Origin of the sequence: Bacillus cereus, assembly GCF_015071065.1 — a bacterium.
Taxonomy (GTDB): domain Bacteria; phylum Bacillota; class Bacilli; order Bacillales; family Bacillaceae_G; genus Bacillus_A; species Bacillus_A cereus_BA.
This window is the reverse complement of sequence record NZ_VOVA01000002.1, coordinates 403,698-461,368: the sequence shown is the minus strand read 5'-3', so window position 1 is coordinate 461,368 and position 57,671 is coordinate 403,698. Positions and strand designations below refer to the sequence as shown.

Here is a 57,671-nt window from a genome sequence, read left to right as displayed (position 1 = left end):
CCACGCTGCATTAACCAATGATACGTTTCGCCCTTTACAACAAGAGGTACAGATTGTAACTCTCCTATCGTCTTCGCACCAAGTGCCGTCATGATAAACTTCAAATCCGTATGTAATAGATCAATTTCATCAATTAACTTCTCGACACCTTCTTGCATTAAAATACGTAAAAAGTATCCAGCAAACGCCGTCGTATTCGCTCCTAATGCGATTGCTTTCGCCACATCAAGCGCTGTTTGTATGCCTCCAGATGCAATAAGAGAGAGGTTATTATTTGTAGAGGATGCTTCAATGATCGAGGTAGCAGTTTGTATGCCCCAGTTATTAAAATAAGAAAGCATGCGCTGTCTTCTTTCGTTTTCAACAGCAGCAAAGTTCGTACCACCTTGTCCGCCGATATCAACCGCTATAACACCTATATTCGCTAACTGTTGCACCGTTTCCTTACTCATCCCAAAACCTACTTCTTTAACAATTACAGGAACTTTGCAATTCAAAATAATCTTTTCAATCCGCCGGAGTACCCCAGTGAAATCACGGTCTCCTTCTGGCATTGTTAATTCTTGAATGACATTCAGATGAATTTGCAGTGCATTCGCTTCAATCATATCAACAGCTCGCTCTGCCTGCTCGACAGTAGCCTCACTTCCTAAGTTCGCGAAAAAAATACCATTCGGGTTTGCTTTTCTAATAACTTTAAACGAAGCTGCTTCACTCTCATCCTTTAAAGCTGCCATTTGCGAACCAACAGCCATCGCAATCTTATGATATTTTGCTACATATGCCAACCTTTCATTAATATGTAAAGTTTGCTCTCCTCCACCACCAGTCATCGCATTGATAAAAATCGGCGAACTTAGTGAAAGTTCGCCGATTTTTGTTTCACATGTTACACTATCAACACTTGAGTTTGGCAAGCTTTGATGCACAAACTCAATGTCCTGAAAGCCATGTGTACGAGACTGTCCAGTAGAAAGAGCGTATTCAATATGATCTAATTTACGTTTTGCCCTTACCACTTGTACCCCTCTTTATTTCTTTAATTTTTTCAGTTGTTCACCGATAATATCACCTAATTGGAACGTTGCCGAATCAGAATTCGGCTCATATTGACTATAATCTTCTACTACATTATTTTCTTCAAGCGCTTCTTTTATGCTTAAAGAAATACGTTTTTCTGCCACATGTACTTCAAGTACTTTAACTGTTACTTCCTGTCCCATTTCCAGTACTTCGCTTGGGTTTTTCACGTGACGATTTGCAATTTGAGATACATGCACAAGTCCTTCAACGCCAGGTAAAATTTCAACGAAAGCACCGAATGTAACAAGGCGTTTCACTACTCCCTCACGAATATCTCCAGCCTTTATTTCGCCAGCAACATTTTCCCAAGGTCCCGGCTGAGCTGCTTTAATTGATAAAGAAATACGTTGTGTATCAGCATCAACAGATAACACTTTTACCTTTACCTTTTGACCTTGCTCTAATACCTCAGAAGGTTGCTCTACACGTTCGTGTGAAATTTGTGAAATGTGAACTAAACCGTCCACACCACCAACGTTAACGAAAGCACCAAAATCCGTTAATCGTTGTACTGTTCCTTCAACAATATCCCCTTCTTTTAACGAAGAGATTGCTTCTTTTTTCTTAGAATCTAGTTCTAGTTCTACTACCGCTTTATGTGAAAGAATAACACGATTTTTTTCACGGTCTAATTCAACAATTTTCACCGCTAATGTTTTTCCTTTATAGTCAGCAAAGTCTTCTACATAATGTACCTCTACAAGTGAAGCTGGGATAAAACCACGAACACCAAGGTCCACAACTAAACCACCATTCACAATATCTTTTACAGTAACATCAAATACATGACCAGAATTAAATTTCTCTTGTAATTCTACCCAAGCTTTTTCTGCATCAACTGCTCTCTTAGATAATACAAGATCATCATCTTCTAATTTAATAATTTTCAATTCAAGAGTTTGATCTAATTCTACAACATCGCTTGCTTTTTCAATATGAACGTTAGCTAATTCACTAATTGGAATCACACCATCTGTTTTGTATCCAATATTTACAAGAACTTGTTTCTCTTCAACTTTCGTTACAGAACCTGTAACAACGTCACCAACTTGTAATTCTTTTGAATTCATAACTTCTTCATTCATTTTTTCTACCATGGAAATACCTCCCTACAGAATTGACAAAGCATTTTTATGTATATACGAAATGAAAACAAATGTTTTCATTTGCATGTTTAAGAATTTATCATCATATACTCAGTTTTAATATACTTTATAAGAAAATATATTAATCCTATATAAATAGTATACAGCAAAATCGTCTTGAATAAAGTATGTTTTGAAATATAATAGCGAATATATTCTGACAGTTTTATTTCTCTTTAACTAACTTCTTATAAATTGACTCATTTGTCAAGAAAAGCAACTCATAATTCACTTATCCTTTACAATTCTAAACAAACAAAAAAAGAAAGAGGATAATCCCCCTTTCTTTATTTCGCAAACACTCCTGAAACAATCCCCATAATTTTTTGGACAACTTCTTCAATTGATAAAGAAGTTGTATCTAACTCCAATGCATCTTCGGCTTTTTTTAGAGGAGAAACTTCGCGTTCTGAATCTAATTTATCACGCTGAGCAATTTCTTTTTTTAACTGCTCTAAATTAGAATCGAAACCTTTATTCATATTTTCTAAATGTCTTCTTTCTGCTCTTTCTTCTACAGAAGCAAGCATAAAGATTTTCACTTCAGCATCTGGTAGTACATGTGTACCAATATCACGGCCATCCATTACTACGCCGCCTTTTTTAGCTAATCCTTGTTGACGACGTACCATTTCTTCACGAACAAGACGATGCTTTGCTACAATAGATACGCGATTCGTCACATCTGGCGTACGAATAACTTCAGAAACATCTTGTCCATTTAAAAATACAAGTTGTGTATTTTCCCCTTGCTGAAATTCAATATTCACATTTTTTACAACTTCCATTAACTTTTCTTCATTTTCAATATCCACTTTTTGTTCAAGGGCTGCATATGTAATAGTACGGTACATTGCGCCTGTATCAATGTAAACATATGAAAGTTTTTTTGCAACAACTTTTGCAACTGTACTTTTCCCAGCAGCCGCTGGACCATCTATAGCAATCGAAATTCGTTTATCCATTGTAACACCTCATTTTTCACTTATAAAACAAAACGAAAAGCAGGTATTCGCCCCCTGCTTCTTCTCATTTGCCTCACGTCATTAAATCCTCAATAATTGTAGCATAATCCATCATAGAAGAAAATGAAAACTACTTATTCACCTGTAAGATTTCCGCCTTATTTTTCGTGACGACACCTTCGTAATAAACAATTTTCGATAAATATTTCACTGAAGATTTATGTATAAAAAGTAGTTGGATGACAGAAAGACAAATAAATTGAATCAGTAATATACGAATTATAATTTTCTCCACTTTTTTCAAAAAAACTCACTCCTTCCCTCTCTACACTTACACATCTTCTCTCATAAATTTCCATAAACAAAACCTAACCTAATAACCACTTACCGGAGCACACTTAAAGTAATTTATTTTATTGTCATTTTCTAAGCATACTTTTATACATTTTCATTGTCGAATTTACTCAAAACATGTTATGTTCTAAATGTATTTTTCAACTTGAAAGGGGTATAAGCATTGAAAAGAATCCTAGTTTTACACACAGGTGGAACAATTGCAATGGAGGAAGATAAAGAAACTGGGGTCGTACAACCAGGCGAAAAAAATCCTCTTTTAAAATTCATTCCTGATTTAGAAGGCGATGTTGATTTAATTGTTGAAGATGTATTCCATCTTCCATCTCCTCATATGACTCCTAGCGAAATGCTACAATTACAAGTCATCATAGATGAAAGAGTAAAACAAGACGATATTCATGGCGTAGTCATTACACATGGTACGGATACATTAGAAGAAACAGCTTATTTTCTTGATTTAACAGTTCAAGCAACTATTCCAATCGTTGTGACAGGGGCAATGCGTTCTAGTAACGAACTAGGCGCTGACGGTCTATATAACTTCTTATCAGCTGTAAAAGTTGCTAGCAGTAATGAAGCTGCGAAAAAAGGTGTTCTAGTCGTATTAAATGACGAAATTCATTGTGCTACAAATGTAACAAAAACACATACGAGTAATGTTGCAACATTCCAAAGTCCACAGTATGGACCAATTGGAATGGTAACAAAACGTGGTGTTGTCTTCCATCACGCTTTAGTACATCACGAAACATATACAGTAAATAAAATCTCTAAAAACGTAGTTGTTCTAAAAGCATACGCTGGTATGGATGATACATTGTTAACAGCAATTGAAAACCTTCCAGTAGACGGAATTGTTATTGAAGCACTTGGACAAGGTAATTTACCTCCAAGAACACTTCCAAGTCTAGAACGATTAATAGGCAAAGGAATTCCTATCGTATTAGTGTCTCGCTGTTTCAACGGTATCGTTCAAGATGTATATTCGTATGAAGGTGGCGGCAAACGATTAAAAGATATGGGTGTTATATTCACATACGGTTTAAATGCTCAAAAGGCACGTATTAAATTATTAGTCGCATTAGAGAATACAAATTCTCATGAAACAATCCAAAATATGTATATGCACGATTAAAAAAGAAGCTGTCGAAGTTTTCGACAGCTTCTTTTTATTCTTCTCTTGATGCAATGGTTTGCGCGATCTCATCTCCATGGAATCTACCGTTCTCGATAAATATTTCATTTGCGTTATTCCCCGCAGCAATTACACCTGCAATAAAAATATTTTCAGCATTTGTTTCCATACTACCCTCTTTATAAATCGGACGCCCTGTTTCTTCATCAATCCGAACTCCCATTTTTGTTAAGAAGCTGTGGTCTGGATGGTAACCCGTCATAGCAAATACAAAATCATTTTGAATTGTATATGCTTCACCATCTACTGTATACGTCAACGTATGCTCAGTAATTTCTTTTACATGCGTATGAAAATGCATTTGAATTGTCCCATTTCGTACTAATGCCTCAAATTCTGGCAAAATCCACGGCTTAATACTTGGCGAGTATTCCCCGCCACGGTATAGTACTGTTACACGTGCACCCGATTTAACAAGCTCTAACGCCGCATCTATACTTGAATTTTTACCACCTATTACAACGACATCTCGATCAAAATAAGGATGTCCTTCTTTGAAATAATGTGCTACTTTCTCAAGTTTCTCACCAGGTACATTCATATAATTCGGATTATCATAATATCCAGTTGCGACAACAATGTATTTCGCCACATATATTTCTTTGTTTCCGTCACGCTTCGTCGTTTCAACTTTAAAAACATCACCATCTTTTTGAACTTGTTCCACTCGTTCAAATGCATTTACACGTATAGATTTACGCTTTACTACTTCACGATAATACGCAAGCGCTTGATTACGAAATGGCTTACGATTTTCTGTAATAAAAGCAACTTCACCAATTTCTAATTTTTCACTAGAGGAGAAAAATGTTTGATGAGTTGGATAATTATAAATTGCATTTACAATGTTTCCTTTTTCGATTACTAACGGATTTAACCCCACTTTTTGCAACGAAATCGCCGCTGCTAATCCACACGGACCGCCTCCGATAATAATAACTGTTTCTTTTTGCATACTCTGTTCACTCCTAGTCTTCTACCTCTGCTCTATTTATATAAACAAGAAAAAACCTACTTACAGCAGTAGGCACCTATCTTTATTGTATTCATTTTTCATATATTTGTCATCTAAACGAAACATACATCCGATAGACATCTGCTAAAAACTGCTGAAATTTAATTCCTTGTTGCCCTAATACATTTTCAGGATCGATTTTCCGAGTAGGATCCAACGTTTTGTGTGACACAATAGCCTTTTTAGGATTTAAACCGAAATTTTGACATAAATAAGCGTGATACCATGTAAAACGAGTATACGCCTCCCAAAAGTTTACGTCGCCACCATAGCAAAGTTCAACCCCAATTGCAGCCTTATTCGCATCATAACCGAATAAATCATTATCCGTTGGCACATTGTATCGAACATGGTACGCAACTTCATTTATAGGGACAATTTCTAATATTGTTTTATCATCAATAAATGTATGCGCTGAAGCTTTCGGTTGTATTTCATTAAAGTAATCCCGATTTCCTATCGCATTGCTACCAGGGTTCCCCGTGTCATGACTTACAATAAATCTTACTTTTGAAAGAGGAATTCCTGGTCGTGAATTTCCATACCCAATATAGTTACGCTCTATAGGGAACATCGCCATTACTACCAACTCCCGCTCTAAAAAATTACCTTACTTCCTTATATATGTATTCGGTGGCAATGTCCTTATGGCATATTTCTTATGCGAAGAGAAAATCGAAAATATTTGATGTGAATACCATAAATAATACAATACTTACAGCCACTCCGTAAAAACCGTAAAACCAAACACAATCTTCTTTCGTATCTAAACCGAAAAACTTATTTACTGATTGTAATAATGATCCACGCTTACTATGATTATTTCGTAAAACTTCCACTCGTTCCACAACATCTGCTGGCATCATAAATCTTTGGTCTACTGTCATTTTCATCATTTATCTCTCCTTAAAATCGTTTCCGTTTGCTTATCTAAGGAAAGTATAGCACGTTTGTTCGTACGGAACAAGCGTTCTTTTTGTTTTTTATTTTATTTTTCACCAAGCCACGTAATAATTCCAAATAGTACAGCGATAATCGTCCCTCCAACAACCAGATGCAATACGTCCTCTCCAAACATTCTAAAAATACTGGTTTTCTGAGTATTTTTAGTTCTTACTAGTTTACTTTCTAGTTGGTTTACCCTTTCTTCTAATCGATCTACTCGATCCATTTCTTCATTGTTCATATCCAACACCTCTAACTAGTAACCTCAACAAAAAACGCGATTCCCTCAAAAGGAAATCACGTTTTCTCAAAACATTATATATTATACCCAACCTCTAAAGCGACTAGCTTCAGCCATTTTACGAACACCAATCATATATGCAGCTAAGCGCATGTTTACTTTACGAACTTGTGCTGTTTCATAAATCGAATCAAATGATTTTACCATTACTTTTTCTAAACGTTGTTCTACTTCTTCCTCAGTCCAGTAGTAACCTTGGTTATTTTGTACCCACTCAAAGTAAGATACCGTAACGCCACCAGCACTTGCTAATACGTCTGGAACAAGTAAGATACCACGATCTGTTAAGATTTTTGTTGCTTCTAATGTAGTTGGACCATTTGCAGCTTCAACTACAATTTTCGCTTTAATCTTATCAGCATTTTCTTCTGTAATTTGGTTCTCAATTGCAGCTGGAACTAAAATATCGCAATCAAGTTCTAACAGTTCTGTATTTGAAATTGTATTATTAAATAGTTTTGTTACAGTACCGAAGCTATCGCGACGATCTAGTAAGTAGTCAATATCTAATCCATTCGGATCATGTAGTGCACCGTAAGCATCTGAAATTGCAATTACTTTCGCGCCTGCATCATGCATAAATTTAGCTAAGAAGCTACCCGCATTACCAAATCCTTGAACAACAACGCGTGCACCTTTAATATCAATGTCACGTTTTTTCGCAGCTTCACGAATACAAATTGTTACACCTTTTGCAGTCGCTGTTTCACGTCCGTGTGATCCACCTAATACAAGTGGTTTACCTGTAATAAATCCTGGTGAATTAAATTCATCGATACGGCTGTACTCATCCATCATCCATGCCATAATTTGTGAGTTTGTAAATACATCTGGAGCTGGAATATCTTTTGTCGGACCAACAATTTGGCTAATTGCTCGTACATAACCGCGGCTTAATCTTTCTAATTCACGGAAAGACATCTCACGTGGGTCACAAATGATTCCACCTTTACCTCCACCATATGGTAAATCAACAATACCACATTTTAAACTCATCCAAATAGAAAGTGCTTTCACTTCATTTTCTGTTACGTTTGGATGGAAGCGAATTCCACCTTTCGTTGGACCAACAGCATCATTATGTTGTGCACGATATCCTGTAAATATTTTAACAGTCCCGTCATCCATACGAACTGGAATTTTCACTGTCATCATACGAATTGGTTCTTTCAATAATTCATATACTTCGTTTGGATAACCCAATTTTTCTAATGCTTCATTAATTACAATTTGTGTTGAATTTAACAATTCAAAATGTTGTTCCCCTTGTTGTTGTGTTTTCGTTTGAGTTCCCTTTTCGGCTACCATAGTAAGTAAACCCCCTGTAATTTCACTTGTTTAGTAAACCTTCATTGCCTAGTATACACCGTTAAATTTGGAATGCAATAGAAAACGCTAACAAATATATACAAACTATTTCGACTTGCAAGCGTTTTCACTATTATTATAGTCCTTTTATTGCTTTTAGAAAAGTAAAATACTTAAATATTTAAATATTTTTTATTTTCATCAAGAAATACTGATTTAATTTTTAAATATAGGTCGGCTAGTCTTATTGCCTGAACTTCGCTTTATAGATTGTAGATTTCCCACTCTTCAGCTGAATAAAAATAAAACCTCAAGCTACGTTACATTAGCTGAGGTTTTGTTTTTTCACAAAGTAATTGTATATTTGTTCAATTGCTTGAGAATCCATTAATTCTTTACCATATTCCATTATGCGGTAAATTGTTGCTGTTGACGGATTACCGTACTCCGCTAAAATAGCTATAAAATCCGCCTTCAATAATTGAAATTGCTCTTCTTCTTCTATCCAAAGATAAAAACGATCATCCCACGTATACAACTTCCCATCAGTTACACCAAGGTTATATAAGCGATTTGACAAATTGATTACATCATCTAATGTAGCAAACTCGTAAAGTATATGTTCACTTTCATCAAGAGTCACTTGCATTTCAATAAACTCGTCACGGAACTCATCTTCTGTATCCACTTCGTGATTTTCTTTTGTTACAATTACAACCATACCTTGAGCTTGTAGAGAAAATACTTCAACAGCAATCGGTCCATCCGCTTCAAACCCTAATTCTTTATTCGCTTCTTGCATCATATCACGGAATAGTTGCTGTACTTTCGGTGCATTTCTCCACAAATCTTCTTTCGTTAATCCTCGTTCAGATAAATCATCAAATGTTAGAAAAATTTTGATTTTATTATAATTTAAACGTTCCAGTCTCATCTTATACCCTCCCTACGTAACCATTGCATCTAATTTTTATTATATGAAATAGAAAATAGATGGTTCTTTCCGAACGACTATTCTAACATTTTCAACCATCCATCCCATTCTTCTTTCGTGTTACCAATTAGGATATTTTGAAGGTTTAATTGATTTCCAATGTCTTTTCTTCCTATAAAACCACCAGAGACGTTTTCATTTTTTTCTTGCAACAAGTCAATAAATTCTACTGCCTCTTCAAGTTCTCGTTCATCATCAAAAGATATAAACAAATATTTAGGTTGTAATTGTTCAATAGCTAGTAAAATACCTTCTTCATCTAAACTTGTCCCCATATACATTGCTTGATATCCTTTTAGTCGTAAATACGTCGCGAAAATAAATCCTTTTAATATATTATTTTCTAAAACGAAAACCTTGTTAACGGAAGAATACACTGACGCATTATGATAGATCATTCCTAGACGTGTTTGTAAGAATGATACAACATATTTGAATTGTGACATTGAAATCTCATTATTATTTTTTAAAGTTAACAACTTGTTTGCCACTTGAAGAATGATGCTTGTAACAACCTTTTCCGTTGAATATATACTAAAAACCTCGTTTAATAATGCAGAAGTTGTAATTTCATCAAATTTTAACAAAGCTTGTAGTATATCGTCCACTAAAACAACTTCTGTATCTGTAATTTTTTCTTTTTGAACGTTGTTCTGCAACCGATTCCCTTCTAATAACTGAACTGCTTGTCCAATCATCATCCCCTCAGAAACTTTATTCATTAACCATTTCAAAATATGAATATGCTCTTCGGTATATAAACGATGCCCCGCACGATTTCTCTTTGGGGCAATAATATGATAGCGTCTTTCCCATGCGCGAAGTGTACTCGGTTGAATTCCGAGTATATTCGAAACAGCTTTTATATTATATTTCCCATTTAAAGTTGGCATTATTTCCCTCCGCATAACGTAATGATATGCGTTTGGGAAGGTGCCCGAAAACGAAGAGGGAATAATGTTGTTCCATACCCATTACTAACAAAGAGAGTCGTATTAGAATGCTTATATACACCACCCTTTAAATACTTTTCAGATGGAAACAACCGAATCTGGCCTCCATGTGTATGTCCACTTAATACGAGCGAAATTTGTTCTTTACCAGACATTTTCTTTATTATATCTGGGTTGTGACTAATTAAAATGCGAAAACCTTCTTCTTTACAATCAGACAACGCTAAATCTAAACGATCTCGTTCTAATCCAACATCATCGATACCGAGTAAGCAAATTTTCTCTCCTAATTCAGACTCAAATACAAATCTTGTATTATCTAATACCTTCACATTATTTTCTATTAATAAAGCATCTAATTCGTGATATTCAATTTCATAATCATTATTTCCCCATACAAAATATACAGGGGCTATTTCTCTTAACTTTTGAATATTTAAAGAGATTTGCGATAAAGGTACTCCTTTTTCAGCTAAATCGCCGCCAATAATTACGATATCTGCTTTTCCTTTCACTCGTTCAATTAGCGAGCTAGAAATGACCCTTCTATGAATATCCGAAATAAAAAAAACATTAACTTTTTGAAAACTTTCCGGAAATTCTTCGAATACTAAAGTATGTTCCAACACTGTATTGCGCATCGCTTCTTTATACATTCCAAGAAGACATACAAAACCAATGCATATGAGAGTACATAATAATATAATCCATGACATATATTTTTTACTCTCCCTCCTCGTAAAGTATAGTCCTTAATTGTATGTGCAGCTATATCACTCATTTAGCTAGCTCTCATACTTCGTGGACTTATCTTTTATAGGAATTTTCAATTCTTGTCCTACTTTCACTTCGTCTTCTTGTAAATCATTATACTTTTTTATTATTTCTATCCCATTTTCATCTGAGAAATATTGCTTCGCTATACTTTTTAAAGTTTCTCCATCTTTCACAACATGAGTTGCTACTTTCTCAGACTGCTTCTTTGATTCAGTCTTAGCTGAATCAAAGAAAATTACTTCAAACGCACTTTTCTCAGCATTATTACTATCACTTTTTACCTGTATATACTTATCCGTATACCATAGGATACTAATAGGTAACAATATGAACAAAAATGTTAACACTCGGACGAAAATGTGATTCATTTTAAACTTTGGTTTTTTCTCTTTATTTCTATGAATTTCACTACGCGGCGGTAAACCTTCATCTTCTTCTACTCGCTCAACTTCTAACTCCTCTTCAAAATCAGGAATTCGTTTTCTCACGTTGTTCACCACCACCTTCCATTTATTTTCTTAATTGGAGCCCCATTATAAAATCAACAAGAAAGTGTGCAAATATTGTTATAAACAAATTTCCTGTCCACTCGAATACATATCCAAAAACAAAACTAATAAAGCAGACGAAACAAAACAAAAAAGGCTTCGTTATATACCGAATATGTAACACAGCAAAAATTAAACTCGCTATTACAATTCCGAAATGAGTCTGCACTACACCTCTAAATAAAAACTCTTCCGCAAAGCCAATAATAAACGTGATAACGAGTAAATGCATGACAGAAATCCCTTGAAACATTCTATCGTTAATGCCACCATCATCAAACCAAGATTCTGGAAACACTCTCATTGCAACATAATCTAATAACACAATACAAATAGCCAACAAGCCACCTATTACAAGTATAGAAACCGGTTCCCATTTCCACAAACTATAAACTTCTCTTTTATCTTGAAATAATATATATGCTAGTAAACAACCGATACCAATAATGATTAGTTGTGTTATGTAGAGATTCAGTCTTATTTCTCTCGGACTCATATCTTCAACATTATGCCTTTGAATGTTCATCATTCCTCCATCTTCCCTAGGCCGAAAAGCTTTTGTAACTCTGTTTCCCAATTATAGTCGAAAACTGACTGTTGCGCTCGTCTTTTTTTATAATCCGTTTTTGTAATACCACAGTAATCACAACAGTTTTCTATCTCTTTTTCCTTCCTATAACCAAATTGTTGTAATAAATATTCACGTCTACATCCTTGAACTTGTATCCATGATTTCATATTTTCTAGCTCACTATATTTATTACGCAGTCTCACTTCCACTTCCGCTATTAATCTGTGCATTATTTCATCTGACAAGCTCTCTAGCATAAGATTTCGCTGTTGTATGATTCCAAGATGTTCGAGATGATAACGGATAAAACGCCAATATTGTTCATTAAATCTTGCTGCATTATAACAAATTTCTTCTACATCTTCTAATGGTAATACTTTCGTTTGAAACATTCTTTCTTGCAGTAACGAAAATAAAAATTGTATTTGCGATTTACTTGGTAATTCATCTTCAATGATTGAAATTGGCAAATCGTGATCCAATGGACTACATAATAAAATGGATATACTCAATTCTCCATCTCTTCCCGCTCTTCCAATTTCTTGTAAATAGGACGTTACATTTGTCGGATATTGAAAATGAATAATATATCTTGTATTCGCCTTATTTACACCCATCCCAAAAGCACTTGTACATATTACAATTTGCAACTGGTCATTCATAAACTGTTGTTGAATTAACATACGCTCTTCATGTTCCATACCACCATGATAAAAAGCTACACCTGTAATTCCTTTTCCTCTTAAATACTCGGTTAAACGCTCTGTCCAGGCCCTGCTTGAACAATAAACAATACCAGGTCCTTGCAAATACATTACATGCTCAAAAAGCGCCTCTTTTTTTTCTTCTATTGTTTCCACAAATTGCACTTCCATCGCAATATTTGGACGATCAATTGAGTACACATGCTCAGCGATATTTTTTAGATTTAAACTTTCCGCTATATCTCGCAGTACATCCTTTGTCGCAGTTGCTGTTAATGCTAGTACTGTCGGAGATCCGATACTCTCAATTACTTTATCTAATCTTTTATAATCTGGTCGAAAATCATAGCCCCATTGTGAAATACAGTGTGCTTCATCTACGACAAATAATGAAATATGAATTTTTTTCAATTCTCTTATTAGAAGTTCCGACTGCAACATCTCTGGTGATACGAAAACAAATTTATAAAAAGATAGCTTTTTCATTGCTTCTCTTTTTTCAATTAACGTCCGAAAACTATTCAATGCAATAACTCGATTTTTCACGACATACTTTAATTGCGTAACTTGGTCTTCCATTAAAGATAATAATGGTGATACAACAAGCACCGTACCCTCTTGCAGAAGCCCCGGAAGTTGATAACACATTGACTTTCCCCTTCCAGTCGGAAGCATTGCTACAACATCTTTCCCTTCCAATAAGTCCGTAATAACTCCTTTTTGCCCCGGACGAAATTCAGAATATCCAAACCACTTATATAAATATTCCTCAAGCTTCATTTATACCCTCCATCCGCGCCAATACAAGACGGACTTCAAAATAAGAGATTTCCTCTCCAACCGCTTGCTTCAACACACGCAATTTACGTGTTTGTAATGCTTCAATTACTTTTGTTACTTTTTCTATTTTTTCTTTTTCCATAAACATCTCAATAGAAAATTCTTTTTCTCGTAAAGCAATTTCTACAAAATGGTCTTCTATCGTGGCAACCTTCAAATTCCGAATTGTTGCTATTTCTTCTAAAGAGCGTCCTTGTTTCCAAAGATTATATGTTTTTTTCGTTGATAAGCTAAATAAATCAGCTTTCTCATTTGGATAAGATATAATTTCAGCTAATAATGGAAACTCATTTTCTTTATTGCGAACTTCTTGAATAAGGAAATGAATTGTACCCCAAAATAAAAAATACACTCGAAATATATCTTGTTTCGTAATTTCCGCTAATTGTTGCAAAGTACACCCAATACGTTCATACCCAGTTAACCGATATGTTACGATTGTCGCCTCTACTGGATTATTTTTTTGTAAAAGAGTATGCATTTCCTTCCATAATCTTTTAGCCAATTCACTTCTCATATATGGTATTCCAGTGAGAAAACGTTTCACCCACATCATGATTTCTGTATCCTGTTGAATTGGAATAAATTTCGTATTCGCCTGTTGTAAATTCGAAATGGTTTGAACGATCAATGATAACCTCTTCCAAAACGTTTCACCTATTTCACCATAGTGTAAACCATGTAAATACGTCGGAAAGGCAAAGTCACCTTCCCATTTGTTTAATTGCATGTTACCAGCAGTCGTTAACACATATGTATTATCATGTATACCTTGAACTAAATCCGTTTGTAACAACTTTGCAACTTCTTGATCATAATCAGCTCTATTTAATGACTTATAAATCCCAAACAAAAAAGAAATTTGAAACATATTCCCATCTTGTAATGTTTGCGACGATCTCTTTCCTTTTAATAAATAATAAATCGAAGAAACGGTTCTTTCACCATTCAATTGTTTTAAACAATATAATAAAGTATATTGTAGCTGCATTACCGCTTCCACCTCTCAGTCTAACTTCATTCCTTTTTCAATACGATTGCAAATTAACTGTTCTTCATTTAACTTATCCTATTCACATTACATGCTTGTATATATTCTATTGTATCAAACGAAATAACATTTAAGTATTTTGAAAATCTTATGAAATAATTCAAAAATAAGTTGACACCCTAATTGATAAGCATTATCATTATAATTTTATGTTGAAAAGTTTTAAAAACCGTTTTACAATAAGGTTATAATTTTTTGGCGAACTTTTCACATACATATTATCAGGAGGGAAAAAAGATGGCAAAATATACAATCGTTGACAAAGATACTTGTATCGCATGCGGTGCTTGTGGTGCTGCTGCACCAGACATTTATGACTATGATGATGAAGGTATTGCATTTGTAACATTAGACGATAACCAAGGTATCGTTGAAATTCCAGATGTATTAATTGAAGATATGATGGATGCATTCGAAGGTTGTCCAACTGACTCAATTAAAGTTGCTGACGAATCATTTGACGGCGACTCTTTAAAATTCGAATAGTCTTTTATTAACTTTAAAAAATCCCCCTCATACTTATGAGGGGGATTTTTTGCTCTCTTTTTCATTCTCACTAACAAAAAAACCATTAGCAGTTACGCTGCCAATGGTTTAATATTTTTAAGCATTTTTCATTTTTGCAAATACCCATACTTTCAAGCGTGAAAATAATGCCACAAATACAATTGTTACAACAATTCCTTTAATTACATTAAACGGTAATATCGCCGTTACAATAGTTTGTCGCATAATATCACTAGACATAGCTGGTGAATTTAAAAACCAAGTGTACGCTGGTAAAATAATGAAGTAGTTTAACACACTCATAATAACTGTCGTAGTAATCGTTCCTAGCATTAATCCTGTCGTTAAACTTTTTACTGTGCGATATTTTCGGAATAAGAATGCTGCTGGACCGATAAATAAACATCCCGCTATAAAGTTCGCTATTTCTCCAACTGGCACTCCCGTTAAACTCCCTTGAATTCCGTAATGTAAAATGTTTTTTATCGCTTGTACAATCACGCCTGCGATTGGACTAAAAATAATCGCCGCAATTAAAGCTGGTACATCACTAAAATCAATTTTTAAAAATGGCGGAAGCCCTGGGAATGGAAATTCCAACATCATTAGTAAATACGCAATACTACTTAGCATCGCTACACTCACCATCTGCATTACACTGTTTTTTTGTTTCATCTTTCTCTCTCCTTTTCCATCGATCTTCTCATGGAAAGTGGAAAGGTTCTGCTATGCCTATTTTTTCATAGAACGAAAAAACCCTTTGTGATTTACACAAAGGGAGAATTTTAAGGCACATCAAACAGACGTTCAAATACTTATCTTTTTTGAACGCTTGAACCTCCATCTTCTCCCATCCAGACTATACTGTCGGCTTTGGAATCACACCAAATCCTGCCTTAACGGCTCGCGGGCTTAGAACGAAATTATTAACTGTTCATCACCGCCGGTCGGGATTTTCACCCTGCCCCGAAGATAGACCGATATTCTATTTTCCACTTCATTATACAACAACATGATCGTATTGTGAACAAAAAAAGTGTAACTTACTAAAAATAAGTTATTAATTTTATATAACTAAAGAAACAATCACTATATTTTACAATACAACCCATATTTTTTATAATTCGGTATTTCTCTTATGAATCCCCTAGTCATATGTCGTCAAAAGTGATAAGATGTTGAATTGTTAAGATAAGAACATTTTCTGAGTTATGGAGGAAATGTCATGAAGAAAGATAAAAGACACTCTATTCGAGAAGCAATGAAAAAGAACTTAAGAAAAGAATACTTTTATTTGAAAAAAGAATTACTTTTCTACTGTCCAATTGATCTAGGCACATTCTCAAGAGAGACATACTACGCTAGTTTTGACCCAGATGGCATAAGTATTTATCAGTATGATAAAAAAACAGAAAGTAAATTAAAATTGTGTGAGCGTCATCCATGGAAGAGTTGGAATAAGGTAAAAGTTGATCACTATTTAACAACTTCTCAATTTATTTTTCAAGGTGAGCGAAACTGGATTTTATCCCTTTTCCAAAAAGGAAAAGAAGCTCAAAAAATAATTGAAAAACATACATCTTTACAAACGGAAGTTGTTTCCCGTCCGTTTTCCAAAAAACTTCCTGGTTTCCGTTCTGATACACCATTGAATAAATACATCGGTAGCATTTGTTACACTGCACTTATTGCATTTTTATTAAAATGGATGATTCCATTTCAAGCACCACAAATCGCCCTGTATTCTCTTTCAATTGGCTTTATGCTTCTTGGTTTACTTTGTCTTACAATTGGTCTAATTGAACCAACTATCGTACTATTTCGGACAAAAGAAAAAACAAGAACAAAAGTCTTTTACTTATATAGCTACTTAGCTATTTCTGGATTTATATGTGTCTTTATTTTTTGGTAAAAGAAACCGTCCCAAAAGATCTTTTGGGACGGTTTTTCGTTAGGGATAGGTTACTCTTATTGTCGCATTTTGTTGTTAAGTCGATATAATTTCCTTTACTAACGCAATCTTAAATCAGAAGAAAATAAATCTATTCAAAAGTTATGCTTTTGTGACATTGCCTTTACTTGACATATAATTGTTGGTTCGGATAAATTTGCTCTTGTCGCAATCCATTCCTCACTTTAATTTCCTCAACTGTCATACTAAATTTCCGAGCAATACCAACTAAAGTATCACCTTTTTGTACAACATATAGTGATGATGACACAACTTGATTTTTTTGTTCATTTAAAACAAGCAACGGATTCATCGCATTCCTTTTCTCCATCGTCCATCTCCCTTGATGCACTTCTAAATGTAAATGCGCTCCTCGCGATTCTCCTGTATCCCCTACCTCTCCAATTAGCTCTCCTTTTGAAATGTTATCCCCTTGAACTACATATCTCTTATTTAAATGCGCATAAACAGCCTCATATTCTCCATGTTTAATAAACACAACATTTCCATAACTACTTGAAAAATAAGACTTTGTCACCTTACCATTTTGAATAGCTGCAACAGGCGTTCCAATAGGCGCAGCTATATCAATACCATAGTGTTTCCCATGTCTTGTCCCAAAATAATCACTTATCTGCCCATCAACAGGCCATATCCACTGATTCTCTTCAGCGTAAACATGTAATTGAGATAAAAATAATACACTCAATATCACCACGCCACATTTTAACGCTTTCATATACATCCTCCGTTTTCTAATAACCGTCATACCTTCTCTATTGTGGGATATTATAGAAAAAAGTATACAAAAAAAAGAAAGTGTATTACTCCACTTCCTTCTCTTCTTTATTACGAAAAACAAGTGCACTGCGGCTATATTCCACATCTTTCACTTGTAAACGTGCATTTATTACTCTAGCAAGCGCAAATAAATAATCAGATAACCTATTTACATACTTTAGAACAATTTCATTGGTTTCTCCTTCTTTTTGCAATGACACTATACAACGTTCTGCCCTTCTTATAACTGTACGTGCAATGTGTAGTGCAGCCGATACCTCGCTACCGCCTGGTAAAATAAAACGCTCTAACGGCGGCGCTTCTTCTGTATACGAATCAATTCGTCTTTCTAAATACTGGACCATCTCTATCGTTACTTTATAGGGGATTTTCTTCTCTACTATTGCTAAATCCCCTCCACAATCAAATAGTTCATGTTGAATATTTTCAAGTTCGTTATAAATGTTACGAAAACATTCCTCTTGTAATTTAGACATGGCATATCCGATATGAGAATTTGCCTCATCAATTGTACCATAAGCTTCTACACGTATATGATCTTTATCCACTCGGCCACCTATGACACTCGTTTCCCCTTTATCACCTGTTTTTGTATAAAGTTTCATTTCATTATGGCACCTCTCTTTTTATTTTCATTCTGATTATTAAAGAAAAAAACTCTACCATTCTTTATTTAATTGCGCTTACAAAAAAATAAAAAAACAGTAAAGCTTTTATTCACGATCAACTTAAAAAAACATACATATCTAAATTATACGATTTGGTAAATACACAGAGAATATAGTTCCTTCTCCAACGACACTTGATACAAAAATCTTCCCGTCATGACCTTGAACAATATTTTTAGCAATCGCAAGCCCAAGTCCTGTTCCAACTTTTTTCCCGCGCGTTCTCGCTTTATCAGCTTTATAGAATCGATCAAACAAGAATGGAATATCTTCTTCTGGAATACCGGCACCTGAATCTTGCACTTCGAAAGTAAGGCCACCATTTTTCGTATTAATTACAAGTGTAACATGTCCACCTGCATTTGTATGACGGATTGCATTATCAATTAAATTCGTCAGTACCTGTTCCATACGGTCTGCATCAAACGGATATTGTTCAATTGGACTTTGGAAATCCACTGTTAATTGGACCTCTTTATCCTTTGCAATCCCCTGGAATTTACGGCCAATTTTTTCGACAAATGGATGAATATCTACTTCACCTATATGTAACTCTACATTTCCACTTTCCATACGAGCTAAATCTAATAACTCATTTACAAGTTTACCTAAACGAACAGATTCCTCATAAATAATTTGAACAAACTCATTAATTTCTTCTTTCGTTTGCACAATATCATCTAAAATTGCTTCACTATATCCTTGAAGCATTACCATCGGTGTACGAAGTTCATGTGATACATTCGCAATAAAGTCTTGACGCATTTTCTCAAGACGACGCTCCTCCGTCATATCTCGCAATACTGCTACAGCTCCACGAATTTTTGTTTGATTGTAAAGCGGTGTCATAAGAACTACGTAGTTACCTTTTTGCAAATTAATTTCAACAACTTGTTGTTGCTCACTTTCTACAACGAGATGGAATAGTTCAACAAGTTCAGAAGGAAGTTTTTTACTTAATTCTACTTCTTTTTCTTCTTGCCAAACTTGTAAGAAGTGTTCTGCCGGTGGGTTGATAACAACGACTTCACCTTCTTGATTTAACGTAATAACACCATCTGCCATACTACTCAAAATGCTAGCTAACTGCTCTTTTTCTTGCTGCAGGGCATTCATATTAAACTTCAACTGTTTCCCCATTTGATTTAAAGCAGTTGCAAGCTCACCAATTTCGTCCTGCGACACCATAGGGGCTTTCGTATCAAATTTCCCGCGCGCTACCTCAAATGCAACCTCACGCATTTTACGAAGCGGTGCCGTAATTCGAGTAGATAAGAAAAATGCAAAGAAAGTTGTTAAAATAATCGCAATCCCGGCTGATAAGAAAATAAAATCAGTCGTTCTCTCCATACCTTGTATTGGAACTTGCAAGGATTCATATACAAACACCGCACTTTGATTTTTTGACTGTACTGGTTTCCCGACGATCATAATATCATTTTCAGTGTTCTTATTCTTCCTACTATTAGAAGCTTTTCTAATATTATTCTTAATATCCTTTTTATCTGTAAAAACAGCTGCTAATTCTTTATCATTTTTCAAATCATCTATTGTAAGAGTAACTAATCCTTCTTGTTTCGGCGAAGAAGAAATTTCCTTACCATCTTCTACAATGATAATCCTTGAAAGTGGATCAGAAAATTTGTAAGCAATATCCTCAATCGTTTTTACATCGGCACCTTCTTCAATTAATTCCGTGACACTTGTTGCAACTTTCTGAAGTCTAGCTTCACTCATATCAACATAATACGTTCTAAAAAACTGCGAAAGTAAAATAGCAACAAATCCAAGAACAAACGAAACGAGAAGTAATATGGTCATCCATAACTTCCCTACTACACTTCTCCAAAGCATCAGTCGTTCACAACCTCAAACTTGTAACCAACGCCCCAAACGGTAACAATCATCTTCGCTGCATCTGGTGATTGTTTACTTAACTTTTCACGTAAACGCTTTACATGTGTATCAACTGTACGTAAATCTCCGAAGAACTCATATTGCCATACTTCTTTTAACAATTGCTCACGGTCAAAAACTTTATCCGGAGCTTTCGCTAAGAATAATAGTAATTCATATTCTTTCGGTGTTAAGTTTACTTCATTACCATCCGCTGTAACGCGGTGCGCATCATTATCAATTGTTAAATGAGGGAACACAGTAACATCTTTCGTCGTTGTATCTTGTGTGAAAAATGTCGTTGGTACAGCGCGGCGTAATACCGCTTTCACACGAAGTACTACTTCACGCGGGCTAAACGGCTTTACAATATAATCATCCGTTCCAACTTCAAACCCTTGTACCCTATTTACTTCCTCACCTTTTGCTGTCAGCATAATAATTGGCGTCGCTTTCTTCTCACGAATCCCTTTACACACTTCGATACCATCTTTACCAGGCATCATAATATCCAATAGGATTAAATCATAATCATTTTGTAACGCCATTTCTAAAGCTGTATCACCATTATCCGCTTCTTCAATTGTGTATTGCTCTCTTTCTAAATACATCTTTAATAAACGACGAATACGATCCTCATCGTCTACAATTAAAATTCTTGATTCATTTTCCATTTCTACCCGCTGCGTACTTTTACCACAACGGTTTACACCTACCCTTCTACAATATAATGTTGCACCTATCCTCGTTTAATTAAGCATTTTTTAACGTTCCACTTCCCATATTATGCTTCACAAGAATAATAAAGTTTGTTCATTTTTTTTCCAAAACTATGTATTTTTTTTGAACAGTATATTTGGTCCTCGACATCATTTTACAGAATCAACCGCTACTTTGTCATGTTTTTCTCAAAAAAGAAGAAAATTTGACAAAAATAAAATAGGAAAGTGACATACACTCTCCTATTTTATTTCTCTATGCATATGAATGTAAACCCGCGATAATTAAGTTTACTACAATAAAGTTAAACATAATGATTGCAAAACCAATTACTGCAAGCCAGGCGGATTTTTCTCCATGCCATCCTTTAGATAAACGTAAATGTAATACCGCAGCATAAAAGAGCCAAGTAATAAGCGCCCAAACTTCTTTTGGATCCCAACCCCAAAAGCGCGTCCAAGCGATTTGAGCCCAGATCATTGCAAAGATTAATGCTCCTAATGTAAACACTGGGAATCCTATCGCAATAGAACGATATCCGATTTCATCTAATAAATCACTATTCGTATTCTTTACTAACGGCTGAAGTGCCGCTGACACTCGCTTACGTAAAACAAGTCTTAATACAATATAAAGTAGTGTTCCGACTAACACTGACCAAATAACAGTATTTAATTTTTTCGCATTTACAATCGCTGGGACTTCAACTGTTGGCTCTAATTTATTTTCTGTCATTAACTTCCCTTCGTGCGGTCCAACTAAAGCAGGGAGATTATACTTCATCTCAACTTGTTGTTCATTTTTATCAATCCATTGAAACTTCGCTTCGTATTTCATACTCGAAAATACAGTTGTTACTCCAATAAATCCAACTGTACAAACAAGTGTAAAAACTACTGTCTCTAACCAAAATGTACGCTTACTTCTTGTTGATTGATCTACATTTTTCAGTAAATACATTACGCCTGTAATAAAACTAATTGCTAATATTGCTTGTCCCGCTGCCGCTGTCGTTACATGAATATGTAGCCAATTACTCTTTAAAGATGGGATAAGCGGCGAAATTTCTCTCGGGAACATACTTGCATAAGCGATTAATAAAAGAGCTACCGGTAAAGCAAATAAACCAATAATACTTACACGATATACAAAGTACATAATGATAAAAGCTCCCACAAGCATCATGCCGAAAAATGTACCAAATTCAAAAAAGTTACTAACTGGTGCATGTCCTGATGCAATCCATCTTGTAACAAAATATACTATTTGCGCAATAAATCCTAAAATTGCTATAGTTATACCTACATTTGCCCACTTATGACCTTTTTCTTTAATTGCTCCTCCAAAAAATAAAGTTGCAATTAAATATAAGATGAACGCGGCGAACAGAAAATTACTACTTATTTGTACCATATCGTTTCCCCACCTTAACTAATTTTTTTATCATTCATTTTATCGTGTGGTTGTGGAATCGCTGTTCCTTCTAGTACTCTTTCAATATCTTTCTTTAAGCCGAACCAATTTTTATTCGTATGGCCTGCAACCCACCATTCATCATTAACACGTTGTATCCAAATACGGCGATGGTTCCAATACATACCTTGAATCACACCAACCATAAATATAAATCCTCCAATACCGAGAATCCAAAGTGTCAAATCTTTTCTTACCGTAAGAGCTGTTGCATTTTGCATTTCCACACCTGCAAATGACATTTTATATTTATTATTCCCATCAGGCTCTATGTTTTGCTGAATACCGACGAAACTAACTTCACCTTCTGGTGTTTCCGGGGTAAACATTTTAAAGACGAATGCAGGATTATTCGGTAATTTCGTTTTCGTATTCGGCCTTCCATTCTCATCAAAATAAAAATCAGGAAAATAGCTTAATAGTTCTAGAGAATACCCATTTCCTAAATCATATTTTTCTGTAGGATTCGCTAAATCTACTTTAATCGGTCCCCACTTTTGATTATTTTCTTTGTTTTGCAAATGGAACGACATGCTTTTAAATTCACTTTCTTTGTAATCCACTTGATAAACAGCAAATTGATCAAATTTGAGTGGCTCATTCACTCGAATTTCAGCTTCTTTTACCTTTTCTAATTTTGGTTTTTGACCCGCTATATTTTCTCCTACCGCTTTATATAATACAGCATTTGTTTGGAAGTTTTTCGCAATCATTTTATCACCAACACGATCAATTGCTTCATCAAAAACTTCTTTATCCTTACTCTTATCATAAACTTCCTTGATAAACTTTTCGTTTTTCAAATAGTATTGACCATCTGTGCCTGGTATTTCTTTCGTTTCACCGTCACGTAACCAAAGTGCTTCATCTACATACATACTCGGTAAAAAACGTAGCATTGCACCGAATAGAAAGATAATAAGACCAATATGGTTTATATATGGACCCCAACGGGAAAAACGTCCCTTTTCCGCTAAAACGTTCCCATCTTCCACTTTCACATTATAATTACGTTTCTTTAAATTGATTTGAACTCGTTCTAAGTCGCCCTCTTGCGGCGAACCAGTTCCGTACAATCTCTGTCTCTTTAAAAAGCTTGGGTGTCTTTTCACCCCTTGTTTTTTTAATGCTTTATAAAGAGGAATGACACGGTCTAAGCTACATATAACGAGTGAAATACCAATGGAAGCAATTAAAATCATATACCACCATGATCCATATAAATTATTAAATCCTAATTGATAGTATAATTGTCCTAAAAATCCATACTCGGTCTTATAATATTCAGCTGGTGCAATCCCTGGAGTTATGTACATTTCTTGCGGAAAAATAGTCCCAATCGCCGATGCCGCTAAAGTGATTACAATGAGCCATACACCTACTTTTACAGAAGAGAAAAAACTCCAGATTTTATCTACTATCGTTTTTGTATGTGTGAGAGACCTCCGTGCACTTCCCTCATAGCGCATATCCAACAGTTTTACATTTTCATTGTTTTCAAATGGATTTCCACAAGCTTCACAAAAAATGGTTCCTATCGGATTCACATGTCCACATTCACACTTAATTTCTTTCAATATTCTCACCGCCCCTGTATCTATATGTACTATTGTATATTCTACCCTTGAGTTACCGCAATACTCAGAATTTTTAATCTAGAGGCACTATAGGTGCCCACCTCTTATGTAAAGGCTTTCTTTATTACGGAGTAATTTTCTTTAAATACTCTTCTAGTTGTTCCTTCGTTTGCTCACCTATAATTTGCTCAACTACTTTACCTTCTTTATCAATTAAAAAGGTTGTTGGTAACGGTCCTACTCCATATGTCCCTATGATTTTTTGCCCTTTATCAATTGCAACGGGGAATTTCAAACCATATTGGTTCACAAAGTTTTTCACCGCGATATCCGTTTCATCTGCATCTAATGCGATGATTTCAACACCTTTTTCTTTATATTTCGGATATAGCTCATTCATGTAAGGCATTTCTTTTTCACAAGGTTTACACCAAGTTCCCCAAAAGTTTAAAAATACCCCTTTTCCCTTTAGGTCTTTTAGTTCAATTTTCTTTCCTTCCAAATCCGTCACAATAAAATTAGGTGCTTCTTTTCCAATTTGCATTTTCTCTTTATCAGCGAAAAATCCTTGATAGAGTGTAAATCCTACAGCACCGCTTAAAATGAGCAGAATGATAACACGAAATAATAAGCGATTTTTTTTCATATTGTCTCTTCTCTCCCCCGTAAATGGTATGTATTCTTTTCTGTAAATGTTGTATTGAATAAATCACCAGCAGAGCACTCCACTGGTGAAATTGTAACTCTATAGCTTATCTTGGCTTTGTAGAAGCAAGCGCACGTAATTGTTTCACCTCATGTGGCGTTAATTCTCTCGCATCACCAGGTCGCAGGCTCCCTACTTCTAAGAAAGCATAACGTTCACGTTTTAATTTCACAACTTTACAGTCTAACGCTTCAAACATACGACGTACTTGACGGTTACGTCCTTCATGAATCGTTAATTGTACAATTGCCATCTCTTTACGCTTGTCCCAAGAAATAATTTTCGCTTGTGCTGGTGCTGTTTTTCCATCTTCTAATGCAACACCTCGTTCTAACATGCGAATTTTCTCACCTGTTAATGGCCCTTTAATTTTCGCAACATACGTTTTTTCAACTTTATATCTTGGATGCATTAATACATTTGCAAATTCCCCATCATTTGTCATCAATAATACGCCAGACGTATCATAATCTAAGCGTCCGATTGGGAATAAACGTTGTCTAATTTCAGGGAAAAAGTCTGTTACAACATTTCTTCCTTTATCATCTGATACACTTGAAATTACACCAGTTGGTTTATATAGTAAAAAATAAACAGGTTCTTCTTTTTCAAGAGGAATGTTATTTACTTCTACTTTATCTTGAGGAGTTACTTTTGTTCCTAACTCCTTCACTATTTTTCCATTAACTTTCACTTTCCCTTGCTGAATTAATTCCTCAGCCTTTCTTCTCGATGCAATACCTGCTTGTGCAATCACTTTTTGTAATCGTTCCATTTCTTTTTTTCACCTCGAATTTATCTTACCTTACATTAGAAAGACTTGGCAACCGCATATGCTTTACGGCTATTTGCTCCATCTCACTTAAACAACATAGCAATGATAATAAACATATAAAGGCCAAATCATGTTTTTACCCTTTATTATTGTCCATATTTTTCATATTTCTCACAATAAAAGTTCACCATTTTGTCAGAAATACCGCATAAAAAAACCACTATTAAACTACACGTTAATAGTGGTCGTATACATATTATAAGCGAAATAGCGCAAAAAATGAATAGCATTACCGAAACAATAGGGAAACAAACACGATTGAACAAATAATTCCGATTAAATCTGCAAAAAGTCCTACCTTTAATGCATCTCCCATTTTTCTAATACCAACAGCCCCAAAGTATACTGTTAATATATAAAAGGTCGTATCTGTACTACCTTGCATCGTTGAAGCTAACCTACCAATAAACGAGTCTGGCCCATATGTAGCGATTAAGTCGGTCGTAATACTTAAACCAGCAGATCCCGAAATCGGACGTATAAGTGCAAGTGGAACGATTTCCGCTGGGACGTGAATAAAGTCTAACATCGGCTTCATTACAGATATCATCGCATCTAACGCTCCAGACGCTCGAAAAATCGAAATGGATACAAGCATTCCAACCATAAACGGTAAAATTGAAACTGCAATTTGAATCCCTTCTTTTCCTCCCTCAACGAACGATTCATACGTCGGAACTTTCTTTATCGTTCCATATAAAAGGATAAAACCAATTACACAAGGAATTACCCATAACGAAATTGTATTTACAATGCTCATTTTTTCCGCCCCTTTCTACTCCTTCTCCGGTAAAAATAGCGGTCAATCCAAATTGCTCCAATCATCGATAACACTTGTGCAATGAATGTTACACCAACGATTTCAGTAGGATTCGCTGATTCGTAAGTCATTCGAATTGAAATTACTGTAGTCGGAATTAATGTAATTGCAGACGTATTTAATGCTAGGAACGTCACCATGGAACGACTTGCGGAATCTTTCCCACCATTTAGCTCTTTAAGCTGTTCCATTGCTTTAATACCAAGAGGAGTTGCTGCATTACCTAATCCAAAAAAGTTCGCCATCATATTTGATAAAATAAATCCCATTGATGGATGATCCTTCGGTATTTCTGGAAACAACCTTTTTACTATCGGCATAAAAAGTGCAACTAACTTTTTTAACAGCCCTGCCTCCTCTGCAATTTTCATTAAGCCCAGCCAAAATACTAAAACACTAATAAGCCCTATACATATTGTTACCGCGTCTTTTGATCCTTCAAATACAGCTTTAGTCACTTCTTCCATCGTTCCATTTATCATGGCGTACACAATCCCTATAACTGCCATCGCTACCCATACGAGATTAACCATCGTTCCCAACACCTATCATGTAAGAAAAAATTTCTTTCACATTATTCCAGTACATTCCCGTTGTAGCTACTAACTTCCGTTTACTATAAAATAAATTCCGTTCTCCAACTTTCTCATTGCCAACATAAACATCCGTCTTTCCAATTTTTACTCCATCTGTAAGCTTTGCACTTTTATCGAGTTCAACTTTTAATACCACGTTCTTTCTTTCCTCTTCCGTTAACGGTACCGAAAAACTATTTTTCGTATAAACATGATTGGCATATTTCTTTTCATTTATTTCAGCAATTGCTCCTTGTCCTAAAACTTTTGTTTGCTTAAAACGGTCAAAACCTTTATCAAACAAATTCATATGATCATCCCAATCACTAGAAGCACTCAAAGTTACGACAATTAAATCTAGTCCATTTTTTGAGGCCGTTGTGACAAGCGTCCGTCCTGCTTTCTTCGTAAAACCTGTTTTTCCTCCTGTTGCAAATTCATAATAAGATGTCACAAGCTTATGTTTATTTTTCCACGGATAATCCCAAGAATCTGATTTATACGTTTTTGTCCCAAAAATTTTCTTAAAAGTCTCGTTCCCCATTGCATATTTTGTTAAAAGTGCCATATCATAGGCCGATGAATAATGGGATCCATCACCATCCAAGCCATGCGGATTTGAAAAATGAGTATCTTTCATGCCAATTTCTTTCGCCTTTTCATTCATTAAATATACGAACCCATCTATACTCCCTCCTACATTTTCAGCAATTACTTGCGCTGCGTCATTACCAGACCTAAGCATGAGACCGTATACTAAATCCTCTAACTTCACTTTCTGTCCAGGCTTTAAATAAATTGCCGATCCTTCTACTCGTACCGCTTCATTACTAACCGATACCAGTTCTTTCATTTTTCCTGATTCAGCAGCTAACAATGCTGTCATAATTTTTGTTATACTAGCAATTTTTTGTGGCTCATGTTCTAATTTTCCATATAGCACACGACCGGATTGCTGTTCCATTAAGACTGCGTTACGAGCACTGACACCACTGTTCATTTTTGCATATGTAGGAATCGGCATAAGGCTTGCGTACATTATAATTAGCGTAATTATTATACAAATTCGTCTCATATTTCCCCCCACGTCCTTTTGGCACTTTTTGTACAAGTGTATGCTTGGCCTTTTAAAATATGAACGAAATCTTCCTTCCACCTCCACTAAAAAAGACGCATGGGATATGCGTCTAATACGGTGTCCATTCAATTTGTTTCGCAATTTCAAATCGCTTTTCTACATCTGGCCAATTTACAACATTCCACCAATTTTTAATATATTCATCTTTTCGATTTTGATATTGTAAATAATACGCATGTTCCCATACATCAAGTACAAGAAGTGGTATCGTATCCCATTGTGTAAATAATTGATGAAGGGTACTTTGCAAAATTTCTAACCTTCCCGACCGAGGCACCCACACAAGAATTGCCCATCCAGACCCCTCAACTTTCGAAGCCGCCTCTGTAAAATGTTTTTGAAAACGTAAGTAACTCCCAAAATCCTTCTCAATTTCTTGTGATAATGCCCCTCGTGGACCCCCACCACCATCTTTTTTCATGTTATTCCAAAATATCGTGTGTAAGTAATGACCTGATCCATGAAAAGCCGCTTCTCTTTCCCAATGCTTAATTAAATCAAATTGATTTGTTTTTCTCGCTTCTTCCATCATCTTCTCTGCTTTATTTAATCCTTCCACGTAACTACGATGATGTTTATCATGGTGTAACATCATAATTTCTCGTGAAATGTACGGTTCTAGCGCATTATATGGATAAGGTAATGGCGGAAGGGTATGCCCCCCTATCGGAACAGATCGTTCGCTATCCCCTCTTTCACATAGTTCATATTCCTCTCCTTCTTGCATAAATACTTCCTGTAAATGGTGCTGAATATGTTCTACATCCTCACTTATTTCATACATAAACTCGGCATCTGTGTCGTATTCATGCTCTTTCATACGCTCTAATAACGTTTGAATTTTATAAGCAAGCATATGGACATCATACACTTCCATTGCACGGCTATCTAATACATGAAGAACACTTTCACACCAGCTCTCTACTTCATGAAAGTAATCTGTAAATACACCTTGCTGACTCATGTCACACCTCCTTGATGCTATCCACTTTAACTATATTCAATTAAAATCCCTTATATAACTGGACAAAAAGAAAAGAAGCTAAGTTTCCTTAGCTTCTTTTCCTTAATTAATATTTGTGCAACATTTTTGTTTGGTAATCTGTCTCATAATATTCTAGTTCTTCACGCATCAATTGAAACTTGCCTTCTAACTCCTTCATCACTTGTTCTATGGACACAGGTGGTGTTTGCTGAAAAACAATAGAATTTTTCCCGGTATAAGCAGAACGACTATTTTCATACCAATGATCATTCTTTGGCGAAAAAAACTCTGCAATTACTTGATGGTAAATCTTATATAAAACTTTTTCAGCTGCGGCCTTTCGAAATGGTTGGCTATTCAACAAAACAAAACATGCATCAAGTCCTTCTTCACAAAAAACAAGAAGTCTTCTTATTGATGCTAATATTCCTTTATAGTATTGCTCGTTTCCTGTTGGTGTCTCCTCCAATAAAGAAGGTAACGTATGATAATTTACATAATTCGTTATCAAGGTAATAACATCTTCTAAAAATATAGAAACTTGTTCTGTTTGATTTTCAACCATCGAATTAGACATGGCTTCTCTCTCCTTTGCCGTTTTACGCTATTTCTACTCTTTTATTTTTATGTAATTCAGCTAATATTTCTTGTACTTTCACCACTGTTCCCTCGTCAAAGTATCGTTGAAAGTCTGTTACTTCATTGAGATACAAGCGCTTCTGCGCGCGTAGCTCTTTATTGTTCACTAAACAAGCAATCGCTACAATATCTCGTAAATATACGTTTTGTTCTTCTACTTTATAAACTGGATTTCCTTCAAAAGGAGTAATTTCTTGTAAAACTTCTTCAAAATATCGAACATATAAGACAGAAAAGGTTTTCTCTTGATTATTTAATATATATGTCACTTCAGATCTATTAAAAAAATCTTCTGATGTATTAGGTTTTTCTTTCTCTAACTCATATCCTGCATAACCTATTATAATCATCTATTCTCCCTCTCTTCCTTCTTTTGTTTTATTCTAACTTAATTTTCCAATAAACGAAATATTCTTTCAAATATAACCTATATAAAAAATAGCTTTCATATACAGGAAATTACCTTTTTATTTTTCTTGAAGTTTGTCATAATAATATTATTGTCTCAGTTTTCTTACACAAGGAGAGTTGTATTTATGTCGTTTTCATGGAAACGTTTCTTACAAATCGGGAAAATAATCTTCCCATTTGTTGTCCTAACTATTGTATTCTTTCAAGCAAAAAAAGAATTATCAGGTATTTCTTTTTTAGAAGCGATTGAAACAATTAAAAACATTCCAACTGGAGGAGTCTTTTTAGCAATTACACTCGGTGCATTTGCCGTGTCAACAATGTTCTTTTATGACTTTGTTATGCTTCGTTACTTAAAAGCAGATATTCCTGTCCAAAAGATTTTTCGCATCTCATGGATCGCTAACACTTTAAATGGGTTTCTCGGTTTTGGAGGTCTTGTTGGTGCTGGTGTACGTACAATGCTGTATCGTCCGCATATAAAAGAGAATGGGAAACTTGTTAAAAGCATTGCTTGGATGACAACTGCCTTTATTAACGGATTAGCCATTCTGTCATTCCTCGGCCTTATTGGAATATTAGACACAAGTTTTATTCTGCACGAAAAACCGTTGTTATGGCCTGTTCTTATCTTCTTTGCTCTTTTCGTTCCTATATATATTGGGTTTTCTAAAATTAAAAATAGAAAAACAAAACAGACAGAGGGAAAAGATGATGAAGAAGAAGAGAAAAATCCAACTGTTTTATATTCATTAGTTTCATTAGTCGAGTGGGTATCTGCTGGTATCGTTATGTACGTCATTTTAATATTGTTTGGAATTGATATCGAATTTCAAAAGTTTTTAGGTGTTTATGTAATCGCTGCTTTAGCTGGTGTCGTAAGTCTTGTCCCAGGTGGCCTTGGTTCATTTGATCTTGTTTTCTTAACCGGACTAGGACAATACGGAGTTGATACGGGCGTATTACTACCCGCTATGTTATTATATCGACTTGTCTATTACATCTTACCATTCTGCCTTGGTCTCATTTTTGCAGCATTTGAAATGACAGGAGCGGCCATAAAAAAAATTGAAGACAAACCATTTATTGCACCTGCATTAGAAACCACTGGTGTAATTTGGACTTTACAACGTGATTTTTTAGGGAAATTAGGTTCATGGGCATCCGCCGCTTTAACCGTATTCGCTGGCTTAATGGTTATTCTATCAACAATTTTACCGACTAGTATAAATCGAGCTCACGCCTTACATATTTTAGCTCCAAAGCATCTTATTCAATTTTCTTTTAGCTTATCATTAACATTCGGTATTCTCCTCCTGATTCTTTCGCGAGGCATATATTATGGAACAAAGCGTTCTTACTATATGACGATTGTTTCTTTAATTGGAGCAGCAATCTTTAATACCCTAAAAGGAATTGATATTGAAGAAACCTTTATTTTATTAATCGTACTTGCTGTGTTGTATATGCTTCGCAAAAGATTTGCACGCGAGAAAATGGAAGTCTCTCTTTCTGACATCGTAAAAGTGTTTATCTTCTTATTACTTACGTTATATTTATACAAAAACTTAGGTGTTTTATTTGCAGGCGCAAAAGAAGCATTCCAACCCGATTTTGTCGTTCGAAATATTACACAAGTGAAACGAAGTGCATTAGCAGCCGCCTTTTTCGTTCCTACTTTTTTACTTATCGGTTCACTAATTGCCAATCGTTACCGTAGTGAATTTCCCGGGCAACCAGCTAATGATAAAAGGTTAGAAAACTTCTTAGAGGAACATGGCGGGAATGTACTTAGTCATTTAGGTTTTTTAGGAGATAAACAGTTCTTCTTTAGTAGTGACGGAAAAGCACTTCTTCTCTTTTCAATTACTGGAAAACGTCTTGTTGTACTAGGTGATCCAATTGGTGATCCATCCTCCTATCGCACTGTGTTGCAAGAATTTTTAGCTGAAGCTGATCGATTTGGGTATATTTGCGTATTCTATCAAATTGAAAGCAAATGGATGAGCTTATATCACGATTTCGGCTACAACTTCTTTAAACTTGGCGAAGAGGCTGTCGTTGATTTAAATACGTTTACAATAACAGGAAAAAAACGTGCTGGTATGCGAGCTACTTTCAACCGTTTTGAACGAGAAGGTTATACATTCTCTATTCATAAGCCGCCATTCTCAGACGAATTATACGAGGAATTAAAGAAAGTGTCTGATGCTTGGCTCGGCGGGAAAAAGGAGAAAGGATTTTCACTTGGGTACTTCGATCGTGATTATATTAGTCGTGCCCCTATCGCTACATTATCTGATGCAGAAGGAAAAATCATTGCATTCACAACCTTTATGCCAGTATATCAAAGTGGCATATTATCTGTTGATTTAATGCGTTATTATCCAGATGCCCCTAGCGGAATTATGGATGCAATCTTCATCCACTTATTCCACTGGGCAAAAGAAAATGAATACCATTCCTTTAATATTGGTATGGCACCACTCTCAAATGTCGGTTTATCAACGCAATCGTTCTGGTCTGAACGAGTTGCTGCTGCAATATTTAATAACGTTCGTTACACATATAGCTTCAGTGGTTTACGACATTTTAAAGAAAAATACAAACCTGCATGGAGCGGAAAATATTTAGCATTTCGAAAGAATCATTCTTTACCAATTACAATGCTCTCTGTAACAAAATTAATAGGAAAACGAAAAAACAGCTAAGTACTTAGCTGTTTTTTCGTTTTTGAACTTGTATACTAAACTCCTTTTCATACTTCTTACCATTTATATAGAAATCCCCCCATATTTTATATGTTCCTTCTTCAGGAAATGTAATACGATATTGTAATTGCTCATCCGTATCAACAGGAATGGCATATAAAAAATGTTCCCTCGTTTCATCAACGATATATAGAGCGTTGACTTCACCTCTCCCTGAATTTAATTTCAGCTTTTCTCCCTTTTTCGCTTGAAACTGAAGTGTTAATGTCACTGCCTCATTCGGATGTAATGCACCGAATAAAAGAGACACTTGATACTCTCCTATATTTTTTGTAAGTACAGTATCGACAGGTAGTTTCTTTTTATTCTTGTCCTTGTTTTTCTCCTTTTTTTCTTCACCAAAATCTTTCTTAGAAAATGATTCCACAGACTTGTTTTCATCTTCATACAAAAATATCGTGTACTCTTCACCTTTCGCTACATCTGAAGATAGCTTATACGATCCATTTCCAGCAAATATAGGCTTCGTTTGTTGTATGTGTTTCAAATTCCCATCCACTATCACTGCCCGAATTTGATCGTTTACACCACGAACTTCATTATTCATTTTATTTAGCAATTGAAACGAAATATCGACTTTTTCATTTCCCTTTTTATTTTCCACATCCCATTTCACTTCTTGAACATCTCCGGTCGTTTCTACAGTTTCTTGATATTTTTTTATGTAAAATCCTCCTGCCACAACAAGTACTAGTGCAATAAGCCCAATGACAAGATTTTTCAAAATATCACCTACCATTTTTATTGTCTTTATCCATGCAAAACCTCTTAAATATATATTCTAGATTATGATTTATGAAATCCTCCTCTTTTGCACATATTACAAATAAAAAAGATTTTGATTGAAAGGAGTCGTAGTGTATAATGCAAATGATATTGATTTCTATCAATACATAATAAGGAGGACTTTTCATGAGTGTACATATTGAAGCAAAACAAGGCGAAATTGCTGAATCTATTCTATTACCTGGTGATCCATTACGTGCAAAATATATCGCTGAAACATTTTTAGAGGACGTTACTTGCTATAACAACGTGCGTGGCATGTTAGGTTTCACTGGAACTTATAAAGGAAAGCGTGTATCTGTTCAAGGTACAGGTATGGGTGTTCCTTCTATTTCTATTTATGTAAACGAATTGATCCAAAGCTACGGAGTAAAAAATTTAATCCGCGTTGGAACTTGTGGTGCAATTCAAAAAGATGTAAAAGTACGTGACGTTATTATCGCAATGACAGCTTGTACAGATTCTAATATGAACCGCTTAACATTCCCAGGATTTGATTTTGCACCAGCTGCAAACTTCGATCTTTTAAAGAAAGCTTACGATGCTGGAACTGAAAAAGGATTACACGTTCGTGTTGGTAACGTATTAACAGCAGATGTATTTTATCGTGAAAGCATGGACATGGTTAAAAAACTTGGAGATTACGGTGTATTAGCAGTAGAGATGGAGACGACTGCTCTTTACACATTAGCAGCTAAATATGGTGTAAATGCATTATCTGTATTAACAGTAAGCGACCATATCTTCACTTGTGAAGAAACAACATCTGAAGAGCGTCAAACTACATTTAACGAAATGATTGAAATCGCTTTAGATGCAGCAATTCAGCAATAGCACACTAAAGAACTTGTCATACGTCTGGCGAGTTCTTTTTTATGCTAAAATACTTCGAAAGTCACTGCACCTTCTCTTTATGTGACTTTCTATAAAAAACTACTTTAGAGAGAGACAGATTTATCCCCTCTACTTTTTTGTAACCTTTGTTATAATTAAGAAATCATTTATATTACAGTATTTTTCATACGAGGTGAAACAGTGAAGAACAGAAGCATCGTCTTTAAACTATTTTTATTAACATCAACTTTATTTACAATCATATTTCTCCTTTTTTTTCTTGGACAATCTCTATTTTTAGAGAAGTTTTATATTAATAAAAAAGTAAAAACCGTTCAAACGGCTTTTGAAAAATTCGTAGATAATTACGAAAAAAGCGCCCAAGACTTTGAGGAAACTAGAAAATTAAAACAAGAATTTCATGATAAAACAAATGCCGAAATCCAATTTTTAGATTCTAACGGAATTATTAAAAGTGAATACAGTTTTTACATTGATGTGATTAACCCTGACAATAATAAAACCTATTCCATCCCCCTTAACAATCTTTTAACACCAGAAGAATATAATAAATTCGCAAACTTAGGATTAAAAAAGGATGGAATAATTTATGTAAACGGACTACTCCAATCGAATAATGTAATAACACCTCAAGAATTAATAACTAATAATACTAGATGGGAAAATGAACAATTCAATTCAGATTTTCAATCCATTAGTGGTAATCCATCTAAAAATAAACTTAAAAATCGATATGATAATACTGGTTCTCCAATCCATTTTACTGGGGTAATATCTAAATTACAGCTTCCTTCCAAGGCTGAGGTTCGTCTTGCAAAGGATTTTGAAACATTACAAGCTGTTCAATATTTTGCAAGAACTATTAGACAAGGTACTTCTAATTCAAATCAATTAAACACGTATATTTTAGATAGTGGGGAAAATATAAAAAACAGTGTCTTTGTAAAGCCTATTATGGAAAACGGAGTAATTAAGGAGTACGCTTTTGTGATAGCATCTTTACAACCTGTTAATGAAGCGATGCTCGTTTTAAAAGATTATTATGTCTATGCCTTAATTATCGTATTTCTCGTTATTATTTTGTTATCCTTCTACTACTCAAAAATCATTGTTAAACCATTAATTAAGATAAATCGCGTTACAAAAAAAATGGCCAACTTTGATTTTAGCGAGAAGTTACCTGTTACAGCAGACGATGAAATTGGCGGGTTATCAAGTAGTATTAATACACTCTCTGTAAATTTAAAAGATCGAATCGACCGATTAAATGTTGCCAATACAAAATTACAACAAGATATTGAACGCGAACGTCAATTGGAAAAAACGAGAAAAGAATTCATTTCTGGTGTATCTCATGAATTAAAAACACCACTTAGTGTTATTCGTAGCTTCGCTGAAGGTATTCAGGATGGCGTAAGTAAAGATACGACATATTATACAAATGTTATTTTGGAAGAGACAGATAATATGAACAGGCTCATTGTTGAAATGTTAGAATTAGCAAAACTAGAATCAGGTACGTACAAACTAGAAATGTCGACATTCTCGATTGGCGAATTAATTCAACAAGTCTATACAAAGTTATTATTTAGCATGGAGGAAAAACATTTACAAGTGGACATCCATGCTGACTCTTCTCTATTTGTTAAAGCAAATCGTAGCCGTATTAAGCAAGTAGTTGTGAACTTGCTTAGCAATGCAATTCGATATACTCCAGATGGTGAAAAAATACACGTCTCTATTGTAGAAACGGAAGATACAGTGAAAATCGAAATTGAAAACACAGGCAATCCTATTCCAGAAGAAAGCCTTGAAAAAATTTGGGATCGCTTCTACCGTTTAGACGCTTCTCGTAGCCGTCATACTGGAGGTACTGGCCTTGGGTTATCCATTGTGAAAAACATTTTAGACTTACATCGCGCTGAATACGGTGTGTATAATACAACTAATAGTGTTGTATTTTATTTTAATTTACAAAAAGTGAAAGAAGTCAAATAATTTGTCTTAATTTCACTAGGAGTTCACATGAAATTCACACTCTCCCTTTATAGTAAGAAACAAGTTAATCCTTTCCTTTACACATATAAAAGAGGAGAGTGCGTGAAATGAAACAAGCAGGACAACCTATTCAAAACGAAAAACAATTAGAAACTATCAAAAATATACTTTTACAATCTTCGAAACGTGATGGCTTATTATTCGTATTAGCTGTAAATTCTGGCTTGAAAGTAAGTGAAATCTTACAATTAAAAGTTAGTGATGTAATCGATGAAAATGAAAATGTTCGCCATTCCATTTTATTTTACAATGAAAAAGTAAAGAAACATAAATGGTTTGCTGTAAATGAAGACTTACAGCACGCAATCGAAGACTACATGAAAGAACGTAAAACTTGGAAACGTAATGAACCATTATTAAAGTCTCAAAAAGGAACAAAGTCTATTACGAGACAACATGCATGGTACATTTTAAACAAAGCTGCAAAAGAAGTTGGATTAGAAGGGATTAGCTCACATACACTTCGAAAAACTTGGGGCTATTGTGCATACAAATCAGGTGTTGATATTGCATTTTTACAACACTTCTTTGATCACAGTACTCCATCAAAAACTTTAAAGTATATCGGTATTGCTTAATAACTCTTATACATAAAAAAGGTTACCATTTGTAAATTTGGTAACCTTTTTTATGTTTCATATTCTCTTTTCTTGTCTCTCCTATACTGTAGTGGTACTCTAATAGTAAGGGGGAGAAATTATGAACACATTAACAATTGAATTACCGAAAGAAACGGCTGAAAAACTTGATTTATTAAAGAAATCTTATGAAAAGAAAACAGGTGCTACAATTTCTGAAAGCACTCTTGTTCAAACACTTATCTCAAAGGAATTTATCCAAGCGATAACTCCTTTTGATTTACAACAATTCGTCAATGGAAAAGAACAGCAGTAATCGCTGTTCTTTTTTTATTTATTTTCAAAATATCAAAAGTTTTTTATTTATTTTTCGAAAAACTATTGACTATGATAATGATAACCATTATCATTTATTACGAAGCCAACAATTGATGAATCAACCAAACGCTCAGTAACATTGTTACCCCTCTTTTTCATATAGAAAAGCATTGTACATTCCCCCTGTTTGTACAGTGCTTTTCTTGTTTGTATTTATTCAAATAAATTTAATTGCTCTGGTTTCGGCTCGCCATATGTAATATTCGTCATTTCCATCAACTGTTTCGCATTGTCCGCCGCATCCCCACCCGAATTATTGTTAAACAAAACGTATATGTCCTTAGTCTTTTTTTTCAATTGCTCTAATCGTTTTACCCATTCTTTCAACTCATTATTATTGTAGCGATATAAACAACGAACCGCTCTCCAATTTTCTCCTTTGTCAAGCCATCCATGAACATTCCGGCCATGAAAACGTATTAACGCCATGTCTGAGTTTGTTGCCTCTAATACAAGCGGTACTGATCCTATTCCTGCCTGAGGCTCATCGCAAATTGTATGAATCCATTTTTCTTGTTCTAAAAATTGTAACGTCTTATCTCTCATTTCTGGATAAAACCATGTTTGATTTCGAAATTCTATTGCACATGGGAAATCTTCCATTTTTTCTTTCGTGTATCGAAGTAAATCTACATTTTTCACTTTACAATCGAACCATGGTGGATATTGAAATAAAATCATTTTTAATTTATTCGCTTCTATTAAAGGAAGAATTGATTGTTTATACACATCAAACATCTCATCGAACGTAGAAAAAGGGATTTCCCCTTTCATATGTCCTGTCATTCCTTGATAAGCTTTTACTATAAAAGAAAAATCTTTCGGCGTTTCCATCGCCCATTTTGTATAATTCCGCGCAGGTTGTATCGCATAAAATGAACTATCTACTTCCACAATGGGAAAATGTTCACTATAAGTTCGCAATTTATTTCTATTTTCATAGGGATTACTATATAAAGAATCATGATCTCCCCATCCCGTCACTCCAATAAAAAGCAAACAAATTCCTCCCTTCCCAACTTCAGCTTACACTCATTCTATATTACTTCACAAAAATACCATCCGATCACTTTCATAAAGTCGCTCATTCTTTAAGAGTATCCGTATAAAAATATGATATACTAAATGGAAGAATTTTTAAATTGAGGGGTTATTTATTTATGCTTCAAGACGATATTATTTTATCTCATGAAAATCGAATAAAAGAATTGGAAAATAAAGTACGGTTATATGAAGAGCTTGTAAATCAATTACCACATCATTTCACATATAAAAATCCACATATTGGTTTGCAAATAAAAAAAACGAGAACATCTCATTCTATTCAACACATACAACAAAAAGATAAAGAGCCTACCTTTCAGCTTACTTGCGATTCACTATTTTTATTTGAACAACTCGAAAAACATTTTGTTCATATTTTCGATGCATTCTCGCATCACGTCACTTTTATTGATAATAAAGGTAACATTACATTATGTAATCAAGCTGCAGCAGATGATTTTGGTGTAATACGAAATTCTATAATTAGGAAACCAATTCAACAATTATTAAACTTACCTGAAGAACAAATTAAAGCTATTGAAACGTTAAAAACGGGAACCGAAATATATAATGAGGAAGTGTTAGACAAAAACTATGGCATCGTAAATAACCGCATTATTCGTGATTATAATGGAGAGATTTTCCGAGTTATTAGTGTATTTCATTATTTAAATACAGAACGTGATGCCGAAAAGTTTTCCCTAGCTGGGCGAATTGCAGCTGGGATTGCACATGAAGTACGAAATCCCCTTACAACGGTACGTGGGTACTTGCAATTTCTACAAGATAGCGTTTCTCCATCCAATAAAGAATTGTTTAAAAGTTTACTCATCCCTGAATTAGATCGTGCCAATAGTATTATTACAAAATTTTTAGCTATTTCAAAAACGCGTGAATTTACTAGAGAACATTTTCCAATCAATACGTTTTTACGCGAGTATATTCAACAACTACTTGCTAGTGAAGTTTTTTTGCACAACATTTCTATTGACTATGATTTTTCTACCGAATTAGATGGTGTACTCGTCAATATTGATCGCCATGAACTCGTGCAAGTTTTTTTAAATTTATTTCAAAATGCTGTCGACGCTCAAGGTGAAGAACCTCTTTCTATTCAAATTACTAGTTATCGCTTAAATAATTTTGTTCGTATTACTTTCAAAGATAATGGAACCGGCATTCCTCCAGCTATTCAAGAATATATATTTGATCCGTTTTTCTCTACAAAAGACTCAGGAACGGGACTGGGATTATCAGTAACGAAGAAAATTATTCAAAATCATAATGGCACATTAAAAGTTACTAGTAATCAAAACGGTACAACTTTCACTATTTCTATCCCAATTTTACCTAAAACAAACCCTGAAAGAATTAATCATTAAAAAGGTTGGACTGTTCCAGGAACTGCACGCCAATTGTTAGATATAACCTAACAATTGGCGTGCAGTTTTTTTATTATAGCCTATTCTTTTTTTACTTATATAAATCTTTCTCTACCTCTTAATCTTTCTTTGTTTTCGCAAGATGGGTAAACTTCTTATTTTTTTTGAAATAGTAGTTTGTCCATCACGAGTTCAGTTTAATTTTCATTTTATTATATAGTAAAGACTATTTATTCTATAAAAGAAAGGAATGAAAAAATGTCCAACAAAAATAAAGGGAAAGTATTCTATGGTAATGATTGTTGCGAAGTAAGAGCTTGCAGTTATATTAATATCTCTAAGTCCGAACTTAAAGAGTATGTTAGACTTCTTCAAGCTCTTGGTCAAAATATTCAAGCCGTATTTCAAAACCCTTCTCAAGATAATATTGATAAACTAATTGATATCCTAAATAATCTTCAAAAATTCCTCAGTTGCTTAGATTTATCACCTGCACAAGAAAAAATCGGAAACTCCATTATTGCTAACTTATTAACTATCCTAAAGACATCACCTTTCTCATGCGGAGCATTATACGTTGAACTACAAAGTCTGCTTAATTATTTATTGTATATTGCTAAGTTATTCAAAATCGATTGCTGTACTATCGATAAACTCGTTAAGCTCATTACAGAAATTCAAGCTATCCTAGTGCAATATGGATCAGGTTGCCTTGGCGGAGGAGCAATAGGTCCTACGGGTGCTACTGGACCTCAAGGGCCTCAAGGAGCTCAGGGACCAGCTGGCGCTCAAGGTGCTACTGGATCTCAAGGCTCTCAAGGTATTCAAGGACCAGTTGGAGCTCAAGGACCGGCTGGCGCTCAGGGACCGGCTGGCACTCAAGGTACTACTGGCGCTCAAGGACCTCAAGGTATTCAAGGGCCAGCTGGTTCTCAAGGTGCTACTGGTGCTCAAGGCTCTCAAGGTATTCAAGGACCAGCTGGTTCTCAAGGTGCTACTGGTGCTCAAGGACCAGCTGGCGCTCAAGGTGCTACTGGTGCTCAAGGATCTCAAGGTATCCAAGGGCCGACTGGCGCTACTGGACCGTCGGGCACACCACTCCCTGTAACTATAGCAGCAATAGGAAATTCTAACCCACAAACCATATCTCCTGGAACAAATATCCAATTCAATCAAGTTTTCGAACTAAATAATCTCTTTTTTAATGACACTTCAGATACTTTAACTATTTTAGAAACAGGAGTATACGATATTAGTTTCTCAGCATCTACAACCTTCCCGGGTTCTTCACCATTTGGATTCGGTATTTCATTCAACGGTCAACCACCTACTCGTAATTTTTCAACTAACGTTATCGGTAGTGCGGTTTCTTTCTCTACAATTGTTACTTTAACAGCTGGTACAACAATCTCTATACAACCTACAGTAAATACTATTTCCATCCCTAACACTGGTGACACAACAGCTACACTATCAGTCTTCCGAATTTACTAATTTTTAGTTTTCATCTTATTTTTGAACGACCAAGAATGTTTGATTTATAGTAATTTGTATTATTTTGATTGTATGTTAAATCTTTTTTTTAATAAAAAGGAGCACTTATTTTGGAGGATAAGTGCTCCTTCTTTACGTTTCTTTACTTCAAATTTACTCTAGCTTAATCCTCTTTTTGTATGATGAATAGTGAAGACAAAGACATGAAAGAGGGATGATAATGCGAATTATATCACTGACACGTTTTTGGTTTGTTCTTATGGTATGCATAATTTTATGTATAGGATTTCTTTTAACTCTAAAATATTCAAACATTTCAAAAGCAGAAAGAAAAACAGTTCCATACGAACTTCTGTATACAAAACAAAATAAAGTCCCGTATTCCTCTTCCACACAAAATGAAAAAAAGATTATAAAAGGAATGCTTATTACAGAAGCTTCTAGTTATGAAAACCTACTTCAAATCGCCGAAACGATTAAAGATCAATATAAAAATAAAGACGTTGATGAAATAACACTCTCTATCCATAATGAAAATACTGGAAGTTACGAAGAGGAATTACCATATGAACCTATTAGTAAAGGAATAATAACCGTCACGTATGATTCTCAATCCTTCGGCAGTACCCATGTTACGCTAAACAAATAAATTGAAGCTTTAATCAGTGGATTTTTCCCCCTACCCACTGATTATTAAGTTAAAACAATCGAATTTTTATAGGCAGCTCGACTCCCACCAGACTTCTTTTCTGCTACCAAATTTTGAATCGAGATAAAATCACTCATTTCTCATAAAAAAGAGGCGAACTCGTTATTCGCCTCTTTTTTTACCAAAATGGAATCCACTCTTTTACTTTATCTATCCATTCCTTTTGCTGTTCTTTTCTTTGTTGTTCCTCTTCTTTTCGCTTTTCCTCTTCTTCTTTTCTTCGTTTTTCCTCCTCAATCATTTTTAATTGTTTTGTATAATCCGCCTCAGGTATTAGCGATAACTGAAATGCCTTTTGAGTTGGATTTCCATTCGCTTTCTTCATAATGTCCCGGAACATTGTCGTTGTAATTTGACTACCTCCTGGCACATAATGCTCACTATCCGTTTTATCATACCCTACCCAAATCGCACCTACTAAATCCGGTGTGTATCCAACAAACCACGAATCCTTCGCACCAATGCTTGGTCCGTTTACAAGCTGGGTAGTCCCTGTCTTGCCTGCTGTATCGATATTATTAACTTTCGCTTTTTCACCCGTTCCCCTTTCAACAACACCTTTTAATAAGTATGTCATCTTTTGGGCAACTTTCTCGTTCGTCACACGAGTTTCTTTCTTATACCATTTTCCAATTGTTTCTCCTTCAGCATTTTGGATTTCTCTAATGGCATGAGCTTCTACTTGGACACCATCATTTGCAAATGCGCTATACGCTTGAGCCATTACAAAAGGTGAAGTCCCTACATGCATACCTCCTAAAGCAATCGGATACGTACGGTCTTCAGGATCTAATGGAATACCAAACCGCTCTAAAGATTTCAATCCTTTATCTAATCCAATTTGCTCTAATAGCCAAACTGCTGAAACATTATATGACTTTGCCACTGCTTCATACATCGTCACATTACCATGGAACGTATGATCACTATTTTGTGGTGCATATTCTTTAATATTAAACGGTTCATCTTTTAATACATCGTATACTTCATATCCTTGCTCTAATGCTGGTACATACACTGCAAGAGGCTTTAACGTTGAACCTGGCTGTCTTTTTAATTGTGTTGCATGATTAAACTGTAAAAATTGATAAGGACCTCTGCCTCCAACTAAAGCCGGAACACCGCCAGTTTTTGGATTCATAAGAACCACTCCAGTTTGCATAAGCTGATCTGAACCACTATCTTTAAAATAACTATCATTATTCACAACATCTTCAACCGCTTGTTGTTTTTTCGGATCAAGTTCCGTATAAATACGATAACCACCTGCTAAAATTTCATTTTGTGTTAATTCATACTTGTCCATCGCTTCTCTAACAATATAATCTACGTATTGAGAATATTTCCCCTTATATTTATCGTCAACACCACGTCGTAATACAAGACCTGATTCTTTTTCCTGATTATATTGTTCTTCAGAAATATATCCTTGTTCCTTCATTAAACTTAATACGACATTACGTCTTTCAATTGACTTATTAAAGTTTTTATACGGCGAATACGCAGATGGCGCTTTAATTAATCCTGCAATCGTTGCAGCTTCTGAAATCGTTAAGTCTTTTACTTCTTTATCAAAATAAGATTTAGCTGCTCTTTTTATCCCCCAAGCACCTTCACCAAAATAAATTTGATTCATATACATTTCAACAATTTCATCTTTCGTATAAGTACGTTCTATTTTTTTCGTTAGAAAGTATTCCTTTATTTTACGCGAGAATGTACGGTCTTGCGTTAAAAATACATTTTTCGCAAGTTGTTGTGTAATTGTACTACCACCTGCCACAACTTCACCGGCTGTAATGTTCTTAAATACAGCACTTATGATTCCACTATAGTAAATACCATGATGACTAAAAAATTCCTTATCTTCTACTGCAACAATTGCTTGAACCATAATATCAGGAATATCTTTCCTTTTGACCCCTTCTGTTTTAGAAGAAGCTAATTTAGTCGCAACTTCATTATTTGCATCATAAATTAAAGTCGGTTGTGGAACAGCTTGTTTTAATTCAGATATATCTTGAATGGAAATTATTATATTTACAACAATAAATAGAGTAGCAAGTAAACTTCCCAATACAATTAATGAATTGCGTAGTTTCTTCCTCTCATTGAACCACTCAAGCGTTTTTTTAAAGTGAGTGTTCTTCAATTTCATTCGTTCACTTCCTTCATTTGTTTACACTCTTCTTTTTAAAAGGAAGAATATACCTCCTTTTAAATTTATTATAATAACGTAGTCGTTCCTATAGTGTAAAGCTTTTCTTTCACATTCATACTTTTCACAAGAAAAGGACATTCTACAAGTAAGATATTCATCATTAAGTATTAATATTATTAATACAACAATGTGAGTTATGTTAAGTTTTTGTAAATTTTTCGATAAAATGTTTTAAAAAACGACAGTTTTTTGTTAGAATTGACTAGCCAATATATTTTACATATATTACTTTTGTGGGGGTAACAATAATGGTCTTTAAATCAAAAAAAGATAAATTTTCTGAAATGCTAATGAATGTTTCCGAAAATTTAAAAGAAGGCGCGCAGTTTTTCGTGGAGTATAAAATTAAAAATGCTAGCGATTTAAAAGAGTTTTCTATGCGCATGAAAGAGTATGAGTCAAAAGGTGACTCATTTATTCACGAAATCATTATGGAGCTAAACAAAGCGTTCATTACTCCTATTGAACGTGAAGACATCCTACAGCTTGCAATGAGTATGGATGATGTATTAGACGGACTAGATCATAGTGCTAGTCTATTCGAAATGTATTCTATTACAGAAGCTGATGAATACATGATTAAATTCGTAGAAGCAATTAATCAATGTGCGATTGAAATTGCAAACTCTGTTGAATTACTGTCTAAAAAGAAATTAGTCGATATTCGTACAAATGCGATTAAGATTAAGGATTACGAGTCACAATGTGATGATATTCGCCGTCATGCGATTAAGCACCTATTCTCTCGTGAGAAAGATCCGATTAAGATTATTCAATTTAAAGAGATTTACGAAGAGCTTGAAGAAGTAGCTGATAGCTGTCAAAGCGTTGCAAACGTATTAGAAACAATCATTATGAAGAACGCGTAAGGAGTTTGATCATGGATACACTCTTGATACTGACCGTTTTAGTAGTCATTTGCGCTTTAGCTTTTGACTTTATCAATGGATTTCACGATACAGCAAACGCTATTGCAACGGCTGTTTCAACGAAAGCTCTAAAGCCTAGACATGCAATTATTATGGCAGCTATTATGAACTTTTTAGGTGCGATGACATTTACAGGTGTAGCAAAAACTATTACAAAAGATATCGTTGACCCATTTGCTTTACCTAATGGTTCTCTTGTAATTTTAGCTGCTTTGCTTGCGGCAATAGTTTGGAATTTAATCACTTGGTACTATGGTATTCCAAGTAGTTCTTCGCATGCAATCATTGGCGCAATCGCTGGTGCAGCAATTGCTGCTGCTGGTGTTAACGCATTAAACTATAAAGGGTTTATAAAAATTCTTGAAGCTTTAATCATTTCACCGATTATCGCTTTTGTTATTGGTTATATCGTATATAGTATTTTTAAAGTCGTATTTAAAAACTTTAACTTAACGAAAACGAACAAAAACTTCCGTATATTCCAGATCTTTACTGCAGCATTACAAGCTTTTACACACGGTACGAATGATGCACAAAAAGCAATGGGAATCATTACGATGGCTCTTATGGCCAATAACTATCATACTTCTGACGACATCCCTTTCTGGGTACAATTAGCTTGTGCAACTGCAATGGGCCTTGGTACTTCTGTCGGTGGATGGAAAATTATTAAAACTGTCGGTGGACAAATTATGAAAATTCGTCCTGTAAATGGTGTAGCTGCCGATTTATCATCATCACTTGTTATTTTCGGTGCAACATTCATTCACTTACCGGTTAGTACAACGCACGTTATCTCTTCTTCTATTTTAGGAGTTGGTGCTTCTCATCGTGTGAAAGGTGTAAAATGGGGAACTGCAAAACGCATGTTAATTACATGGGTAATTACACTTCCTATTTCAGCTTCTGTAGCTGCGTTATTTTACTACTTATTACACTTAATCTTTTAATCAAAAGTCGTCTTCCTTATTTTTCTAGGAAGACGACTTTTTTGTGAACAAGTCTATTTCTTATTAAAAAGCGTGTATAATGATTGTTGGATAAGTTATATAGAGGAGTTGGCAATTTTGGAATACATCATGTTACTTTTCATCGGATTAATCGCTGGGACAGTCGGGAGCCTAGTCGGACTTGGGGGCGGAATTATTATCGTTCCGTTATTAATTGGATTACACAGTTTATCCCCACAACTCGCAGTGGGAACTTCTATGGTAACAGTCGTTTTTACAGGACTGTCTTCTACCCTTACTTATATGAAACATAAACGGGTAGATTATAAAAGTGGACTTATTTTATTTATCGGGAGTGGCCCTGGTGGTATTATTGGATCATGGGCAAACAAATTTTTAAACCAAGATACATTTTCTTTATATTTTGGGATTTTTCTTATATTCGTCTCCATCCTTCTTATACTACGAGACAAATTGAAACCTCTTTCCCTATCAAATATGACTGTAATTAAGCGATCTTTTACAGATAACGAAGGAAATACTGTAGACTATCAATTTCCACCATTTCTCGCTATCTTTATTGCCTTTATAGTTGGATTTATATCCGGATTATTCGGAATTGGTGGTGGCGCCTTACTTGTGCCAGCGATGATGCTCCTTTTTGCGTTCCCAGCACACATTGCTGTAGCAACTTCAATGTTTATCGTATTTCTCTCAGCAATTGTAAGTTCTTTAACTCACATCTCTCTAGGAAATGTCAGCTGGGCTTATGCATTAATTCTTATTCCTGGTGCATGGATTGGCGGAAAAATCGGGGCTTATATTAACACAAAATTAAGCGGTAATGCAGTAATTAATTTATTACGTATCACATTAATTATTCTTGGAACTAGATTAATCATTACTTCATTTTTATAACGCGTTTTTTCTAGAATGCGTTTTTTCTTATACACATGAATATAAAAAGGCTCCTAGGAGAACAAATAAAACTAAACAAACACTTAATAGCATAAAATTTGAAATATGTACTTTCTTCAAGTTGATCACTCCTATAGCTATGACTGTTATCTTTATGATAGCGAAAAAACAGTTATCTGACAGTTACAAAGTGCTAACAATGCAAAATCATTTATTACAAATTTTATCCTTATATTTCATTTCTTTGTATAATCTATCGATTCAATAAAAAAAGATGTCATATTGACATCTTTTTAGTGAAGAAGTGACCATCCCATAAAGTCTTCATGTACTTGGCACGCCCTCTTATCGTTTCGATCATATAATTCAGCATAACTATCTGTTTCTTCATCATAAGCCATCGTATAAATAATTTGGCCGTCTATTTCAATAGATAAAACGACTCCACCTTTCATCTCTTCTACATGAATGATAGCATTCGCCGGAATTCTCATATCCGTCATCTTCATCGCATCTAACAATATACTAAACCCCCTACAGCGTATTCATTGCTAGTACTATTACACACTAAATAGTATACTACTGTAATAGCATACATTTCGTCAATGAAATTGCTGTTTAAAAAGCATATTATCTTTATACATATACGCTAAAATATAAGAAATAGAAATGTTTTAATGGGGGGCTAACATTGATTCTACATAAGGGAAATGTATTATTCCGTCAAGGTGAGGACGGTCCTTTATACTTTATAAAAACAGGTTTATTAAAAGTTATTCGATTAGAAGAAGACGGAACACCATTTTTATTTAATATTATCGTTCCTGGTGAAACGATACCTCACCATTCTTTAATTTCACCGAAGGAATATCACGGTACAGCTATCGCTTTAATAAAAACAGAGGTTGAACCGATTACTAGTAGCGAATGGTACGATAGACTTCAAGCAAATCCTGAATCATATGCCGACATCGCTATGCAATTACAATCGAAACTAAGAATGATGCAACAACGTATTGATCAATTGTCAACCGTCTCTCCGAAAGAACGTCTTCATCGTTTACAAGAGTGGTTCACACTATATTTAGGTGACATTCCTATATATGAAATATTAACGCAAACTGAAATTGGTCAACTGATAGGCATACGCCGTGAAACAGTAAATCGGCTGTTAAGAGAACAAATAAAAAACGAGGTAAAATAATACCTCGTTTTTTGCTTGTTCAAATTTAATCTATTGTAAGCTTGCTGCGGGACCGAAAAATTCATAATGAATGTTCTCTTGTTTAACACCCAAATCAATTAATGCAGCATTTATATGTTTCATAAATGGTACTGGACCGCAGAAATAAAATTCTGCTTCAGTCGTTGGAATAATAGTTTGTAACCATTCACGTTCAATGAATCCTTCTTTATCAAAATTCTTCATTTCCACATCTTGCTCTGTCGGTGAAGAATAGCAAGTATATGCTTTAACTTGTTCATACTCTTTTTCTACTGTCTCAACATGCTCTTTCATCGCATGTGTATTACTATTTATCGCCGCATGAACAAAGCATACATTACGCTTTGATTCTTGTTCAATTAACGTATTTAACATACTCATCATCGGTGTAATACCTACTCCACCACTAATTAGTACAACAGGTAATGTTGACTCCATATTTAATACGAAATCTCCCGCTGGTGCACTTACTGGTAAGACATCTCCTTCCCCTACATGATCATGTAAGTAATTAGATACTTTACCATCTGGTGTATCTACACCTTTTTCTTTCTTTACACTAATACGGTAATATTCTTTTCCAGGAGCATCAGATAAGCTATATTGACGATTATGCGTATATGTTTCACCTTCAATATTTATTTGAATCGTTACATATTGTCCTGGGATGAATGAAGAAACTTTCCCACCATCTTCAGGTTTTAAATAAAATGATGTAATAACGTCGCTTTCCTTCACTTTTTTAACAATCACAAAGTTGCGGAAATCTTTCCATCCACCTTCTTTATGTGCAGCTTCTTCATACATATCCGCTTCAATGCTAATGAATGCATCAGCAATGACGCCATACGCTTCTCCCCATGCATTTAAAACTTCATCAGGTGCGCCTGCGACCTCTTTAATCGCTCGTAGTAAGCATGTACCTACTATTGGATAATGCTCTGCTTTAATACCTAAACTTCTATGCTTATGACCGATTTGTTTTACAACTGGAATAATAGCTTCTAAATTATCAATGTACATTGCAGCTGCATATACAGCATTTGCTAACGCTTGTTGTTGTCTTCCCTTTTTCTGATTCGTATGGTTAAAAATATTCAATAACTCCGGATGTTCCGAAAATAAAATTTGATAAAATCTCGTTGTAATTTCAACACCTTTTTCTTGTAATAACGGTACTGTTGACTTTACGATTTCAATTGTTTTTGCACTTAACATTGTATCTCACTCCTCTATTTCCTTAACTGTTTTTAGTTTAACTGAATTGTATAATACATATTGTGATTTTAATCACTATTGTCATGGTGTTTTTGTGAAAAATATATGAACAATGCACATATTAAATAAATTTTAACTAATGGCGCGTTCCGATCCGCTACTAATTATTAGCCCTCATTAATTGTGCTCAAAAAAAAAGCTAACTAGAATTCTAGCTAGCCTACTACTTTGTTTGTATTGCTTGTTCAATTACTTTTATATTCTGCCCGTTTCCAAACTCTGTATACCCCCATATATTCGTTTCACCTTTATATTTATTCATAAGTATATCCAAGTCATGATATACGCGATGAGCATAGATTACATACTCCATATTCTGAAGCTCCACACCTTTTTTTACAATTTCATAACTTCTATTCACATCGCGTTTTATTTTTTCATTTTTTATTTCTTTATGTATATTTTTTAAAGAGGCTTCTTGCTCTTGAAACCATTGTTTAAAATGTTTCCAATCCCCATCTGTATATTTCTCTGCCTTACCATAATTCAAGAAATTATTATAACTTTCATGTGTCGTACGAACAAAATCGAGTGTCTTCTTCTTCTCTTGTACCTCTTCTATTTGTGCTACTGTATTTACTCCAGCAGACTTATTCGCATAATATAATAGTACTTTCATAAGACTATAGCTCGCTATTGCCATCACAGTAATAGTTATCAATACACTTAACAATTTCTTCATATACAGAACCCCTTTTCTACTATGAATATTACAATGTAATGTTACACTTGTAACATTCTCTCGTAGAAATGTAATTCCTGTTTAAATCCTTCTTTTCATTTCGACACTATTTTTCTACAAACTTCTCCTTGGTAAATGCTCTTGTAAAACAACATAACCTTCATAAGCTGTATAACCGAGTATAGCCATTAATCCGATATAGCAAGCAAATACTGTCCATTTCGTTTTCGTATCGACTTTATAATAATTTTCTTGTTGTTCCTTTTCTGTTTCCCATTCATTTAATTTTCTTTCTGACCTTTCAAATGCTTCTCTTATATGAATTGTATGCATTTCTTTTTCATCTTCATATGGGACATAATCAAGTGGCTCAAATTTTGGTAAAAGGTACTCTAGCACTTCAATCTTTTGAAGTTCTCCTGTTTTTAATTCTTTTTCACGTTCTCTTTGTCTTAATACATTCATCTCATGGTGAATCATATAAATCGTTCGATGCACCGCACCAGTTTCTTTTAATTCCTCTTCAAGCCTAGCAACATATTCTTTCATTCCATCGATTTTATATCCTAATTCCTTAATCGGCTCATCTCTCTTTATTACTCTATATAGTTCCATACAGCCGATAATAACAATAAACCCTCCTAAAATACTCTTGAAGTAAATAGAATAGCCGAGTAGTAAAATTAGCCCTGCTCCCCAAATTTTCGTGCTTACAACTGAAATTATTCGTCCACCATCTAACGGAGAAACTGGAATTAAGTTAAAGAAATTAATCATACTTCCAAGTAAAATAATAAGCGCCCAAAATGGCTCTTTCGTTATTATATACAGTGGGATCGCGGGTAAAAATGAAAGCAATCCGAAAAGAGGTCCCATATATGCAATGTAAGCTTCATCTTTTGCATTTTTCGGCATCTCTTTCATCCCAATAAGAGCTCCCATAAATGGTATGAAGATTGCTGGCGATGTTGGTATACCTTTCTTTCTCGCTGCCCATAAATGCCCCATCTCATGTACAAACAATAAATACACGAGTGCTACCCCAAACTTCCAACCATATATGACTGCGTATGCACCAAGCGATAAAAACATACTAAATACTGTTGAAAATTTTGCTAACTTAAAAATTGCAAATACCCATTTTAACTTAGATAGTAAAAATAACCCTATTGCAACAATAATTCCCCATAACCCTTTTTTATTATTTTTCATATTCCTCTCCTTTATCTCGCTTTACTGAGCCATATACACTCATCAAAACTTATTCTTTTCTCTATTATGACATATTTTTTTCTATTGTTAGAAATAATGTTTATTTCATCCATTTTTAGACAAAAATAAAAATAAAAGGAGGTAAATAAAAATGAAATTACAATCTCTTATGATAGGCGCTCTATCGTTTTTAGCTTCAACTCTTATTTTTTATACCGTCAGTTACGTATTATTATTAGATTGGTTACCAAATCACTTATTTATAGCCCTTATTATTCTTTCTGCTCTTATGATTTCCTTTCTAATTACACGAAAATCAATGAATGAGCCATCTGCAAAAGCAAAATAATAGAGGGGATATCTTCCCCTCTATTATCATTTCCTAGGAAAGGCCATATAGACTTTATGATTCTTACTGCCCGCTATTTGCGGGCAGTAAGAATCCCACCTCAAAATTCGACTGGAGCAAAGAAGTTAGGTGGGAGTCGTGCTAATAATCAGCGGGGGATGCCCCCACTGATTAAAGTTTCACTTTATCTTTGTAAATTCATTTTTTCACCATACTCTTTAACAATTTGAATAATGTTTTGAAATGCTCCTACTTCTTCTTTCTTACTATTTAATATTTGTAAATCGTAATTATCATAATAGGTTTCTAGTGATTTTAATTGTGATTCTGAAGCATCTTTTATCGGAACAGTAACATTCAATTCATACTGTTTATACCCTTCCTTTACTTTTTCAGCTGAAATTATTTCACTCTCTTTTGCACCAATTAATTTTTGAACCTTTTCCGGGAAAATTAATTGCAAATAATATTCTTGTTCCTTTGCTAACTTATTATATAGTGATTGTGAAATCGTATAACGTACTGTATAATTCATTTTTTGATCACCTGCTTTAATATGAAACGCAGTAAGCTGCATGTCTTTTTTTGTTACTTCTGTTAAAGTACCTACCTGCATCTCATCTTCTTTTTGTTCTGGAATCTTTGGAAATATAGCCAAAAGCTTTTCCGTATCTTTTTCGTTAAGCATATACATATCTTTCTTATACTGCACCCATCCTCGGCGGTCTTCTCCTCTTAACCATGCATAATATGTTTCTTTTTTTCCATCTCTACTAATTTGTATTTCATATTCCGGTTCACCAAAACTACCCGTTACTTCTTGTTTTTCCGCTTTGTTTATAATATCCACCACCAACTCCGCATCCATTTTCTTTAAATTTTTTTCTTCTTTACCTTTTTGTATAACAGTTACTTGTAATGGTTCTTTCACTTCATTCACCGTCTCCTCTACTTGTTTCGATTCTTTCTTTTGCTCGGCTTGACCACACGACGCGAGTAAAATAACACATAAAAACATTAAATATTTCCCTTTCAAATCGATTCTCCTTTTCCAATAAGAAATTCTTATAATCCTCATACATAAAACAAAAACGTTACATTATATAGAATGAGCTATACTATACATTGAAGGGAGGATTTTACAATGTCCATTAATTTTCATGATGCAAATAATAAGTATACGTATGCAAATCGTAACGCACATATTTCATGGCAGGACACAATAAATAATATTGTAGATGTGCAAAATAAAAAAGTAATTGATATAGGTTGTGGTGGCGGCATTTATACGAAAGAACTTGCTCTTATGGGAGCCAAAAGTGTTGTTGGGCTTGACTTTTCAAAAGAAATATTACAAGCTGCAAAAGAAAATTGTAATGCCTTCCCAAACATTTCATTCATTCACGGTGATGCGCATAACATTCCATACCCTAACGAAACATTCGACCTTATCATTTCGCGTGCAGTCATTCATCACTTACAAGATATTCCTATATTTATACGAGAGGCTTCTCGCATATTAAAAAAAGACGGTACACTTATTTTACAAGACCGAACTATTGAAGATTGTACAATTCCAGGAAATCCTGAACACATTCGTGGATATTTTTTCTCTGTATTTCCAAAACTCATTGAAATAGAATCAAAAAGAAGACCAAAAACCACTACCATACAGCAAGAATTACAAAAATATTCTCTTCAAGTATTCCCCATACAAACACAATGGGAAGTACGAAAAACACATGATTCTGTAGAAGCATTGCTGCAAGATTTATCTCCTCGAACCGGACGATCCATTCTATATGAATTAACAGATAATGAACTTTCTCAACTTCTACATCATATCCAAACGGCATTACAAAACGTCTCTCCTATCATCGAAAGAGATCGTTGGACAATTTGGAGTGCGAAAAAATTGTAAGGAAGGAAGCCTCACAAAATAATGTGAGGCTTCCTTCTTTCATAATCTAGTTTTGCAACACTCTTGATATCCTCCACTCCTGGCCTGTGCACTTCCACACTTCGGACATACTAAATATCTAGACTGATTTGTCAACAAACTACCTTTTTGAAAGAGTAAAACTTCTGCTTGTTTAAACGAACGCGAATAATATAACCACATAAAACCAATTATAGCAATAATGCCAAATAATACTCCCATCGCAAGCATTTCAGTCACCTCTTTTGGTTTGTTCTTTCCAGCAAGTGGATTGTTGTATTATTCTCTGCAAATTCAAACAATTCCTCCCTTACTCCTATAAATATCGATTTTCTCCATAAACTTTACAATTCTCTATAATGTTTTACAGCATTTTTACAAACAGCATTAACCCTTATATTCCCAGCTATATTTCTACAGGAAAGTGTATTTCCCAAAAAATATGTTGACTTTCTAAAAAAAACATGCAAAAATACTGTCAGAATACTTGAATAAAAATTCATTGACGAGAACGAGTACGTTATAGAGCTGTTCCCCAGAGAGTTGGTATTTTGCTGAAAGCCAATGCTCAGTTCGTAACCGAAAATCATCTCCGAGAAGTAGAACTGAATGCTGAAGTAAGTTCTTACCGGTCGTCCCCCGTTACAAGGAACACGTATCATGTTGTACGTTGTAAAGCCGTATACATATAGATATATTTCTACATGTATAAATTAGGGTGGTATCGCGGGTAAATATAACTCGTCCCTTTCTTAAGGGACGAGTTTTTTGTGTTCTTACAATGAATTTACAAAAAAGGAGGAAAAAACAATGAACACTATATCAAAAAAACATGTTTTTTTCACAGGTCTTATGCTATTTTCTTTATTTTTTGGAGCAGGCAATTTAATTTTCCCTCCAATGCTTGGACAAAATGCTGGTGAAAACTTTTGGCCAGCAATGATTGGGTTTTTACTAACAGGAGTCGGCTTACCGCTACTTACTGTTATCGCCATTTCTCTATCAGGAAATGGAATGCAACAACTTGCAAGTCATGTTCATCCATTATTCGGAATATTCTTTACGATAATTGTATACATTGCAATTGGTCCATCTATGGGCATCCCACGTGTTGCTAATGTCGCTTATGAAATGGGCGTTAGTTCTTTCTTACCAGAAACTATTCGCTCTAGCAGCCTAGCGCTATTTTTATACACAGTCATCTTCTTTGCTATCGTATTTTGGCTTAGTTTAAATCCTTCTAAGCTCGTCGATCGTATCGGAAGTGTATTAACACCCATTTTACTACTCTCTATTTTCTTATTATTCTTTAAGAGTGTATTTTCACCACTTGGGCAATCTGGACCAGCAATGCAAGAGTATCAAACTTCTCCAATTTTCAAAGGTTTTATGGAAGGATACTTAACAATGGATACCATTTCAGCGCTTGCATTTGGAATTATCGTTGTAAATGCAATTCGCTCAAAAGGTGTGAATGACCGCAAATCAATTGCCATCGCAACAGCAAAAGCAGGACTTATTGCCGCTACTGGTCTCGTACTTGTATACGGTGCACTTGGTTGGCTCGGTGCAACAAGCGTCTCTCTCGGATATGCGAAAAATGGCGGACAGCTACTTACCGTTATCGTACAACAATTACTTGGTCCATACGGTCTAATCCTACTATCTCTTATCGTTACACTCGCTTGCTTAACAACATGTGTTGGACTTGTATCTGCATGTAGTCAATATTTCTCAACTTTATTGACAAAATTTTCATACAAAACGTTAGCAAGTATCATTTGCTCATTAGGATTATTAGTTGCCAACTTAGGTTTAACAAAAATTATTGCCATCTCTGTGCCTATTTTACTTGTTGTATATCCAATTGCGATTGTACTTGTGTTACTATCATTACTTCATAAATATTTCGGTGGATATCGTTCTGTTTATGTAGGTGCGTTAATTGGATCCGCAATTGTGAGCGTATTTGATGGATTAAAACAAGGGGATATTCCTGTTTCATTTATCACATCTTATTTCGAGTTTATTCCATTATATAATGAAGGAATTGGCTGGTTAGTGCCAGCATTAGTTGGGGCTATTATCGGTTTTGCTATCGCAAAGTTAAGTGGTGCAAAAGCAGTACCATTAACGGGTCATTCACCTGAATCGAAAGTATCATAAAAAAACTCCCATTTCGGGAGTTTTTTTACATTTGATAAGAAGTATGATTAAAGCTACTTACTTTATAGGCTTTCGTATAGTAATCAATATTCGTATCCACTGTTTCTACTTTTACAACATCATAGCAATCTTCTTGCTTCACTAGAAATAAATAATATTCTTCTGTTGCCTCAATAATTGCAATACGATCTGTTTCAATATCATATTGTTCACAAAGTGCTTGCAACGCATTCACATAGTTACCTAATTTTTTCGTTGTATCCATTCCAAATATCGTTTGAACTAACATACACTCTCTCCCCTTTGTATGTACTGTTAACACCCTAATGATACCGCTTACATAAATAACCGTCAACAAAAGCTTTGACCATATATAGTCAAAGCTTCCTTCTTATTTCGTCAATTGGTGTCTAAACGCATAAATAACCGCCTGTGTCCGGTCACTTACATTTAGCTTATTTAATATATTACTCACATGTGTCTTTACTGTTTTAAGGGCAATAAACAACTCATCTGCAATCTCTTGATTACTTTTCCCCTCTGCAATTAATAACAAAATTTCAGACTCTCTTTCTGTTAACTCCTCATGCAAAGGGTGTTCTTTCTTCTGACGCATACGAGACATCATTTTGCCAGTAACTTTCGGCTCTAATACCGTTTCCCCACCATAAGTAGCTCTTACAGCGTCTGCAATATCACTCGCTCTTGATGTTTTTAATAAATAACTTGTCGCTCCCGCCTCAATAACAGGATATAACTTTTCATCATCTAAAAAGCTTGTTACAACTACAATTTTCGCTTCTGGCCATTCTTGAATAATAGCACGTGTTGCTTCAACCCCATCCATCTCATCCATAACAAGGTCCATTAAAATAATATCCGGTCTTAATTGCAAAGCTAACTCTGAACCTTTTCTTCCATTTTCAGCTTCTCCAACTACTTCAATATCTGGCTGCGTTGATAAATATGCTGATACACCCATTCGAACCATTTCATGATCATCAACTAGTAATACTTTTATCATGATTCTCCCCCTCTCTCAATCATAATTGGTACTTTCACTTCTATTTGCGTACCTTTATTCGGAAAACTAAGAACTTTTAATGTACCACCAATTTCATGAACTCGCTCTTGCATTGATCTTAAACCGTATGAACCGGCCTTATTAACCCCAACTTTAAACCCAACACCGTCATCAATAATTTTCAAAATCGCATATTGATCAATTTTACGAAGGCGTACTTCGGTTTTCTTTGCCTTCGCATGCCGTAAAGTATTAGACAGCGCCTCTTG

At 34.7% G+C, this 57,671-nt stretch carries 61 protein-coding genes, 1 riboswitch and 1 other annotated feature (2 of these 63 cut by a window edge); of the genes, 18 read left to right on the top strand and 43 right to left on the bottom strand.

Translation table 11 applies throughout. From position 1 onward, the window contains the following. The 4 genes from fni to FT637_RS08355 all read right to left on the bottom strand — a co-directional run. A protein-coding gene (gene fni, locus FT637_RS08370; protein ID WP_193645883.1) for a type 2 isopentenyl-diphosphate Delta-isomerase crosses the window boundary here: on the bottom strand, window positions 1–1,019 show its 5' portion. Its footprint begins 31 nt before the window's first position; 1,019 of the gene's 1,050 nt are visible here — the first part of the coding sequence; its start codon is at window positions 1,017–1,019; the stop codon falls past the left edge of the window. A gap of 12 nt (window positions 1,020–1,031) precedes the next feature. Further along, window positions 1,032–2,180: a 30S ribosomal protein S1 gene (gene rpsA / locus FT637_RS08365; RefSeq protein WP_193645882.1), complete on the bottom strand. Its 1,149-nt coding sequence runs from the start codon at window positions 2,178–2,180 to the stop codon at window positions 1,032–1,034. A gap of 335 nt (window positions 2,181–2,515) precedes the next feature. Next, complete coding sequence (gene cmk, locus FT637_RS08360) at window positions 2,516–3,193, bottom strand: (d)CMP kinase (protein WP_193645881.1); 678 nt, start codon at window positions 3,191–3,193, stop codon at window positions 2,516–2,518. A 130-nt stretch (window positions 3,194–3,323) separates the two neighbouring features. After that, window positions 3,324–3,497, bottom strand: coding sequence for a DUF5359 family protein (locus tag FT637_RS08355; protein ID WP_193645880.1), 174 nt, complete (start codon window positions 3,495–3,497; stop codon window positions 3,324–3,326). 213 nt (window positions 3,498–3,710) lie between these two features. On the opposite strand from FT637_RS08355, the gene ansA reads away from it, so the two are divergent. Beyond that, window positions 3,711–4,685: an asparaginase gene (ansA, locus tag FT637_RS08350; RefSeq protein ID WP_193645879.1), complete on the top strand. Its 975-nt coding sequence runs from the start codon at window positions 3,711–3,713 to the stop codon at window positions 4,683–4,685. 34 nt (window positions 4,686–4,719) lie between these two features. Here ansA and FT637_RS08345 read toward each other — a convergent pair whose 3' ends face one another. The 12 genes from FT637_RS08345 to FT637_RS08290 all read right to left on the bottom strand — a co-directional run bounded on the left by FT637_RS08345 (window position 4,720) and on the right by FT637_RS08290 (window position 14,692). Continuing rightward, a complete protein-coding gene (locus tag FT637_RS08345; protein ID WP_193645878.1) occupies window positions 4,720–5,700 on the bottom strand; it encodes a YpdA family putative bacillithiol disulfide reductase in 981 nt (326 codons plus the stop codon). Window positions 5,701–5,809: 109 nt separating this feature from the next. Next, window positions 5,810–6,340 carry an N-acetylmuramoyl-L-alanine amidase family protein gene (locus FT637_RS08340; RefSeq protein WP_002149378.1) on the bottom strand — a complete coding sequence of 177 codons (531 nt, stop codon included), beginning with the start codon at window positions 6,338–6,340 and terminating at the stop codon, window positions 5,810–5,812. A 79-nt stretch (window positions 6,341–6,419) separates the two neighbouring features. Then, window positions 6,420–6,656, bottom strand: a complete 237-nt coding sequence (locus FT637_RS08335; RefSeq protein WP_002149379.1) for a DUF3961 domain-containing protein — start codon at window positions 6,654–6,656, stop codon at window positions 6,420–6,422. A 92-nt stretch (window positions 6,657–6,748) separates the two neighbouring features. After that, complete coding sequence (locus tag FT637_RS08330; RefSeq protein ID WP_193645877.1) at window positions 6,749–6,946, bottom strand: hypothetical protein; 198 nt, start codon at window positions 6,944–6,946, stop codon at window positions 6,749–6,751. Between the two features lie 81 nt (window positions 6,947–7,027). Then, window positions 7,028–8,314 (bottom strand): NAD-specific glutamate dehydrogenase, encoded by a 1,287-nt coding sequence (gudB, locus tag FT637_RS08325; protein ID WP_193645876.1) that lies wholly within the window; start codon window positions 8,312–8,314, stop codon window positions 7,028–7,030. Window positions 8,315–8,639: 325 nt separating this feature from the next. Continuing rightward, window positions 8,640–9,248, bottom strand: a complete 609-nt coding sequence (locus tag FT637_RS08320; protein ID WP_002158605.1) for a genetic competence negative regulator — start codon at window positions 9,246–9,248, stop codon at window positions 8,640–8,642. A 77-nt stretch (window positions 9,249–9,325) separates the two neighbouring features. After that, the gene (locus FT637_RS08315; protein WP_193645875.1) at window positions 9,326–10,201 is read right to left on the bottom strand and encodes a MerR family transcriptional regulator; all 876 of its coding nucleotides are present in this window, start codon (window positions 10,199–10,201) and stop codon (window positions 9,326–9,328) included. Beyond that, on the bottom strand, window positions 10,201–10,977 hold the full coding sequence (locus FT637_RS08310; protein ID WP_193645874.1) for a metallophosphoesterase: 777 nt from the start codon (window positions 10,975–10,977) through the stop codon (window positions 10,201–10,203). The genes FT637_RS08315 and FT637_RS08310 overlap by 1 nt, the downstream gene beginning before the upstream one ends. A gap of 69 nt (window positions 10,978–11,046) precedes the next feature. Next, window positions 11,047–11,526 (bottom strand): LysM peptidoglycan-binding domain-containing protein, encoded by a 480-nt coding sequence (locus FT637_RS08305; RefSeq protein ID WP_193645873.1) that lies wholly within the window; start codon window positions 11,524–11,526, stop codon window positions 11,047–11,049. A 22-nt stretch (window positions 11,527–11,548) separates the two neighbouring features. Then, entirely contained in the window at window positions 11,549–12,112 is a 564-nt protein-coding gene (locus FT637_RS08300; protein ID WP_002117615.1) for a CPBP family intramembrane glutamic endopeptidase, read from the bottom strand. Then, window positions 12,112–13,641 (bottom strand): RecQ family ATP-dependent DNA helicase, encoded by a 1,530-nt coding sequence (locus FT637_RS08295; protein ID WP_193645872.1) that lies wholly within the window; start codon window positions 13,639–13,641, stop codon window positions 12,112–12,114. Before FT637_RS08295 ends, FT637_RS08300 begins: the two co-directional genes overlap by 1 nt. Further along, a complete protein-coding gene (locus FT637_RS08290) occupies window positions 13,631–14,692 on the bottom strand; it encodes a helix-turn-helix domain-containing protein (protein ID WP_193645871.1) in 1,062 nt (353 codons plus the stop codon). The genes FT637_RS08295 and FT637_RS08290 overlap by 11 nt, the downstream gene beginning before the upstream one ends. Window positions 14,693–14,989: 297 nt before the next feature. Here FT637_RS08290 and FT637_RS08285 point away from each other — a divergent pair, with 297 nt between their 5' ends. Further along, complete coding sequence (locus FT637_RS08285) at window positions 14,990–15,238, top strand: ferredoxin (protein WP_001151994.1); 249 nt, start codon at window positions 14,990–14,992, stop codon at window positions 15,236–15,238. A gap of 117 nt (window positions 15,239–15,355) precedes the next feature. Here FT637_RS08285 and FT637_RS08280 read toward each other — a convergent pair whose 3' ends face one another. After that, window positions 15,356–15,934, bottom strand: coding sequence for an ECF transporter S component (locus tag FT637_RS08280; RefSeq protein ID WP_193645870.1), 579 nt, complete (start codon window positions 15,932–15,934; stop codon window positions 15,356–15,358). A gap of 163 nt (window positions 15,935–16,097) precedes the next feature. Next, window positions 16,098–16,237: riboswitch (FMN riboswitch) on the bottom strand. Between the two features lie 247 nt (window positions 16,238–16,484). Between FT637_RS08280 and FT637_RS08275 the strand changes: the two genes are divergently transcribed. Then, on the top strand, window positions 16,485–17,171 hold the full coding sequence (locus tag FT637_RS08275) for a hypothetical protein (RefSeq protein WP_193645869.1): 687 nt from the start codon (window positions 16,485–16,487) through the stop codon (window positions 17,169–17,171). Between the two features lie 163 nt (window positions 17,172–17,334). Here the strand turns inward: FT637_RS08275 and FT637_RS08270 are convergent, their stop codons facing one another. The 14 genes from FT637_RS08270 to FT637_RS08205 form a co-directional block, all read right to left on the bottom strand. Next, on the bottom strand, window positions 17,335–17,949 hold the full coding sequence (locus FT637_RS08270; RefSeq protein WP_193645868.1) for a peptidoglycan DD-metalloendopeptidase family protein: 615 nt from the start codon (window positions 17,947–17,949) through the stop codon (window positions 17,335–17,337). Window positions 17,950–18,034: 85 nt separating this feature from the next. Then, complete coding sequence (locus tag FT637_RS08265) at window positions 18,035–18,616, bottom strand: cob(I)yrinic acid a,c-diamide adenosyltransferase (RefSeq protein WP_193645867.1); 582 nt, start codon at window positions 18,614–18,616, stop codon at window positions 18,035–18,037. 141 nt (window positions 18,617–18,757) lie between these two features. Then, window positions 18,758–20,533: a sensor histidine kinase ResE gene (gene resE / locus FT637_RS08260; RefSeq protein WP_193645866.1), complete on the bottom strand. Its 1,776-nt coding sequence runs from the start codon at window positions 20,531–20,533 to the stop codon at window positions 18,758–18,760. Next, window positions 20,533–21,249, bottom strand: coding sequence for a DNA-binding response regulator ResD (gene resD, locus FT637_RS08255; RefSeq protein ID WP_002158614.1), 717 nt, complete (start codon window positions 21,247–21,249; stop codon window positions 20,533–20,535). The genes resE and resD overlap by 1 nt, the downstream gene beginning before the upstream one ends. 301 nt (window positions 21,250–21,550) lie before the next feature. Beyond that, window positions 21,551–22,708, bottom strand: coding sequence for a cytochrome c biogenesis protein ResC (gene resC / locus FT637_RS08250; protein WP_193645865.1), 1,158 nt, complete (start codon window positions 22,706–22,708; stop codon window positions 21,551–21,553). Window positions 22,709–22,722: 14 nt separating this feature from the next. Next, entirely contained in the window at window positions 22,723–24,348 is a 1,626-nt protein-coding gene (resB, locus tag FT637_RS08245) for a cytochrome c biogenesis protein ResB (RefSeq protein ID WP_193646240.1), read from the bottom strand. 121 nt (window positions 24,349–24,469) lie between these two features. Further along, window positions 24,470–24,991 carry a thiol-disulfide oxidoreductase ResA gene (resA, locus tag FT637_RS08240; protein WP_193645864.1) on the bottom strand — a complete coding sequence of 174 codons (522 nt, stop codon included), beginning with the start codon at window positions 24,989–24,991 and terminating at the stop codon, window positions 24,470–24,472. A 106-nt stretch (window positions 24,992–25,097) separates the two neighbouring features. Beyond that, the gene (rluB, locus tag FT637_RS08235; RefSeq protein WP_002011753.1) at window positions 25,098–25,826 is read right to left on the bottom strand and encodes a 23S rRNA pseudouridine(2605) synthase RluB; all 729 of its coding nucleotides are present in this window, start codon (window positions 25,824–25,826) and stop codon (window positions 25,098–25,100) included. Between the two features lie 289 nt (window positions 25,827–26,115). After that, a complete protein-coding gene (gene spmB / locus FT637_RS08230; RefSeq protein ID WP_002086660.1) occupies window positions 26,116–26,646 on the bottom strand; it encodes a spore maturation protein SpmB in 531 nt (176 codons plus the stop codon). Beyond that, a complete protein-coding gene (spmA, locus tag FT637_RS08225) occupies window positions 26,643–27,239 on the bottom strand; it encodes a spore maturation protein SpmA (RefSeq protein ID WP_193645863.1) in 597 nt (198 codons plus the stop codon). Before spmA ends, spmB begins: the two co-directional genes overlap by 4 nt. Continuing rightward, window positions 27,232–28,356: a D-alanyl-D-alanine carboxypeptidase family protein gene (locus tag FT637_RS08220; protein WP_193645862.1), complete on the bottom strand. Its 1,125-nt coding sequence runs from the start codon at window positions 28,354–28,356 to the stop codon at window positions 27,232–27,234. The genes spmA and FT637_RS08220 overlap by 8 nt, the downstream gene beginning before the upstream one ends. A gap of 112 nt (window positions 28,357–28,468) precedes the next feature. Further along, window positions 28,469–29,383 (bottom strand): superoxide dismutase, encoded by a 915-nt coding sequence (locus tag FT637_RS08215; RefSeq protein ID WP_193645861.1) that lies wholly within the window; start codon window positions 29,381–29,383, stop codon window positions 28,469–28,471. A gap of 106 nt (window positions 29,384–29,489) precedes the next feature. Then, window positions 29,490–29,981 carry a YpuI family protein gene (locus FT637_RS08210; protein WP_193645860.1) on the bottom strand — a complete coding sequence of 164 codons (492 nt, stop codon included), beginning with the start codon at window positions 29,979–29,981 and terminating at the stop codon, window positions 29,490–29,492. Between the two features lie 22 nt (window positions 29,982–30,003). Continuing rightward, entirely contained in the window at window positions 30,004–30,393 is a 390-nt protein-coding gene (locus FT637_RS08205) for a hypothetical protein (protein WP_193645859.1), read from the bottom strand. A gap of 186 nt (window positions 30,394–30,579) precedes the next feature. Here FT637_RS08205 and mprF point away from each other — a divergent pair, with 186 nt between their 5' ends. Further along, window positions 30,580–33,165 (top strand): bifunctional lysylphosphatidylglycerol flippase/synthetase MprF, encoded by a 2,586-nt coding sequence (mprF, locus tag FT637_RS08200; RefSeq protein ID WP_193645858.1) that lies wholly within the window; start codon window positions 30,580–30,582, stop codon window positions 33,163–33,165. 4 nt (window positions 33,166–33,169) lie between these two features. Here mprF and FT637_RS08195 read toward each other — a convergent pair whose 3' ends face one another. After that, window positions 33,170–33,964, bottom strand: a complete 795-nt coding sequence (locus tag FT637_RS08195; protein ID WP_193645857.1) for a hypothetical protein — start codon at window positions 33,962–33,964, stop codon at window positions 33,170–33,172. A gap of 173 nt (window positions 33,965–34,137) precedes the next feature. Between FT637_RS08195 and deoD the strand changes: the two genes are divergently transcribed. The 4 genes from deoD to FT637_RS08175 all read left to right on the top strand — a co-directional run bounded on the left by deoD (window position 34,138) and on the right by FT637_RS08175 (window position 37,818). Continuing rightward, complete coding sequence (gene deoD / locus FT637_RS08190; protein ID WP_193645856.1) at window positions 34,138–34,845, top strand: purine-nucleoside phosphorylase; 708 nt, start codon at window positions 34,138–34,140, stop codon at window positions 34,843–34,845. 201 nt (window positions 34,846–35,046) lie between these two features. Continuing rightward, window positions 35,047–36,864 (top strand): sensor histidine kinase, encoded by a 1,818-nt coding sequence (locus tag FT637_RS08185; RefSeq protein WP_193645855.1) that lies wholly within the window; start codon window positions 35,047–35,049, stop codon window positions 36,862–36,864. A gap of 107 nt (window positions 36,865–36,971) precedes the next feature. After that, entirely contained in the window at window positions 36,972–37,502 is a 531-nt protein-coding gene (locus FT637_RS08180) for a tyrosine-type recombinase/integrase (RefSeq protein WP_000806236.1), read from the top strand. A 121-nt stretch (window positions 37,503–37,623) separates the two neighbouring features. Continuing rightward, window positions 37,624–37,818, top strand: a complete 195-nt coding sequence (locus FT637_RS08175; protein ID WP_002149425.1) for a DUF3924 family protein — start codon at window positions 37,624–37,626, stop codon at window positions 37,816–37,818. A 215-nt stretch (window positions 37,819–38,033) separates the two neighbouring features. Here the strand turns inward: FT637_RS08175 and FT637_RS08170 are convergent, their stop codons facing one another. After that, window positions 38,034–38,879, bottom strand: a complete 846-nt coding sequence (locus tag FT637_RS08170) for a DUF72 domain-containing protein (RefSeq protein WP_193645854.1) — start codon at window positions 38,877–38,879, stop codon at window positions 38,034–38,036. A gap of 161 nt (window positions 38,880–39,040) precedes the next feature. Between FT637_RS08170 and FT637_RS08165 the strand changes: the two genes are divergently transcribed. The 3 genes from FT637_RS08165 to FT637_RS08155 all read left to right on the top strand — a co-directional run bounded on the left by FT637_RS08165 (window position 39,041) and on the right by FT637_RS08155 (window position 42,449). Then, entirely contained in the window at window positions 39,041–40,306 is a 1,266-nt protein-coding gene (locus tag FT637_RS08165; protein WP_193645853.1) for an ATP-binding protein, read from the top strand. 258 nt (window positions 40,307–40,564) lie between these two features. Further along, window positions 40,565–41,800: a Gly-Xaa-Xaa repeat protein gene (locus tag FT637_RS08160; protein WP_193645852.1), complete on the top strand. Its 1,236-nt coding sequence runs from the start codon at window positions 40,565–40,567 to the stop codon at window positions 41,798–41,800. A gap of 220 nt (window positions 41,801–42,020) precedes the next feature. Beyond that, window positions 42,021–42,449 carry a hypothetical protein gene (locus FT637_RS08155; RefSeq protein WP_193645851.1) on the top strand — a complete coding sequence of 143 codons (429 nt, stop codon included), beginning with the start codon at window positions 42,021–42,023 and terminating at the stop codon, window positions 42,447–42,449. A gap of 178 nt (window positions 42,450–42,627) precedes the next feature. Here FT637_RS08155 and FT637_RS08150 read toward each other — a convergent pair whose 3' ends face one another. Then, window positions 42,628–44,667, bottom strand: a complete 2,040-nt coding sequence (locus FT637_RS08150) for a transglycosylase domain-containing protein (RefSeq protein ID WP_193645850.1) — start codon at window positions 44,665–44,667, stop codon at window positions 42,628–42,630. Window positions 44,668–44,978: 311 nt separating this feature from the next. On the opposite strand from FT637_RS08150, the gene FT637_RS08145 reads away from it, so the two are divergent. From FT637_RS08145 to FT637_RS08135, 3 genes are all read left to right on the top strand, one after another. Next, complete coding sequence (locus FT637_RS08145; RefSeq protein ID WP_002086688.1) at window positions 44,979–45,599, top strand: DUF47 domain-containing protein; 621 nt, start codon at window positions 44,979–44,981, stop codon at window positions 45,597–45,599. An 11-nt stretch (window positions 45,600–45,610) separates the two neighbouring features. After that, window positions 45,611–46,609: an inorganic phosphate transporter gene (locus tag FT637_RS08140; RefSeq protein ID WP_193645849.1), complete on the top strand. Its 999-nt coding sequence runs from the start codon at window positions 45,611–45,613 to the stop codon at window positions 46,607–46,609. Window positions 46,610–46,726: 117 nt separating this feature from the next. Next, window positions 46,727–47,527 (top strand): sulfite exporter TauE/SafE family protein, encoded by an 801-nt coding sequence (locus tag FT637_RS08135; RefSeq protein ID WP_002158631.1) that lies wholly within the window; start codon window positions 46,727–46,729, stop codon window positions 47,525–47,527. A gap of 293 nt (window positions 47,528–47,820) precedes the next feature. Here FT637_RS08135 and FT637_RS08130 read toward each other — a convergent pair whose 3' ends face one another. Next, the gene (locus FT637_RS08130; RefSeq protein WP_193645848.1) at window positions 47,821–48,048 is read right to left on the bottom strand and encodes a hypothetical protein; all 228 of its coding nucleotides are present in this window, start codon (window positions 48,046–48,048) and stop codon (window positions 47,821–47,823) included. Between the two features lie 170 nt (window positions 48,049–48,218). Here FT637_RS08130 and FT637_RS08125 point away from each other — a divergent pair, with 170 nt between their 5' ends. Further along, window positions 48,219–48,731, top strand: coding sequence for a Crp/Fnr family transcriptional regulator (locus tag FT637_RS08125; RefSeq protein ID WP_193645847.1), 513 nt, complete (start codon window positions 48,219–48,221; stop codon window positions 48,729–48,731). Window positions 48,732–48,761: 30 nt separating this feature from the next. Here FT637_RS08125 and hmpA read toward each other — a convergent pair whose 3' ends face one another. From hmpA to FT637_RS08110, 3 genes are all read right to left on the bottom strand, one after another. Continuing rightward, on the bottom strand, window positions 48,762–49,970 hold the full coding sequence (gene hmpA, locus FT637_RS08120; RefSeq protein ID WP_193645846.1) for an NO-inducible flavohemoprotein: 1,209 nt from the start codon (window positions 49,968–49,970) through the stop codon (window positions 48,762–48,764). A 223-nt stretch (window positions 49,971–50,193) separates the two neighbouring features. Beyond that, complete coding sequence (locus FT637_RS08115) at window positions 50,194–50,712, bottom strand: hypothetical protein (protein ID WP_193645845.1); 519 nt, start codon at window positions 50,710–50,712, stop codon at window positions 50,194–50,196. A gap of 114 nt (window positions 50,713–50,826) precedes the next feature. Then, a complete protein-coding gene (locus tag FT637_RS08110; protein WP_193645844.1) occupies window positions 50,827–51,924 on the bottom strand; it encodes a site-2 protease family protein in 1,098 nt (365 codons plus the stop codon). Window positions 51,925–52,075: 151 nt separating this feature from the next. Here FT637_RS08110 and FT637_RS08105 point away from each other — a divergent pair, with 151 nt between their 5' ends. Continuing rightward, a complete protein-coding gene (locus FT637_RS08105; protein WP_000776287.1) occupies window positions 52,076–52,273 on the top strand; it encodes a hypothetical protein in 198 nt (65 codons plus the stop codon). Window positions 52,274–52,457: 184 nt separating this feature from the next. Here FT637_RS08105 and FT637_RS08100 read toward each other — a convergent pair whose 3' ends face one another. Continuing rightward, window positions 52,458–53,309 (bottom strand): hypothetical protein, encoded by an 852-nt coding sequence (locus FT637_RS08100; RefSeq protein ID WP_193645843.1) that lies wholly within the window; start codon window positions 53,307–53,309, stop codon window positions 52,458–52,460. A 108-nt stretch (window positions 53,310–53,417) separates the two neighbouring features. Between FT637_RS08100 and FT637_RS08095 the strand changes: the two genes are divergently transcribed. Then, window positions 53,418–54,194, top strand: coding sequence for a class I SAM-dependent methyltransferase (locus tag FT637_RS08095; RefSeq protein WP_193645842.1), 777 nt, complete (start codon window positions 53,418–53,420; stop codon window positions 54,192–54,194). A gap of 39 nt (window positions 54,195–54,233) precedes the next feature. On the opposite strand, the gene FT637_RS08090 is transcribed toward FT637_RS08095, so the two are convergent. Continuing rightward, the gene (locus tag FT637_RS08090) at window positions 54,234–54,443 is read right to left on the bottom strand and encodes a hypothetical protein (RefSeq protein ID WP_000880631.1); all 210 of its coding nucleotides are present in this window, start codon (window positions 54,441–54,443) and stop codon (window positions 54,234–54,236) included. 262 nt (window positions 54,444–54,705) lie between these two features. Beyond that, window positions 54,706–54,964: a binding site (T-box leader), on the top strand. Between the two features lie 58 nt (window positions 54,965–55,022). Here FT637_RS08090 and brnQ3 point away from each other — a divergent pair. Then, window positions 55,023–56,378 (top strand): branched-chain amino acid transport system II carrier protein BrnQ3, encoded by a 1,356-nt coding sequence (gene brnQ3 / locus FT637_RS08085; RefSeq protein WP_193645841.1) that lies wholly within the window; start codon window positions 55,023–55,025, stop codon window positions 56,376–56,378. A gap of 25 nt (window positions 56,379–56,403) precedes the next feature. On the opposite strand, the gene FT637_RS08080 is transcribed toward brnQ3, so the two are convergent. The 3 genes from FT637_RS08080 to FT637_RS08070 all read right to left on the bottom strand — a co-directional run. Next, entirely contained in the window at window positions 56,404–56,700 is a 297-nt protein-coding gene (locus FT637_RS08080; protein WP_193646239.1) for a DUF3992 domain-containing protein, read from the bottom strand. 69 nt (window positions 56,701–56,769) lie between these two features. Then, a complete protein-coding gene (locus tag FT637_RS08075) occupies window positions 56,770–57,402 on the bottom strand; it encodes a response regulator (RefSeq protein ID WP_193645840.1) in 633 nt (210 codons plus the stop codon). Further along, window positions 57,399–57,671, bottom strand: partial view of a sensor histidine kinase gene (locus FT637_RS08070; protein WP_193645839.1) — the end only. 783 nt of this gene lie beyond the right edge of the window; 273 of the gene's 1,056 nt are visible here — the last part of the coding sequence; its start codon lies beyond the right edge, outside the window; it ends in the stop codon at window positions 57,399–57,401. The genes FT637_RS08075 and FT637_RS08070 overlap by 4 nt, the downstream gene beginning before the upstream one ends.

What these genes read in the sequence shown, in the direction of transcription:
- rluB (WP_002011753.1), bottom strand. Translation starts at nt 25,826, where the DNA reads ATGGAACGATTACAAAAAGTGATTGCACAAGCAGGTATTGCATCGAGA.
- resD (WP_002158614.1), bottom strand. Translation starts at nt 21,249, where the DNA reads ATGGAAAATGAATCAAGAATTTTAATTGTAGACGATGAGGATCGTATT.
- mprF (WP_193645858.1), top strand. Translation starts at nt 30,580, where the DNA reads ATGTCGTTTTCATGGAAACGTTTCTTACAAATCGGGAAAATAATCTTC.
- FT637_RS08300 (WP_002117615.1), bottom strand. Translation starts at nt 12,112, where the DNA reads ATGAACATTCAAAGGCATAATGTTGAAGATATGAGTCCGAGAGAAATA.
- FT637_RS08115 (WP_193645845.1), bottom strand. Translation starts at nt 50,712, where the DNA reads ATGAAGAAATTGTTAAGTGTATTGATAACTATTACTGTGATGGCAATA.
- FT637_RS08160 (WP_193645852.1), top strand. Translation starts at nt 40,565, where the DNA reads ATGTCCAACAAAAATAAAGGGAAAGTATTCTATGGTAATGATTGTTGC.
- FT637_RS08310 (WP_193645874.1), bottom strand. Translation starts at nt 10,977, where the DNA reads ATGTCATGGATTATATTATTATGTACTCTCATATGCATTGGTTTTGTA.
- FT637_RS08210 (WP_193645860.1), bottom strand. Translation starts at nt 29,981, where the DNA reads ATGTCTAATTCGATGGTTGAAAATCAAACAGAACAAGTTTCTATATTT.
- FT637_RS08290 (WP_193645871.1), bottom strand. Translation starts at nt 14,692, where the DNA reads ATGCAGCTACAATATACTTTATTATATTGTTTAAAACAATTGAATGGT.
- FT637_RS08075 (WP_193645840.1), bottom strand. Translation starts at nt 57,402, where the DNA reads ATGATAAAAGTATTACTAGTTGATGATCATGAAATGGTTCGAATGGGT.
- FT637_RS08275 (WP_193645869.1), top strand. Translation starts at nt 16,485, where the DNA reads ATGAAGAAAGATAAAAGACACTCTATTCGAGAAGCAATGAAAAAGAAC.
- FT637_RS08330 (WP_193645877.1), bottom strand. Translation starts at nt 6,946, where the DNA reads ATGAACAATGAAGAAATGGATCGAGTAGATCGATTAGAAGAAAGGGTA.
- FT637_RS08090 (WP_000880631.1), bottom strand. Translation starts at nt 54,443, where the DNA reads ATGCTTGCGATGGGAGTATTATTTGGCATTATTGCTATAATTGGTTTT.
- FT637_RS08220 (WP_193645862.1), bottom strand. Translation starts at nt 28,356, where the DNA reads ATGAGACGAATTTGTATAATAATTACGCTAATTATAATGTACGCAAGC.
- brnQ3 (WP_193645841.1), top strand. Translation starts at nt 55,023, where the DNA reads ATGAACACTATATCAAAAAAACATGTTTTTTTCACAGGTCTTATGCTA.
- FT637_RS08320 (WP_002158605.1), bottom strand. Translation starts at nt 9,248, where the DNA reads ATGAGACTGGAACGTTTAAATTATAATAAAATCAAAATTTTTCTAACA.
- FT637_RS08265 (WP_193645867.1), bottom strand. Translation starts at nt 18,616, where the DNA reads ATGAAACTTTATACAAAAACAGGTGATAAAGGGGAAACGAGTGTCATA.
- FT637_RS08345 (WP_193645878.1), bottom strand. Translation starts at nt 5,700, where the DNA reads ATGCAAAAAGAAACAGTTATTATTATCGGAGGCGGTCCGTGTGGATTA.
- FT637_RS08150 (WP_193645850.1), bottom strand. Translation starts at nt 44,667, where the DNA reads ATGAAATTGAAGAACACTCACTTTAAAAAAACGCTTGAGTGGTTCAAT.
- FT637_RS08165 (WP_193645853.1), top strand. Translation starts at nt 39,041, where the DNA reads ATGCTTCAAGACGATATTATTTTATCTCATGAAAATCGAATAAAAGAA.
- FT637_RS08295 (WP_193645872.1), bottom strand. Translation starts at nt 13,641, where the DNA reads ATGAAGCTTGAGGAATATTTATATAAGTGGTTTGGATATTCTGAATTT.
- FT637_RS08095 (WP_193645842.1), top strand. Translation starts at nt 53,418, where the DNA reads ATGTCCATTAATTTTCATGATGCAAATAATAAGTATACGTATGCAAAT.
- FT637_RS08340 (WP_002149378.1), bottom strand. Translation starts at nt 6,340, where the DNA reads ATGGCGATGTTCCCTATAGAGCGTAACTATATTGGGTATGGAAATTCA.
- rpsA (WP_193645882.1), bottom strand. Translation starts at nt 2,180, where the DNA reads ATGGTAGAAAAAATGAATGAAGAAGTTATGAATTCAAAAGAATTACAA.
- resA (WP_193645864.1), bottom strand. Translation starts at nt 24,991, where the DNA reads ATGAAAAAAAATCGCTTATTATTTCGTGTTATCATTCTGCTCATTTTA.
- FT637_RS08105 (WP_000776287.1), top strand. Translation starts at nt 52,076, where the DNA reads ATGAAATTACAATCTCTTATGATAGGCGCTCTATCGTTTTTAGCTTCA.
- FT637_RS08280 (WP_193645870.1), bottom strand. Translation starts at nt 15,934, where the DNA reads ATGAAACAAAAAAACAGTGTAATGCAGATGGTGAGTGTAGCGATGCTA.
- spmB (WP_002086660.1), bottom strand. Translation starts at nt 26,646, where the DNA reads ATGAGCATTGTAAATACAATTTCGTTATGGGTAATTCCTTGTGTAATT.
- deoD (WP_193645856.1), top strand. Translation starts at nt 34,138, where the DNA reads ATGAGTGTACATATTGAAGCAAAACAAGGCGAAATTGCTGAATCTATT.
- FT637_RS08335 (WP_002149379.1), bottom strand. Translation starts at nt 6,656, where the DNA reads ATGATGAAAATGACAGTAGACCAAAGATTTATGATGCCAGCAGATGTT.
- resE (WP_193645866.1), bottom strand. Translation starts at nt 20,533, where the DNA reads ATGCTTTGGAGAAGTGTAGTAGGGAAGTTATGGATGACCATATTACTT.
- FT637_RS08175 (WP_002149425.1), top strand. Translation starts at nt 37,624, where the DNA reads ATGAACACATTAACAATTGAATTACCGAAAGAAACGGCTGAAAAACTT.
- FT637_RS08195 (WP_193645857.1), bottom strand. Translation starts at nt 33,964, where the DNA reads ATGGTAGGTGATATTTTGAAAAATCTTGTCATTGGGCTTATTGCACTA.
- FT637_RS08145 (WP_002086688.1), top strand. Translation starts at nt 44,979, where the DNA reads ATGGTCTTTAAATCAAAAAAAGATAAATTTTCTGAAATGCTAATGAAT.
- FT637_RS08155 (WP_193645851.1), top strand. Translation starts at nt 42,021, where the DNA reads ATGCGAATTATATCACTGACACGTTTTTGGTTTGTTCTTATGGTATGC.
- FT637_RS08215 (WP_193645861.1), bottom strand. Translation starts at nt 29,383, where the DNA reads ATGAGTCAGCAAGGTGTATTTACAGATTACTTTCATGAAGTAGAGAGC.
- FT637_RS08315 (WP_193645875.1), bottom strand. Translation starts at nt 10,201, where the DNA reads ATGCCAACTTTAAATGGGAAATATAATATAAAAGCTGTTTCGAATATA.
- FT637_RS08180 (WP_000806236.1), top strand. Translation starts at nt 36,972, where the DNA reads ATGAAACAAGCAGGACAACCTATTCAAAACGAAAAACAATTAGAAACT.
- FT637_RS08270 (WP_193645868.1), bottom strand. Translation starts at nt 17,949, where the DNA reads ATGAAAGCGTTAAAATGTGGCGTGGTGATATTGAGTGTATTATTTTTA.
- FT637_RS08110 (WP_193645844.1), bottom strand. Translation starts at nt 51,924, where the DNA reads ATGAAAAATAATAAAAAAGGGTTATGGGGAATTATTGTTGCAATAGGG.
- FT637_RS08285 (WP_001151994.1), top strand. Translation starts at nt 14,990, where the DNA reads ATGGCAAAATATACAATCGTTGACAAAGATACTTGTATCGCATGCGGT.
- resC (WP_193645865.1), bottom strand. Translation starts at nt 22,708, where the DNA reads ATGGTACAAATAAGTAGTAATTTTCTGTTCGCCGCGTTCATCTTATAT.
- FT637_RS08140 (WP_193645849.1), top strand. Translation starts at nt 45,611, where the DNA reads ATGGATACACTCTTGATACTGACCGTTTTAGTAGTCATTTGCGCTTTA.
- gudB (WP_193645876.1), bottom strand. Translation starts at nt 8,314, where the DNA reads ATGGTAGCCGAAAAGGGAACTCAAACGAAAACACAACAACAAGGGGAA.
- FT637_RS08205 (WP_193645859.1), bottom strand. Translation starts at nt 30,393, where the DNA reads ATGATTATAATAGGTTATGCAGGATATGAGTTAGAGAAAGAAAAACCT.
- cmk (WP_193645881.1), bottom strand. Translation starts at nt 3,193, where the DNA reads ATGGATAAACGAATTTCGATTGCTATAGATGGTCCAGCGGCTGCTGGG.
- hmpA (WP_193645846.1), bottom strand. Translation starts at nt 49,970, where the DNA reads ATGTTAAGTGCAAAAACAATTGAAATCGTAAAGTCAACAGTACCGTTA.
- spmA (WP_193645863.1), bottom strand. Translation starts at nt 27,239, where the DNA reads ATGGTTAATCTCGTATGGGTAGCGATGGCAGTTATAGGGATTGTGTAC.